Annotated in this window: 54 protein-coding genes and 1 pseudogene (2 of these 55 cut by a window edge); 21 read left to right on the forward strand and 34 right to left on the reverse strand. The window is 60.3% G+C overall.

The window, feature by feature from the left end; translation table 11 throughout:
* On the reverse strand, nucleotides 1-976 hold the 5' portion of the coding sequence (locus tag GA0061098_RS27435) for a CaiB/BaiF CoA transferase family protein (protein ID WP_091963954.1). 254 nt of this gene lie to the left of the window's left edge; only the first 976 of its 1,230 coding nucleotides appear in the window; the start codon lies at nucleotides 974-976; its stop codon lies off the left edge, out of view.
* Nucleotides 977-1,237: 261 nt separating this feature from the next.
* Here GA0061098_RS27435 and GA0061098_RS27440 point away from each other — a divergent pair, with 261 nt between their 5' ends.
* Nucleotides 1,238-2,329, forward strand: coding sequence for a LacI family DNA-binding transcriptional regulator (locus GA0061098_RS27440; protein WP_091963957.1), 1,092 nt, complete (start codon nucleotides 1,238-1,240; stop codon nucleotides 2,327-2,329).
* Between the two features lie 164 nt (nucleotides 2,330-2,493).
* Here the strand turns inward: GA0061098_RS27440 and GA0061098_RS27445 are convergent, their stop codons facing one another.
* A complete protein-coding gene (locus GA0061098_RS27445; RefSeq protein ID WP_245323640.1) occupies nucleotides 2,494-5,130 on the reverse strand; it encodes a CehA/McbA family metallohydrolase in 2,637 nt (878 codons plus the stop codon).
* 199 nt (nucleotides 5,131-5,329) lie between these two features.
* Nucleotides 5,330-6,655: an MFS transporter gene (locus GA0061098_RS27450; protein WP_091963963.1), complete on the reverse strand. Its 1,326-nt coding sequence runs from the start codon at nucleotides 6,653-6,655 to the stop codon at nucleotides 5,330-5,332.
* 713 nt (nucleotides 6,656-7,368) lie between these two features.
* On the opposite strand from GA0061098_RS27450, the gene GA0061098_RS27455 reads away from it, so the two are divergent.
* Nucleotides 7,369-8,151 (forward strand): enoyl-CoA hydratase-related protein, encoded by a 783-nt coding sequence (locus tag GA0061098_RS27455; protein ID WP_091964168.1) that lies wholly within the window; start codon nucleotides 7,369-7,371, stop codon nucleotides 8,149-8,151.
* A gap of 52 nt (nucleotides 8,152-8,203) precedes the next feature.
* Here GA0061098_RS27455 and GA0061098_RS27460 read toward each other — a convergent pair.
* The 14 genes and pseudogenes from GA0061098_RS27460 to GA0061098_RS27530 form a co-directional block, all read right to left on the reverse strand.
* Nucleotides 8,204-9,417, reverse strand: a pseudogene (locus GA0061098_RS27460) (substrate-binding protein).
* A gap of 150 nt (nucleotides 9,418-9,567) precedes the next feature.
* Entirely contained in the window at nucleotides 9,568-10,824 is a 1,257-nt protein-coding gene (locus GA0061098_RS27465) for an amidohydrolase family protein (protein WP_165637641.1), read from the reverse strand.
* Nucleotides 10,825-10,901: 77 nt separating this feature from the next.
* Nucleotides 10,902-11,597, reverse strand: a complete 696-nt coding sequence (locus tag GA0061098_RS27470) for an ABC transporter ATP-binding protein (protein ID WP_091963969.1) — start codon at nucleotides 11,595-11,597, stop codon at nucleotides 10,902-10,904.
* A complete protein-coding gene (locus GA0061098_RS27475) occupies nucleotides 11,590-12,324 on the reverse strand; it encodes an ABC transporter ATP-binding protein (RefSeq protein WP_091963972.1) in 735 nt (244 codons plus the stop codon). Before GA0061098_RS27475 ends, GA0061098_RS27470 begins: the two co-directional genes overlap by 8 nt.
* Nucleotides 12,311-13,321, reverse strand: a complete 1,011-nt coding sequence (locus tag GA0061098_RS27480) for a branched-chain amino acid ABC transporter permease (protein ID WP_091963974.1) — start codon at nucleotides 13,319-13,321, stop codon at nucleotides 12,311-12,313. Before GA0061098_RS27480 ends, GA0061098_RS27475 begins: the two co-directional genes overlap by 14 nt.
* Nucleotides 13,322-13,386: 65 nt before the next feature.
* Entirely contained in the window at nucleotides 13,387-14,607 is a 1,221-nt protein-coding gene (locus GA0061098_RS27485) for a substrate-binding protein (protein ID WP_091963977.1), read from the reverse strand.
* Nucleotides 14,604-15,446, reverse strand: coding sequence for a branched-chain amino acid ABC transporter permease (locus GA0061098_RS27490; protein ID WP_091963979.1), 843 nt, complete (start codon nucleotides 15,444-15,446; stop codon nucleotides 14,604-14,606). The genes GA0061098_RS27485 and GA0061098_RS27490 overlap by 4 nt, the downstream gene beginning before the upstream one ends.
* Before the next feature lie 919 nt (nucleotides 15,447-16,365).
* Nucleotides 16,366-18,141 (reverse strand): FAD-dependent oxidoreductase, encoded by a 1,776-nt coding sequence (locus GA0061098_RS27500; protein ID WP_091963984.1) that lies wholly within the window; start codon nucleotides 18,139-18,141, stop codon nucleotides 16,366-16,368.
* The gene (locus GA0061098_RS27505) at nucleotides 18,134-18,997 is read right to left on the reverse strand and encodes a phosphoenolpyruvate hydrolase family protein (RefSeq protein WP_091963987.1); all 864 of its coding nucleotides are present in this window, start codon (nucleotides 18,995-18,997) and stop codon (nucleotides 18,134-18,136) included. The genes GA0061098_RS27500 and GA0061098_RS27505 overlap by 8 nt, the downstream gene beginning before the upstream one ends.
* Nucleotides 18,990-20,240 carry a Tm-1-like ATP-binding domain-containing protein gene (locus tag GA0061098_RS27510; protein WP_245323642.1) on the reverse strand — a complete coding sequence of 417 codons (1,251 nt, stop codon included), beginning with the start codon at nucleotides 20,238-20,240 and terminating at the stop codon, nucleotides 18,990-18,992. The genes GA0061098_RS27505 and GA0061098_RS27510 overlap by 8 nt, the downstream gene beginning before the upstream one ends.
* Nucleotides 20,241-20,412: 172 nt before the next feature.
* Nucleotides 20,413-20,628, reverse strand: a complete 216-nt coding sequence (locus GA0061098_RS27515; RefSeq protein WP_091963990.1) for an Hsp20/alpha crystallin family protein — start codon at nucleotides 20,626-20,628, stop codon at nucleotides 20,413-20,415.
* A gap of 310 nt (nucleotides 20,629-20,938) precedes the next feature.
* Nucleotides 20,939-21,076 carry a MarC family protein gene (locus tag GA0061098_RS47495; protein ID WP_283812003.1) on the reverse strand — a complete coding sequence of 46 codons (138 nt, stop codon included), beginning with the start codon at nucleotides 21,074-21,076 and terminating at the stop codon, nucleotides 20,939-20,941.
* A gap of 59 nt (nucleotides 21,077-21,135) precedes the next feature.
* Nucleotides 21,136-22,479 (reverse strand): type II toxin-antitoxin system HipA family toxin, encoded by a 1,344-nt coding sequence (locus GA0061098_RS27525; protein ID WP_091964175.1) that lies wholly within the window; start codon nucleotides 22,477-22,479, stop codon nucleotides 21,136-21,138.
* Complete coding sequence (locus tag GA0061098_RS27530; protein ID WP_091963993.1) at nucleotides 22,469-22,810, reverse strand: helix-turn-helix transcriptional regulator; 342 nt, start codon at nucleotides 22,808-22,810, stop codon at nucleotides 22,469-22,471. The genes GA0061098_RS27525 and GA0061098_RS27530 overlap by 11 nt, the downstream gene beginning before the upstream one ends.
* 462 nt (nucleotides 22,811-23,272) lie before the next feature.
* Here GA0061098_RS27530 and GA0061098_RS27535 point away from each other — a divergent pair, with 462 nt between their 5' ends.
* Together GA0061098_RS27535 and GA0061098_RS44090 are read left to right on the forward strand one after the other, a co-directional pair.
* Nucleotides 23,273-24,586, forward strand: coding sequence for a DUF2130 domain-containing protein (locus GA0061098_RS27535; protein ID WP_091964179.1), 1,314 nt, complete (start codon nucleotides 23,273-23,275; stop codon nucleotides 24,584-24,586).
* A 67-nt stretch (nucleotides 24,587-24,653) separates the two neighbouring features.
* Entirely contained in the window at nucleotides 24,654-24,959 is a 306-nt protein-coding gene (locus GA0061098_RS44090; RefSeq protein WP_129590963.1) for a hypothetical protein, read from the forward strand.
* A gap of 22 nt (nucleotides 24,960-24,981) precedes the next feature.
* Here the strand turns inward: GA0061098_RS44090 and GA0061098_RS27545 are convergent, their stop codons facing one another.
* From GA0061098_RS27545 to GA0061098_RS27630, 16 genes are all read right to left on the reverse strand, one after another.
* The gene (locus tag GA0061098_RS27545; protein ID WP_091963998.1) at nucleotides 24,982-25,479 is read right to left on the reverse strand and encodes a hypothetical protein; all 498 of its coding nucleotides are present in this window, start codon (nucleotides 25,477-25,479) and stop codon (nucleotides 24,982-24,984) included.
* Nucleotides 25,480-26,265: 786 nt separating this feature from the next.
* Nucleotides 26,266-27,282 (reverse strand): 3-hydroxyacyl-CoA dehydrogenase NAD-binding domain-containing protein, encoded by a 1,017-nt coding sequence (locus tag GA0061098_RS27560; protein ID WP_091964006.1) that lies wholly within the window; start codon nucleotides 27,280-27,282, stop codon nucleotides 26,266-26,268.
* Between the two features lie 21 nt (nucleotides 27,283-27,303).
* Nucleotides 27,304-28,230, reverse strand: coding sequence for a 3-hydroxyacyl-CoA dehydrogenase (locus GA0061098_RS27565; RefSeq protein WP_091964009.1), 927 nt, complete (start codon nucleotides 28,228-28,230; stop codon nucleotides 27,304-27,306).
* A gap of 53 nt (nucleotides 28,231-28,283) precedes the next feature.
* Nucleotides 28,284-29,066, reverse strand: coding sequence for an enoyl-CoA hydratase (locus tag GA0061098_RS27570; protein ID WP_091964012.1), 783 nt, complete (start codon nucleotides 29,064-29,066; stop codon nucleotides 28,284-28,286).
* Nucleotides 29,067-29,098: 32 nt separating this feature from the next.
* Complete coding sequence (locus GA0061098_RS27575; RefSeq protein WP_091964015.1) at nucleotides 29,099-30,340, reverse strand: CaiB/BaiF CoA transferase family protein; 1,242 nt, start codon at nucleotides 30,338-30,340, stop codon at nucleotides 29,099-29,101.
* A gap of 41 nt (nucleotides 30,341-30,381) precedes the next feature.
* Nucleotides 30,382-31,227 carry an enoyl-CoA hydratase-related protein gene (locus GA0061098_RS27580; protein ID WP_283808008.1) on the reverse strand — a complete coding sequence of 282 codons (846 nt, stop codon included), beginning with the start codon at nucleotides 31,225-31,227 and terminating at the stop codon, nucleotides 30,382-30,384.
* 58 nt (nucleotides 31,228-31,285) lie between these two features.
* Nucleotides 31,286-32,506 (reverse strand): acyl-CoA dehydrogenase family protein, encoded by a 1,221-nt coding sequence (locus GA0061098_RS27585; protein WP_091964182.1) that lies wholly within the window; start codon nucleotides 32,504-32,506, stop codon nucleotides 31,286-31,288.
* Between the two features lie 294 nt (nucleotides 32,507-32,800).
* A complete protein-coding gene (locus tag GA0061098_RS27590) occupies nucleotides 32,801-32,986 on the reverse strand; it encodes a helix-turn-helix domain-containing protein (protein WP_283808009.1) in 186 nt (61 codons plus the stop codon).
* A 16-nt stretch (nucleotides 32,987-33,002) separates the two neighbouring features.
* A complete protein-coding gene (locus GA0061098_RS27595) occupies nucleotides 33,003-33,992 on the reverse strand; it encodes a COG3904 family protein (protein WP_091964021.1) in 990 nt (329 codons plus the stop codon).
* Nucleotides 33,993-34,012: 20 nt separating this feature from the next.
* On the reverse strand, nucleotides 34,013-34,285 hold the full coding sequence (locus tag GA0061098_RS27600) for a hypothetical protein (protein WP_091964024.1): 273 nt from the start codon (nucleotides 34,283-34,285) through the stop codon (nucleotides 34,013-34,015).
* Nucleotides 34,286-34,606: 321 nt separating this feature from the next.
* A complete protein-coding gene (locus tag GA0061098_RS27605; RefSeq protein WP_245323648.1) occupies nucleotides 34,607-35,602 on the reverse strand; it encodes a helix-turn-helix domain-containing protein in 996 nt (331 codons plus the stop codon).
* 243 nt (nucleotides 35,603-35,845) lie between these two features.
* Nucleotides 35,846-36,205: a MaoC/PaaZ C-terminal domain-containing protein gene (locus GA0061098_RS27610; RefSeq protein ID WP_347337544.1), complete on the reverse strand. Its 360-nt coding sequence runs from the start codon at nucleotides 36,203-36,205 to the stop codon at nucleotides 35,846-35,848.
* A 10-nt stretch (nucleotides 36,206-36,215) separates the two neighbouring features.
* Nucleotides 36,216-36,698 (reverse strand): hypothetical protein, encoded by a 483-nt coding sequence (locus GA0061098_RS27615; RefSeq protein ID WP_091964027.1) that lies wholly within the window; start codon nucleotides 36,696-36,698, stop codon nucleotides 36,216-36,218.
* Between the two features lie 55 nt (nucleotides 36,699-36,753).
* Nucleotides 36,754-37,131 (reverse strand): hypothetical protein, encoded by a 378-nt coding sequence (locus GA0061098_RS27620; RefSeq protein ID WP_245323651.1) that lies wholly within the window; start codon nucleotides 37,129-37,131, stop codon nucleotides 36,754-36,756.
* A complete protein-coding gene (locus tag GA0061098_RS27625) occupies nucleotides 37,128-37,310 on the reverse strand; it encodes a hypothetical protein (protein ID WP_091964030.1) in 183 nt (60 codons plus the stop codon). The genes GA0061098_RS27620 and GA0061098_RS27625 overlap by 4 nt, the downstream gene beginning before the upstream one ends.
* A 140-nt stretch (nucleotides 37,311-37,450) precedes the next feature.
* Complete coding sequence (locus GA0061098_RS27630) at nucleotides 37,451-38,347, reverse strand: LysR family transcriptional regulator (RefSeq protein ID WP_091964033.1); 897 nt, start codon at nucleotides 38,345-38,347, stop codon at nucleotides 37,451-37,453.
* Between the two features lie 227 nt (nucleotides 38,348-38,574).
* Here GA0061098_RS27630 and GA0061098_RS45210 point away from each other — a divergent pair, with 227 nt between their 5' ends.
* From GA0061098_RS45210 to GA0061098_RS27715, 16 genes are all read left to right on the forward strand, one after another.
* Entirely contained in the window at nucleotides 38,575-38,715 is a 141-nt protein-coding gene (locus GA0061098_RS45210) for a hypothetical protein (RefSeq protein ID WP_165637642.1), read from the forward strand.
* Between the two features lie 253 nt (nucleotides 38,716-38,968).
* Entirely contained in the window at nucleotides 38,969-39,277 is a 309-nt protein-coding gene (locus GA0061098_RS45215; RefSeq protein WP_091964039.1) for a hypothetical protein, read from the forward strand.
* Nucleotides 39,268-40,026: a sulfite exporter TauE/SafE family protein gene (locus GA0061098_RS27645; RefSeq protein ID WP_091964042.1), complete on the forward strand. Its 759-nt coding sequence runs from the start codon at nucleotides 39,268-39,270 to the stop codon at nucleotides 40,024-40,026. The genes GA0061098_RS45215 and GA0061098_RS27645 overlap by 10 nt, the downstream gene beginning before the upstream one ends.
* Nucleotides 40,027-40,156: 130 nt before the next feature.
* Nucleotides 40,157-41,158 (forward strand): helix-turn-helix domain-containing protein, encoded by a 1,002-nt coding sequence (locus tag GA0061098_RS27650; protein ID WP_245323653.1) that lies wholly within the window; start codon nucleotides 40,157-40,159, stop codon nucleotides 41,156-41,158.
* Nucleotides 41,159-41,700: 542 nt separating this feature from the next.
* Nucleotides 41,701-41,931 carry a hypothetical protein gene (locus GA0061098_RS27655; protein ID WP_091964045.1) on the forward strand — a complete coding sequence of 77 codons (231 nt, stop codon included), beginning with the start codon at nucleotides 41,701-41,703 and terminating at the stop codon, nucleotides 41,929-41,931.
* Nucleotides 41,932-41,951: 20 nt separating this feature from the next.
* Entirely contained in the window at nucleotides 41,952-44,006 is a 2,055-nt protein-coding gene (locus GA0061098_RS27660; protein ID WP_091964048.1) for an FUSC family protein, read from the forward strand.
* Entirely contained in the window at nucleotides 44,003-44,212 is a 210-nt protein-coding gene (locus GA0061098_RS27665) for a DUF1656 domain-containing protein (protein WP_091964050.1), read from the forward strand. Before GA0061098_RS27660 ends, GA0061098_RS27665 begins: the two co-directional genes overlap by 4 nt.
* Nucleotides 44,209-44,652, forward strand: a complete 444-nt coding sequence (locus tag GA0061098_RS27670; protein ID WP_091964053.1) for a DUF983 domain-containing protein — start codon at nucleotides 44,209-44,211, stop codon at nucleotides 44,650-44,652. Before GA0061098_RS27665 ends, GA0061098_RS27670 begins: the two co-directional genes overlap by 4 nt.
* Nucleotides 44,649-45,623, forward strand: a complete 975-nt coding sequence (locus tag GA0061098_RS27675; RefSeq protein WP_091964056.1) for an efflux RND transporter periplasmic adaptor subunit — start codon at nucleotides 44,649-44,651, stop codon at nucleotides 45,621-45,623. The genes GA0061098_RS27670 and GA0061098_RS27675 overlap by 4 nt, the downstream gene beginning before the upstream one ends.
* A 1,386-nt stretch (nucleotides 45,624-47,009) precedes the next feature.
* Complete coding sequence (locus GA0061098_RS27685; protein WP_091964062.1) at nucleotides 47,010-48,167, forward strand: ferritin-like domain-containing protein; 1,158 nt, start codon at nucleotides 47,010-47,012, stop codon at nucleotides 48,165-48,167.
* A gap of 43 nt (nucleotides 48,168-48,210) precedes the next feature.
* The gene (locus tag GA0061098_RS27690; RefSeq protein WP_091964065.1) at nucleotides 48,211-49,467 is read left to right on the forward strand and encodes a LodA/GoxA family CTQ-dependent oxidase; all 1,257 of its coding nucleotides are present in this window, start codon (nucleotides 48,211-48,213) and stop codon (nucleotides 49,465-49,467) included.
* The gene (locus GA0061098_RS27695) at nucleotides 49,467-50,834 is read left to right on the forward strand and encodes a radical SAM/SPASM domain-containing protein (protein ID WP_091964067.1); all 1,368 of its coding nucleotides are present in this window, start codon (nucleotides 49,467-49,469) and stop codon (nucleotides 50,832-50,834) included. The genes GA0061098_RS27690 and GA0061098_RS27695 overlap by 1 nt, the downstream gene beginning before the upstream one ends.
* Nucleotides 50,835-50,856: 22 nt before the next feature.
* Nucleotides 50,857-52,272 carry a flavin-dependent monooxygenase QhpG gene (gene qhpG / locus GA0061098_RS27700; protein ID WP_091964069.1) on the forward strand — a complete coding sequence of 472 codons (1,416 nt, stop codon included), beginning with the start codon at nucleotides 50,857-50,859 and terminating at the stop codon, nucleotides 52,270-52,272.
* Between the two features lie 684 nt (nucleotides 52,273-52,956).
* Nucleotides 52,957-54,309, forward strand: coding sequence for a S8 family peptidase (locus tag GA0061098_RS27705; RefSeq protein WP_091964072.1), 1,353 nt, complete (start codon nucleotides 52,957-52,959; stop codon nucleotides 54,307-54,309).
* Nucleotides 54,310-54,387: 78 nt separating this feature from the next.
* Nucleotides 54,388-54,561 (forward strand): hypothetical protein, encoded by a 174-nt coding sequence (locus tag GA0061098_RS27710; RefSeq protein ID WP_245323655.1) that lies wholly within the window; start codon nucleotides 54,388-54,390, stop codon nucleotides 54,559-54,561.
* Nucleotides 54,562-54,682: 121 nt separating this feature from the next.
* Nucleotides 54,683-54,889, forward strand: a complete 207-nt coding sequence (locus GA0061098_RS27715; protein WP_347337545.1) for a hypothetical protein — start codon at nucleotides 54,683-54,685, stop codon at nucleotides 54,887-54,889.
* Between the two features lie 81 nt (nucleotides 54,890-54,970).
* On the opposite strand, the gene GA0061098_RS27720 is transcribed toward GA0061098_RS27715, so the two are convergent.
* Nucleotides 54,971-55,279, reverse strand: a complete 309-nt coding sequence (locus tag GA0061098_RS27720) for a hypothetical protein (protein WP_091964077.1) — start codon at nucleotides 55,277-55,279, stop codon at nucleotides 54,971-54,973.
* Between the two features lie 220 nt (nucleotides 55,280-55,499).
* Between GA0061098_RS27720 and GA0061098_RS27725 the strand changes: the two genes are divergently transcribed.
* Nucleotides 55,500-56,519 carry the 5' portion of a hypothetical protein gene (locus GA0061098_RS27725; RefSeq protein WP_091964079.1) on the forward strand. Its footprint extends 75 nt past the window's final position, so 1,020 of the gene's 1,095 nt are visible here — the first part of the coding sequence; the start codon lies at nucleotides 55,500-55,502; the stop codon falls past the right edge of the window.

Below are 56,519 nucleotides of genomic sequence, written 5' to 3' on the forward strand. Positions count from 1 at the left end.
TCTGCGGATCCGCAACGACGTCGGCATAATCGTTCACCGCAGCGTGCCAAATTCCGCGCGCCTCGAACAGCACGATACATTCTGTGGTTGAGCGTTTAGCGACGTTGGCCGCAATCATGGCTGAGGCCTCGTCCCGCCTGCGATACGCCTCCTCGTCAGGAATTCGCTGGTCGATTGGAAGGCCAAGCGCGTCTGAGAGCCCCTCCAGCGATCCCAAAGAGATCGCAATGTGTCCATCGCGCGTCGCATAGATGCCGTAAGGCGCGCCGTAGTACCAGCCGGCCAACGGGCCCGGCTGACGGACGTCGTCAGGCCTTTGGCCGTTCAGGTAGCAGGTAAAAGATTCCATCTGCAGGTCGAGCGCAGCCGACAGCAGGCTAACATCGACGCGGCAGCCCTGCCCCGTCCGCGCTTTCCTCACCAGGGCAGCCAGGATCCCCGCCGCAAACAAGGCGGCGCCGTGATGATCGATGGCGGAAACGCCGACAGCCCGCGGCCCCTGCTCGCGACTTCCGGTGATCATCGCAAGTCCTGATAGCGCCTGGATCAAGAGATCCTGGCCTGGGCGATCGACGTAGGGCCCGTCAGGACCGTAGCCGGAGGCAGCGGCATAGATGATCTGCGGATTGATCTTCTTTGCATCCTCGTAGCCGAGACCAAGCTTGTCGAGCACACCTGGGCGGAAGTTCTCTGCGATCACATCCGATTTCGCGATCAGTTGCCTGGCGATGACCACGGCTTCGGGTTTCTTTAAATCGAGCGTGAGGCTGCGCTTGTTGCGGTTTCCCGTCAGAAGCAACATCGACTGGCCATCAACTTGCTTGTCCGCCCCGCCCCATTTCCTCTGAAAGGCCCCTCCGGGCGGTTCAACGGCGATCACGTCCGCACCGAGGTCGGCAAGAAACTGCACGCCGACCGGACCCATCAGAAAGTGATTGAGGCTGAGGACACGAATGCCCTTCAAGAGATCGACCATACATCCTTGCTTTCGGTTTACCTGAAATCGAGCTGCTGGGCTCTCGATCTGAAAACGATTTCAGCGTTAGGCTGGGCGAGAACCGGAGTCAAGCGAATCAACCAACTTTCGAATGAGGTTCGCTTCATCCCGCTCCACCTGCGCATGAGAGCGCCAGAAATAGCGCCGATGGCCCGCATACAGGGCTTGAGAAGGTGCCGCTCGTGATGGTTTAACGCTTTTGATGGGAGACCCTCTCCTTCTCCTGGTTGGCTAAGGCAAATGGACAAGAAACCTGTAATCGCGCCAAAAGGCCGCCAGCAGCCGCGGGTGAAGATCGAGGACGTAGCCCGAAAGGCGAATGTATCGCCGGCGACGGTGTCGCGGGTGCTCAATCACCCCGATATCGTACGGCCGGAGCTTCGTGACCGGGTCATGCGGCATATCAATGACCTGTCCTACACGCGCGATAGCGCAGCCAGAGCATTGAAATCGGGACGCATGCGGACCGTTGGCGTCATCGTTCCGACGCTGGCGCTCGGTATCTTTGCAGAAGGGGTGGAAGCGCTTCAGAACCGGCTCAGCGAAAGCGGCTACACGCTGTTCATTGCGAATTCGCAATATGACCAGCGGCGTGAATTTCAGGAACTGCAAAGTCTGATTGAACGCGGCATCGATGGTATCGTGCTGGTCGGAGCTTCCCACGGACGGGAGCTCAGGAGCCTGATCGAACAGGCAGGCGTACCCGTGATCACCACCTATGTCGCCAAGGCCGGCGGCGGCATCCCCGCGATCGGAATCGACAACGAAAGCGCCACCCGCGAGATGACGGAGTATCTGCTGAGGCTTGGACACGTCCGTTTCGGCGCGATTGCCAACGTTGTTGCCGCGTCCAATGACAGATCCCGCGCCAGGCTCGAGGGAATTCAGCGCGCGCTCTCGGACGCCGGTCTCCCGCTCAAGCCAACCCAGATCGTCAAGGCCGATTATTCGCTAGCCCAGGGCCGTAGTGCCCTTCGGGGGCTCCTCACCGATCATCCGGACACGACAGCAGTCATCTGCACCACCGACACGCTTGCCATCGGCGCAATGGCAGAGGCTCGCAAGATGGGCCTGTCCGTACCGGCCACGCTTTCCATCACAGGATTTGACGATGTGGAGCTGGCGGCGCAAATGGACCCGCCGCTCACAACAGTCAGTGTTCCGGCAGCAGAAATCGGCCGGGGAGCCGCCGATTATCTCATCAATGCCATTGCCGGAAGTCCTGTCCCGAGAAGTGTCGTGTTGCCGTACCGACTCGTCATGCGGTCATCGAGCGCCCCGCCGCGGCCCAGCGTCCGTCCCGCCCGTCGCGGGCGCAGTCGAGATCATTGACCGGCCCACGGTCCTGATAACTATTTCAGAACCGTAGCCTTACCTTCGCGTCCCAGGACCCGGTGACGCAAGCTGCTCGCCCCATATCATTAATCGCCCGTAAGTAGAGGCGGCTGAGCGTGCGATGCGCCGCCTGCGCGATCGTCAATGACACAAGAGGCTACTCAATGCTCGCGTTCAACGTGAACGGAGTGAACGGGCGCATGGTGGTGGCTGGCGCCCAGTTCGTGCAGTCTATGATGCAGGCGATGATGCGCAAGCTCCAGGGCAGCTCGCAGCCGCGAGTGTCGCGCTTCGTCGGACTTGGGAGCGAGCGTGTCCATATAGGCGATCGATCCCTCGATTTGAGCAAGGACCGACACTGCATCCGCCGTGGCAAAGATGGGCATTCCGCCTACTTTGACATATACCGCGCTGGTGTGCGCCGCAATGTCGGCCTCGCGTCCGGCGACACTGCCTCGAACGCGCAGCGCGATCCAACATGACTCGCTAATGGGCACGGAGAGCTGCCCCTTGCACGACAAGCCCCCGCATCGAACCTCCTCAAGGACCGTGCCGTTACATATGAGCTCCGCCCGCGTCGGCGGAACGCTGACCGATTCGATCCGCCAGTCGATCGTGAGGGTGCCGCCTGAACGGGGAAGGACCACCGTGCCTCCAGGGCGACGTCCTTCAACGGTCATCTCAACCAGAGGCCCGACCGTGATGAACGTGTCCCCGCTGCGTACGGCATCCATCCAGTTGCGATACGTGAAATCGCGTTCGCCCAGCCGCACATAGGTCCGCGAGCCCCCAAGGAGTGCGGCCGCGTCCATCTTGTCGGAGCCGGCTACCAGCGGCAGATGGTACCCGATGTTGAGGTAGCGATACCAGTCGGCGAGACCAAATGCGCTGATCTGCGCGGTCCGCGGGTTGAACGACATCATTTCGATGGCGTCGACAAGGCCGAGCACAATGTCGGCCGCCCGCTCCGCCTGCGGGTTCGGCGCGTGCGGCATTACGACCAGCCCCCCTTGCTGACGGCAGCGCTCCGCCCAGTCGGCCATGGTCGCTTCCAGAACATGACCGATCGCAGCTTCGTTGGATCCGCCGCAAGAGAGCGGATTGATCATCCCACCTTCGTAGCCGAGCAGCGATATGTGCCCCAGAACCTGCATCCGGTTCTCCGTGCCGACCCGAACCAGGAATTCTCCGTCCCCGCCGAAATCCTTTGCCCCGATCGTCGTGCGTCCGTCGAAGTCGGCAACGTTGGTGAATAGCTCGCCCCACTGTGCGGCGAGCAAGTTGACGACGTTGACACCCTCCGCCTTGCCCTCAAGCAGCGCTGTCTGCGGGCTCAGGAAATGGACGTGCGTATCAGAGCTAACCCACCCCTGTTCGCGCCAGCGCAGTACACGATCGAGCTCAAAGGTGAGATGGTCCGTCGTTGCAGTGATTTCGACGATTGTACGCAGCGGGCGCACCTCAAAACCCCTGCAGATCTCTACGAACACGGGCCCGAGCGGCAGGTCCGCCTCGCAACTGCCGTCCACGTAGGCGTATTGGTTCTGCCCATTGGCAAATTCGCCGGAGAAGTCCTCGAACCTGCCAGTATTGACCTTGCGGTGATGTCCCTTGGGTGGCAGATACTCTCCGTGCTCACCATGGACATGCAGGCGCGCGGCAACACGTACGCCGCTGCCCTTCTCCACGATGCGGATCTTGACCGGCCTTGTGGCCGGTTCGACTGTCGCCACGGTGAGCGAGGCGCCGCCTGCGTTACCGCAACCTTCCAACGATCGAAGATCGAACATGTGCAAGCGGCCATCGTCGGAGCGCAGATAGAGCCTTGCGTCCGGATGCGCGGAATACTCGACGATGACTTCGTTGGCGGAGCGCACGGGCTGCACATCAACTTTGGCGCCCAGCCAATCCGCTCTGGAGTACTCGAGCACTGCGCGGGCCGAAATGACCGTGCCGAGGTCCATGCCGATCTGCTCGCCTCGATCGTCGACATCGAGCTCGCCAAGCTTATTGAGATGAACCCCGGGCGGCAGCCTCACCTTCAGCTTGCGACGGCCCTGGAGGCGCAGCGGGTGCTGGGTGAGCGTTGTCGTGGTCACCGCAAAGACAAGCGAGATTTCCTGTTCCGCGCGCAAGCTTAGCGCCGAAAGCTCCTTGTCCGGATAGGGATTCGAGAGCGCGTAAAGCCACAGGTTCTCACCCTGTCGATCCATGCGTCCCGATTGGGTGCGGGCCTCGCCCTGGAAGAAGCTCGCGCCCGGCGCTCTGCCGAGTACAAAGTCCTCGCCGGTGCTTGCATGCACGATGGGCGCGCGTAGCGGCAGGGCGGCGAACGCACTCGCACTCCAGGAGATGTGGTTCTGCTGGATCGCGAAGCGGCGCAGCACCGGCAGGTCGGTCTCGCTGCCATCAGCATAGCGGAGCCCGTATGTCGCCACCCGCTCGCCGAGTGGATTACCTTCAACAGGTAGCGTAGCCGGGCCGATCTCTCCGAAACCATCGGGGCTTGCACTGGGGCGGTCTGCCGCCACTTGCACGAACAACAGATAGCTCGCCATTGCCCGCGGCAACGCAATTACGGCAGGAGGGGCACCGGGGCGCAGCTTCAGCACATCCGGCCCTGTTTCGCTGCCAAAGAGAAAGGGCATGCCGCGATGGGTCTGGAGCCCGCGAAGCGAATCGATCCAGCCGGTGTCACCCGGGCGGGCGGCGAACCCTTCACCGGCATTTGCGCGCCTGGCGTTGAAATATCGCTTCAAGTCCACGGGCGTGAAGTGCGGCGATGAAGGTGTTTTCATGCTTCGGACTCCAGTTTCAGCAAGTCAGTGCCGCGCAACCAGTCTTTGTGTTGTGAATGACTGCACGCGCAAGGACGCTTGCGCCGACTCCATGCTCATGCCCAGCATGGGGAGATACACGCGCGTCCCTATGTTTTGCACCTGACGTGGACGCTTTGCGTCCGTCGCGGGCGCGGCGAAGCGCAGGGCCAGAGCGTGTTCATTCACCGATGTAGAGGCGGCCGCGCTTCTTGGCGATCTGGTAGACCAGCACGCTCAGGAGCGCGATCAACGATCCGTAGACGGGAAACATCCAGGCGATGTGCTCGCGTTGCAACCAGACCAGCAGATAGGGTGACGTCCCGCCAAACAGAGAGACGCCGAGCGCATAGCCGAGAGCCACTCCGGTGGTCCGCACGGCGCGCGGCATCAGCGTGGTGGCGATGAAGTTATAAAGGGCCATGTTAAAGCCCACGATCGCGCCGCCGAACACCGTGACAAAGAAGAACGTGACGATGCCTTTTTCCGAATAGAGCAGCGTCAGGAAGAAGCATGGGATAAGCAAAAGGCGCAGCAGCGTGAACGCGCGCGAGGGTCGCACCTTGTCCGCGAAAGCCCCGACAAGAGGGGCCGTTGACATCCAGATCAGGACCATCAGCGTCATGATCCCGTACACATACGTGCTGTTCTCCTTGAAAACCGTGTTGGCCATGTTGGGCAGACCGGTGTTCCAGGCATAGTTGGCGATCTGAACCGACCCGATCACCAGGATGACGGCAAGCAGCGAAAGGCGGACGCTCCATAGCGTTTTCCACACCCCGCCAGTCGTTTCCTGAATGCGCGAGGACTCATCTTGCCGATGCATGGCTCGATTGATCAAGGTTTCCGGCACCGTCGTGCGCAGATAGATGATCAAAAGGCCCAGCACGCCACCGACCGCAAAGGGTATGCGCCAGGCCCACTCGCGCATGGCTTCAGGTGCGACCGAGGCGCTCACCAGGAAGGCAACCAGGCTGGATCCAAGGCTTCCCAACTGGATGAATGTGCCACCGATCAGACTGAGATAGTGTCCCTCCTTTCCAGGTGGCGCCAATTCAATTGCAATGGCGTTGGCGACACCAGCCTCAGCGCCTGTGGCAAGCCCCTGAATCAGACGCATGATCAGCAGCGCTACGGCCGCCGTGACGCCGAGGTCCTTGTAGGTGGGCAACAAGGATATCAAAAGCGAGCAAACCGCCATGGCTGTGACTGAGATCAGCATCACGCGCTTGTGGCTGATGCGATCTGCGACCGGCCCCAGCAAAGCCGCGCCCAGCGGCCGAGCGCAAAAACCCGCCCCGTACACGGCCAGTCCCGCCAGCAGCGAGGTGGTGGGATCATCGGAAGGGAAGAAGTGCGGCGAGAGAAACGCTGCCATTACGCCGTAGACATTCCAGTCGTACCACTCCAGCGCCACCCCTCCTCCAAGGCCGGCGGTCATCCGCTTGTCGGCAGTTTGCTTGTCAAGCTGGATGGGTACAGCGCTGGGCTGAGCAATGATATTCATGGGTCCTCGGGCTCCATTAATGACGTTGATGATGTTGCGGGTCGCGCGAGAAAGAGCAGCCGCTCGTCGGCTCAACTGCGCCCACCCCGGCGGGGTCTACGAGAGCGGCGGCCTTGAGCAGGCCGGACGCCGGAAGCGCAGGCACAAAAGGTGCCCGGGATGCCGGCGGAAAGCCCCGCGTGGCTTCACGTATTTGCGGGTCTTGCCTCACGAGCGGCCATTGCACGACCGTCATCGCGCAGGACGCCTCCATCGTAGCTTCCGACTTGCGCGGCGGCTCGCATAAAGCGCGCGCGAGATTGCGTGCCATTCCCATGGCTAGCCTTCCTCCTGTTGCTCTAAGCGCGCTTCTGAAGAAGCTGATATTCTTGTTGGACAGCGCGGCGTCACAAGACCATCGCACCGTCTATGAGATCCCTTAAATGCGACCCACTCTCGCCGGCCGCATGCTTCCGGTTTCCCGCAGGATCGGGCATTTTTACATTGTTTTTATGAAATCGATTTCAGAAGCAATAGGAATTCGGAACTGTGGAGTCAAGTGGTTTTTCAAGGGTAAGACCCGCTCACCGGTCACCGTCAGCCCCGCATTGAGCGAGTGGCGCCAGCGCCGCGGGATCTGAGCCAGCTAAAAACAGGCCTCAGATGCGTTGTTGCTAAGAAATCGATTTCAGCTTAAGGGCTGGTTTTTCGTATTCCTTCAGGAGAACCGCCCCATGACCAAGACGTCCGATCTCATCGTGTCGACATCTGTCGCGCGCCACGTGCGCCTTTTGACGCTGAATAGGAAATCGAAACGAAACGCCTTGAGCAACGACATGATTGCGGATCTAGGCGCCACCTTGCGCGATGCCGCAATCGACAAAGATGTCCGCTGTGTCGTGCTTTGTGGCAGCGATGCGTTCTTCTCTGCCGGAGCCGACATCAAGGAGATGCGAGAGCGCGGCTTTGAGGCAATCGACAATTCCGCGCGACGTTCTGCCTGGCGGGATGTCGCCAATTTCCCCAAGCCTCTCATTGCCGCAGTTGAGGGCATTTGCTTCGGCGGCGGCCACGAATTGGCACTGCTCGCCGATATCGTGATAGCAGGCGAAGGGGCGGTATTTGGGCAGCCTGAGATTAACATCGGGATATTGCCGGGCGACGGCGCAACGCAAAGGCTGACACGCGTGGCTGGCAAATCGCTGGCCATGCTGATGATCCTGAGCGGCCAATCCATCACGGCGCGGATTGCGATGCAGGCCGGCCTTGTGGCGGAAGTTGTCGAAAGCGGCAGGGCGCAGATTCGTGCGCTCGAAATAGCCGATCTCATTGCGCAAAAGCCTCCCCGTTCGGCTGAACTTGCCAAAGCGGCCGTTCTCGCCGCGTTTCAGACCACGCTGGACGCCGGGCTCGAGTTTGAGCGCCAAGCTATCCGGTTTGCGTTCAGCACAGCTGACCAGCAGGAAGGCATGAGCGCCTTCTTTGAGAAGAGGCCGCCGAACTATCGCGGGAACTAGCTACGCGATCTGCTCGCATGCGCCGTAAGCTGGCCCGCGTAAGATGGGGCATTCAACACTCCTTCGGCTCGACCAGGCCGGCGCTACGGGCGACGACCTCGTATTGGCCGGCCCTTGCCACACTAACGTACATGTTCATCCTGCAGTGGCGCTTGCTCGGCACCATCTCCGCCGGCCCGCCAGCCCCTTCCGCAGGCTTTGCGTGGTCGCGCGCGGCGGCGATGGCCTCGCGGTCAATTGTACCGGCTTCCTTTACTGCGGCTTCCCACAGCTTCAGTCCTCGATAAGTGCCGGTCGCGGCGCTGCCTGCTGAGAACCGGAACTTGCCAGGAAACTGCTTTTCGTAGGCCGACTGAATTTTGGCGCTCACCGGATCTTCGACCGCCAGTGCCTTGTAATAGTCGAGGCTGCTGGCGAGGCCCTCGATCTCGTGAGCCTGATTCATTTCGAGCGTGTTCTCGTCATAGTAGACGCAGCCCAGCCGTCCCCCATTCCTGGAAAAGCCCGCTTCATAAAGCTGTTTGAAGAAGGAGCCGACGCCCGGGGGGATGACGCTGTTGAAGACCACGTCTACTTTGTTGGACGTGATGCGGCTCACGGTCGAGGAAAAATCGATCTGGTCGAGGGGGTAGTACTCCTCGAACACCACCTCTTCGCCGCTGCTCTCGATCACCTTGCGCGCATAGGCGTTGATTGTTTGTGGCCAGACGTAGTTTGGAGCCCGGCAGCGCGAAGCGTCTCCCACCGTTCTTGATCAACCAGGGGATGAACCGGTCACAATTCTGCGCCGGTGCCGGGCCGGTGCAGAACAGATAGGGCGTGCACTCCCTGCCTTCGTAGGCCTGCGGATAGATGTAGAGCGTCTTGCCAAGAGAGATGATGATGTCCTTGATGGCGTTGCGCATCGAGCTCGCAGTGCCGCCGAGCACCAGGTCGGCTTTGTCTCGCTGAATCAGCTTGCGGACATTGCCAACAGCGACGGACTCGTTGGACGCGGTGTCCTGATCAGGAGCTCGATGGGGCGCCCCAGCAAACCACCAGTCTCTTGATCTCGTTGACCACCATGCGAGCGACATTGGCGTCGGTATTTCCGGCAAAGCCGAGTGCCCCCGTAAGGTCGGTGGCACTGCCTATCCTGATCGGGCCTTCAACGGCGTTGGCCCAGTCAGGACGGATCACCCAGCTGCCCGGGCCGGACGCAATGGGCGCAGAGGCAAAGGCGCGGAGAAAGCGGCGGCGGCTGAGTTGTCGGTGATCATTCAACATCGAACTGACCTCCCCTTAGCTCATGGCCTTAAATCCACGTGCCCTGTTCTTTCCAAGGGGTCGCAACAGCCTGAAAGCTATCCCTCATTTGGGGTTTTAATCAGCCTCTTCAGCTCTTGTTTGGGTAAAATCGCGTAACGAAGGCAGCATTCAGGTCAGTCTGAAAAACTCCTTCGCGTTCTTGCCAAGGATTCTGATCGCCAAGCGCTCTGCGTCTCGCGACCGAAAGTAACCGTTCGCGACTTTTTCGTTCAGAACCTCGCCGATGAGCCGACGCCCGCCCTGTATCGCGGCAAACGTCTCCTCAACGTGAAGACAATCTCCTCCAATCATCATTCGCGATTCATCTGGCAAGACTTCAATGGCTTCGTGCAGGGCGAGCTTGAAATGTGACGGGCTCAACAGAAAGGACCAGCACAAATCAAGCCAGACATTTCGATACACAAAGGCTATTCCCAACAAGTCCCGACTCCAGGGATAGGCCAAATGCATCAACAGAAAGCGGGTCCGAGGATGACGCTCAATCAACCCGGTCATACGTAGCGGGTGGGAGCCGCTTATGATTGCCGTTCCGAGATGAGTTTGGACTGGCAGGTCGGCCTCCCCTGCGAGTTGGCAAAACAAGTCGACCACAAAGTCGCAGAACGCCTTGCGCGCCGCAGGGGATGGAGACCTTTGTCCCCAAGCCTGACGAGCCAGTTCCTCGTTCGGTTCGTCAAAGCTTAGATCCCGGTCATAGGCAAGTGCGTTTTTGAGCGCAACGTGATTGCGCCGGGCGCAGCCGGCTACGAGCTCGCGGATTGCATCGCAATAATCATCGAAGGTTTTCACCTCGAGGCCGAGGCGACGCAGCAACGTATGCCCGCAATTTCCATTATGATCGCGAGATTCTGGGTGCCAGCCGAGGGCGAATGCGTTAATCCGCAGGACCGCATCGTAACTTTGTCCAAGGACCGGCCGCGGATCCATCAACGGATCGAGAAACGGGTCCGTTACGATCCTTCCGATGGCGGCCCGCCCAATCACTTCACTTGACCATGTCGCCTCCTTGTGGCGCAAGCGCACTGACGCGTCTACCGCCTCCCAGTTGTCGCGCGTGATTCCAGTGTCGGCGACGCCGTAAAGCTCTGCGACTCCGCGGACGAGGTTACGGACGAATGCGTTCGATCCGCTCCTCTCGAGGAACGGAGCAAGGGCCTCCCAGGTGGTCGGCTCGGGAGGGATAGATACCATTTCGGTCGTTGCCTTGGGCTCGGATGGCAGCACGTGGCTCGTCCAAGCCGCATAGCTCTGTTGGAACAGTTTCAACAGATTTACGTCCCGGGAGTGTGCGACCTCGGGCATGTGATGTTCATGGACATCGACGACTTGGCACGCATTCACAAAATCGCTGATGGTTTCGGACATGGACCCTCTCTGCTCAGCCATCTCAAGGAACTCGAATGCTCCACCTTCGACCAGGAGATCGCCGCCGGCGAACGCCTCTACGGCGCTAGATACGTCAAAAGCCGCGGGTCGTTGCGCAGCTGTTGCGACGGGCCCGAAAGCGCGACCCGGCCGCGATCGAGCACATATGCCTGCTCCGCGACACGCATTGCGAGGTCGAGATGTTGCTCGACGATGATGATGGCGATCTCTCTCGCCAGCTCGACCAGGCGCTCGGTGATCTCCTCGATGACGCCGATCCAGACACCCTCGGTCGGCTCATCCAGCAGCAGGAGTTTAGGGTTTCCGAGGATCGCGCGGGCGATTGCGAGCATCTTGCGCTCGCCACCGGAGAGCGTTCCGGCCGGCTGATCGAGGCGCTGGCCGAGTTTCGGAAACATCTTCATCACCCGGTCCACTGCCGATCCATCGGGGTGCAAAAGCGATCCGACGGCGAGATTGTCACGCACGGAGAGGCGCGCGAACACTGAATGCTCTTGCGGCACATATCCAATGCCGGCCCGCACCCGCACTTCGGTCCGCCGACCATCGACGTCTTGGCCATTGAACTGCAGTCCGCCCTTCCATGCCGGCAGTTCGCCGACAATCGTTTTCATGAGCGTGCTCTTTCCGGCGCCGTTGCGGCCGAGGACGGCCACCCCGCCACGCGGCGGGATGGTCATATTGACGCCGAACAAGACTTGGCTGCGTCCATAGCCGGCATCGAGATGCTTGATATTGAGGAATTCAGGCACGGCGCAGATAAATCTCCTGGACGCTTCTGTTAGCCTGGATCTCAGCAACCGTTCCTGACGCCAGCACCTTGCCCTGATCGAGCACGGTCAGGCGGTCGCAGATGTCGCGGATGAAATCCAGGTCGTGCTCCACGATGACGATCGAGCAATGCTGTTTGACCGGCTGCAGCAATTCGCCGGTGACGCGGCGCTCCTCCAGGCTCATGCCGCCGGTGGGCTCGTCCAACAGCAGCAGGCGCGGTCGGCATGCGAGCGCCATCGCGATCTCCAACCATTGCTGCTGCCCGTGAGATAGGGTCGCCGCAGCATCAAAGGCGCGATCGGCGAGCCGGAACTGGAGGAGCATCGTCATGACCTCCTCGTGCAGTCGTCCTCGAGTGCGCGAGAACGCCAGCTCCAGCAGTGAGGACCGGGCCTGCAGGGCGAGCAGGATGTTGTCGTAAAGCGTGAGGGTCGGTAGCACGGCGGTGATCTGGAATTTCAGGCTCATGCCGGCTCGCGCACGCTCTGACGGCGTCAACGAGGTGACGTCAGTATTGATGAACGTCACCTTGCCTCGGGTCGGCACGAGCGCACCTGCAAGACACTTCATCAGCGTGCTCTTGCCCGAGCCGTTCGGCCCGATGAGGCCATGAAACTCTCTCTCGCCGACCGTGAGCGCCGCTCCGTCCAGCGCCGTGAGCTTGCCAAAGACCTTGGAGATGCCGGCGGCTTCAAGGAGCGGCATTGCGCTTCTCCTTGAGGCTTGGGCCGAAATGACCTACACGTTCCCGCTCGCCCAGCACGAGGCTGATCAAGCCGAGGGGCCTGAACAGAATGACGAGCAACAGCAGAACGCCGAGAATAATCGGCCAGATATCGCGATAGTTGTCGGAGAGCCAGAAGCTGAGTCCCTCGACAATCGCGGTGCCGATGACCGCACCGATCAATGTCCCGGAGCCGCCGAACAGGACGTAGAGCACGACCTGGGTCGACATGACCACGCCCAGCATGTTCGTCCAGACGAAGCCCTCGTGAAACGCATAAAGGCTGCCGGCAGTACCTGCAATCGCGCCGCTGATTGCGAATATGATCGCCTTCAAATGTTGCACTTTGTACCCGAGGAAGGCGATGCGCTGTTCGTTCTCTCGCAATCCCGCCAGTGCCAGTCCGAACTGGGATCGCAACAGAAAGCGCGACAAGAGGTAGATCAAAACAAGAATGGCGAGCACCAGGTAGTAGAAACCCGGTCCCTCGCTCAGTTCGTGCGAGCCGATTGTCATCGGTTGGATCGAAGGGATACCGTTCTGACCGCCAAGATAGTGTGAACCTCTCGCCAGGCGGTCAGCTGCGTAAGCTCCGGTCATAGTACCAAGCGAGACGAAGACCACACTGGAGGGGTGACGGCCGAGCAGCAGGAAGCCTGCCAGCAACAATGCCGCCACAAAGCCTATCAGGGTTCCGGCCGGAAGAACGGCAAAGATCGATCCAACCCCGAAATCGCGTGAAAGCAGCGCCACACCGTAGCCGGCCATGCCGAAGAACAGCGACTGACCCAAGCTCAAGATACCCGCATAGCCCCAGACCAAGTCGAACGACAACGCGAAGAGGCACAGAATGAGCACTCGTGTCGCATAGACAGTGATGTAATCCCGCAGGACGAGAGGTGCGATCGAAGCGGCAATCAGCAATGCTAGTTCGAGAATCGGAAGCACCTTCGTTCGCCCTGCGAAGGCAGATGCCATGAGGGGCGAACGAGCAGCTTCAATCACGCGTGGCGGGGGCTGTATGCCAGTGCCGGTCGATGACATCAGCACTCCTTCGGATCGACCAGGCCGCCGCTACGCGCGACAATCTCGTATTGGCCGCCCTTCGCCACTCCAATGTACATGTTCATCCTGCAGTGGCGCTTGCCGGGCGCCATCTCGGCGGGCCCGCCCGGCCCTTTCGCAATCTTCGCGTGGTCGAGGGCGGCGGCTACCGCGTCGCGGTCAATTGTACCGGCTTCCTTCACCGCAGCCTCCCACAGCTTCAGTCCTCGATAGGTGCCGGTCGCGGCGCTGCCTGCCGAGAACCGGAACTTGGCAGGGAATTGTTTGTCGTAAGCCGAGTGAATCCTGGCGCTCACTGGATCCTCCGCCGCGAGCACCTTGTAGTAGTCGAGGCTGCTCGCAAGCCCTTCAATCTCGTGAGCCTGGTTCATTTCTAGAAAGTTTTCGTCGTAATAGACGCAGCCCAGCCGCCCGCCGTTTTTGGAGAATCCGGCTTGGTAGAGCTGTTTGAAGAACGGGCTAACGCCGGGCGGGACAATGGCGTTGAAAACCACGTCTACTTTGTTGGATATGATGCGGTTAACCGTAGAGGAAAAGTCGATCTGATCAAGCGGGTAGTATTCTTCAAAGACGACTTCGCCACCGCTGCTCTCGATCACCTTGCGCGCATAGGCGTTGATCGTTTGCGGCCAAACATAATTGGAGCCAGGCAGCGCGAAGCGTTTGCCACCATTTTTGATCAACCAGGGAATGAACTGGTCGCAATTCTGAGCCGGTACCGGCCCCGTGCAGAACAGATAGGGCGTGCACTCTTTACCTTCGTAACCTTCCGGATAGATATAGAGGGTCTTGCCGCGCGAGATAATGACGTCCTTGATTGCATTGCGCATCGAGCTCGAGATACCGCCGAGCACCAAGTCGACCTTGTCTCGCTGGATCAGCTTTCGCACATTTCCCACGGCGACGGATTCGTCTGAGGCCGTATCCTCAATCAGGAGTTCGATCGGCCGTCCCAACAGGCCGCCGGAGTCGTTGATCTCCTTGACCAGCATGCGAGCGACATTGGCGTCGGTGTTGCCGGCAAAGCCGAGTGACCCCGTAAGATCGGTCGCAATGCCAAGCCTGATCGGGCCTTCCGCAGCATTTGCCCAGTCGGGGCGGATCACCCAGCTGCCCGGGCCCGCCGCGATGGCGGCGGACGCGAGGGCAAAATTGCCGAGAAAGCGGCGGCGGCTCAGTTGACGGCTGGCGTTGATCATCGGTTGACCCCTCTTCCCGAAACTAGGCCTTGCGGCCGGAACTTGATAAAAATGATGGCGAGCACGAACACCAGAACGTCGGCGATGACCGGTGACATCAGCCAAGGCAGCCAGGCACTGAACGTGCCGATGACGCTGGCGCCAGCGACCGGGCCCGCGAAGGACCCGACGCCGCCGACCATCACGGCAACAAAACCCTGGATAAGAAAGCGGATGCCGAGATCGGCGAACAGTGAAAAGACCGGCACGATCAGCGCGCCGGCGAGGCCCGCGAGCGCCGCACCAAACGCAAAGGTGAGGCTGTAGATCATGCCCGTGGAGATGCCCGAGGCACGCGCTAGCTGTGGGTTCTCCAGCGAGGCGCGGACTCGCAGCCCGAACGAGGTGTAGGCGAGCAGTGCATGGCTCGCGGCGATCACCAGCAAAGTGATGATGACGATGACGCCGCGCCAGGTGGCGAAATGCAGACTACCGATCGTGATAGAGCCACTGATTGGCTCCGGGACCGAGACATAGAGTCCGCCCGTCAGACCGCGCACGGCTTCCCGAATGATCAGCCCGAGCGCATAGGTGCCAAGCATGGCGACGATTGGAGCGAGGTAGAACCGTCGCACCACGAGTTTTTCCAGCACGAAACCAAGCGCGCCCACCGCGACCGGCGCGGCAAGCATGCCGAGCGGGACCGGCAAACCGACGCTGTGCACGAGATAAGTGACGTAGGCGCCGAGCAGGACGAACTCGCCCTGGGCGAAGTTGAAGATGCCCATCATGCTGGCAATGATCCCGAGGCCGAGCACGACCAGCACAACGATGGCGCCGAAGCTCAAGATTTCGAACATGGCGATCAGTAGCGTATCCACCGCTGCCTCACATTTCTTGAGATTGCGAGCACATCTACTTCACCCCGATCGTTTGAAGGGGTGAGCTACTCGTTGGAAAGCGAAGGGCTGCTGGCACGAGAGCGCTCCTAGAAGGTCATCCCGGCAATGTGAGTTGCAGGCGATGGTGGGCTTCTTGGGCGGCCCGCCTGTCGGCGCTTCATTCACAACATGCTGCGCGAGATTGCCTAGAGAAACGTGGGGAGATGTGAGTAATGTTGGGTAATGTTCGCCGGGCAACCGACATTGCGCCCGCGTAAAGAGAGCCGCCGGCGGGCCGCGAACGTTCTCGCCAGGCCAACTTCAATTCAACCAAAACGATAGGAGAGCTACCCGCATGTCCTAACCGAGTCGCAGGGGGCGCAAACGCGTTCCGCGGCGAACGATGTCGAACGAAGAAATCAAGTGAAATGACGCACCACTTGACTATGCCGCAGGCTGTTTGTTCAGTACTGAAAAGCTCATTGCGGCCGAACACCTGCCTTGCCAACCAGTGGAAATGTAGATTCAACTCGCCCCGCAAACGTGTTTTACAAGGTCTGAAGCAACTTGTCGGACGCCGGAGGCGTGTCATTATACTCTTCTAGCCGCCTGATGACGGCGCATGACAACCCGCTTCGGTCGGCGAACTCCTTCACCGACCAGTTCAGCATCACCGGGGGCTCGCAACTGCCGCCCGGTGAGCTTTGATGTGGGCCGACGGTTGCGACGATCTTGACGCGGCGTGAGCGGCGCATCGTGCCCCTCCAGATCATGAGGTCATAGTTGCATGAAGCCCGGCAGGGCTCATAACGTGTTTATAGCGGTGCTGGTTGGCCATGCGCACCCTTGCTTTGCCGCTGGTCCGTCGTCGCGGGGCGAACAGGAGAGACCACTCGGCTTACACTCCGGATGCCGCCGCGGGCTGCCCCTGTCGCGCCGACCGCACGATGCTGTCGATCGCGCGGTAGGCGAACACAATCGCCGGCCCGATCGTAATGCCTGCCCCAGGATAGATTCCACGCATTGGCGAGGTCATGTCATTGCCGCAGGCATAAAGTCCAGCGATCGGCGCGCCATTTCCGTTCAAGACCTGTCCTTCTGCATCTGTTGAGAGGCCGGTCGCCGTCCCAAGGGTTGCCGGGACAATTGGGAGCGCGATGAATGGGCCGCTCTTGATAGCCCCAAGGTTCGGGTTTTTCTTTCCGACCGCCGGATCTCCCAGCGTGCGGTTGAAAGCCGATTCACCCCGGTTGAAGAGCGGATCGCGTCCTTCAGCTGCGTGGGCATTGTGTTCTTCAACGGTCTTTTGGAGCTCGTTGGGGTCGAGCCCCAATTCCGCTGCAAGCTCCGCAATAGTCCGACCAATCTCGATGTAGCCCAACCGGGCATACTTCTTGATACTCAATGTCCATGGCCAGGGGAGCAGGTGTCCCATGCCCCTGAGGCGGACGAATTCCTTGTCGCAAATGAAATAGAATCGCTTGTCCGCCGGATAACCGTTGTTGAACATGGCAAGGCAGATATCATGATACGAATTGGATTCATTGACGAAGCGCTTGGCATTTGGCCCCACGGCGATGACGCCTGGACGGCCACGATCGAGCCAGCCGTACGGGACCACTTGCGAGGAGCGGCCGTTCCTGAGTATCGAGACGGGCGTCCAGAAGCCGCTCGATGCCACGTCATTATCGATCGCAGCTCCGAGCTTGCCTGCGAGCGCAATACCATCGCCGGTGACATCGCTGTGGGCGAGCGTATCATTGTGCTGGTGGGCTCCGCTGAGCTGGGCTCGCAATTTTCCGTTCCGCGCAAAGCCACCGGTTGCCAGGATCACTCCATGCGAGGCGCGGACGCGGAGATCCGTGCCATCCCGCTTGAGGAGTGCGCCAGTAACTCTCCCTCCCTCCCTCGTCAGATCTACCGCCGGGCAGCGTGGCCGGATTTCAACGCCATATCTACGAAGGCTTACCAATAACCGCGCAATCAGCGCATTCCCGCCACTGAGTTCAGTGCCCCTCCTGTAGCGCAGCCGGTCGCCTGCGTAGCGGCTGACCCGGCGCAGGACGTGTTTGAGCGAGGCAGCCGACTGGAAGGGGTTGAGGAAGCTTCTGACCTCGCCGGACGAAATCATCATGCCGCCGAGCACGACGCGAATCGGATCACCTATCAGGTCGAAATCCTTGCCGAGAAGCCGTCCGTCGTAAGGTGCTGGGCTCAGCGCCCGCCCCTTGTCGACCCCGCCGATTTGGCCGGAATGATAATCCGGAGCGGAGGCCAGTGTGAACTTCACTTCACTCCCATTCTCCAAGCTGGCGAGCGCCGTTGGGCCGTCTTCAAGATAAGCGTCCACGAACTCGGGGCGATAGTAGTTGCCAAGTTCGTGTTGCAGATAGATCTTCGCATTCGCAATCGAGTCATCGATTTTTGCGGCTCGGGCCTGCATTGAGCATGGAACCCAGATCATGCCGTTCGACAGGGCGGTCGTGCCACCGAGCCGGTCAGACTTCTCGCACACCGTCACGCGAAGTCCGGCCTTTGCCGCATAGAGCGCTGCGGACAGTCCAGCCGCGCCGCTTCCGATCACGAGCAGGTCCGTCTCCAAATCGTCCGTTGGCTTGCTCGCTTTGGAGAAGGAAGCGGCATTGGGTTTCAATTCGGTGATTGGGCTATTCATTCGTGCCTCGGTGCAGATTCTGCAGTGAATGCTGACGCTCTCGCGGGAGGGGAACGGCCTTGAATTCTTCGGCTGCAGCCTTCACCGCCCGCTCGATCGGGATCCGTTCGATGGAGGAGGCGCCAACGAAGCCGACACATCCGGTCGATCGGTAGACTTCCGAGGTATCCTGGGGCTCAGCGATTGCCCCGCCATGGCAGAGAAGCGTGACGTCCGGGCGGACCGCTTGAGCTGCAGCATTGATGTCGTTGATGCGCCTGATGGCCTCTTCAATCGACTGTCCCTCCTCATGCCCCACAAGCCCGCCGCGCGTTGCGCCGACATGTGGGACGATGCAGTCGGCTCCAGCGGTTGCCATCGCTTTGGCGTCGTGCGGGCTTGCCACATACGCGAGCGAGAAGATGTTCTTCTTACGGGCCACCGCGATCATCTCAAGTTCACGCTCAAAGCCGAGCCCGACGCGGCCTCGACGCTCACGCCATTTCTCACCCATCGTTGAAATGGTCGGGTAGTTGATCACGCCGGAGAAGCCGGCAGCCCAGAACTTGTCCAGAAGATCATCGAGGTCGAGCCGGAGGGGATCCCAGGCCTCGACACCGCCTATAACAGGAACGGAGGAGACGACATTGCGGATCTCCGCCGCCAGCTCAAGCGTCCGCGCATTGGAATCGCCGATCCGGCTCGTCGGCAGCCCCATCAACCGCGATAACCCAGTACTGTAGACCACGAGCATGTCAGCCCCGCCCAGAGCTGCGCATTTTGCGACGAGCCCGCAACTGCTCGCCGCGGCAAGCACTGCCTTTCCCGCCGCAACTTGAGCTGTGATCTTTGCGAGTATTTCGGGCCGATCAAACATCCGCACGGGATGACCCTCCTGGTGTCAGTCGTTCAACGATCCACGATGCGGCCGCGTCCGCAAATTCCGGATCGTTGATGTGACAATCCAGCTCGCGGGCGATGATCGAGGGCGGTAGGTTTTGCCTGACAGCGTCGAACCAGGCTCTATCGGCTTCAGGATTTCGAAAGATTCCACCGTCCCGGTCATAGTCAGACACCCCCTTGGCCGGCCACAACACGAGAGCGGGCGCCTTTGCTTGCGAGAGGCGCTCTGCTGTGAGCGTGCCTATGCGCTCGTTCTCCGAGGCGGTCGTGCGCATGAGCGTCGTGAAGGGGGTATGCGAATAGAATTGGCGCCCCTTGAACTCGGCAGGCACGCTCGAGGGAGGGCCAAAGTTCACCATGTCGACAGCTCCCGGCGCGATAAGCTGAGGAATCATGCGGTGAGAAGCTGCTTTGAGCCGATCCGGACCTGCACTGGCCGTGCCGCCGACCAGCTCGTCCGCGAGCTCGGTTGTGGTCAAATCGATCACCGCATCGAACTCACCGGCGGACACGAGCTGCTCCATCTTGCGGCCCCCAGCGCCATTGGCCGGAAAGACAATCGCGTCGACGCCTGCCTCTGCCAGCCGCGCTACACAGCGATTTGCCGCCGGCGTCGTGACCCCAAAGGCCGTGATCGCAACAGTCTTTCTCTTCCGCCGCTCTCGAGCAGGCACATAGCGCATCGCCGCAATGGCGCGCCCTGCATTGTCCAGAACGCGTTCGGTGAACGCGTTGATTCCGAACAGATCGACCAGGGTCGGATAGAGGATGATGTCATGGTGGAGGGCGAGTTCGGCCAGGAGGGCTGGCCTCGCGCTGCTCACCAGCAGCTTTGGGAATCCATACGGCAAATCCGATACAACTTCACCGAAGACTGCGCTACCTTTGCCGCCCGCCACGCCGACGGCGGCGTCGATCGCACCTGATCGCAGGAGCTCCTTGACTTCTTCACGCGCGCTTGCGGCTATTTCCCGTAAGAGCTCAGCGGGTGCAGCCACCCGTTCATCGCTGCGATCCGCCTCGCTTCTGTACCTCCAGTTTGATGTGCCTACATCAATCGTAAGAGTCTTGCGGCCCCACTGTTCGATGACGCGCGCGAGATAAGCGCTTTCGCGGCCCTTTGTGTCCAAGGTTGCGATAATCGCGACCTTGCCCGCAAGATCGGAGGCGTGACCATCCCCGACCGACCTCTGGTCGCCCGCGCAATGGTGAGACACGATCTTCCTCCTAGACGTTTCTGGACGTTTGGAGGTCTAGATCGAAGTAAAATGGCCCATAAGCCCGGATACGAGCGCGACTGGGTAAAGTTGGGTAGGTGCCAAGCAGCCATAGGAGCAGCAGCCGCTTCGCGGAGAACTCGAAATCCCAAACAATTAGATTCTGAGACTGTCAGGGCAGGCTCGTCTCATCGGGATAGCCGACCGCCTTCTTTCCGAAGATGCGGATCGAGTTCTCCTTGGCCTGGATCTGCAGGTCGCTTCTGCTAACACCCGGCAATTCGATAATCGCCAGGATGTCGTCGCCCTGCTGGAAAACGTTGATCGGTGGGAAACCCGCAAGTGGTGGTGAGATCTTGCAGCCAGTCGCTGGCCAAAGTCGATTCAAGGGAGCGTTGTAGGTCGAGCAGTGTGTTTAACGGATCAGCAAATCCCATGATCATGTTTGCAACCCCTATTTTGTTGACGGGGCGAGGAAGGATCATGGTCGCCCCTCGAGGCTTTGATTTGGGACGATCACTGGCACTTTCAAGAGGTGAGTGCTAGTCAGTGGCTCGTCAGCCGGCGCGGGTGTAAGTTATTGAGCTATCGTAATAATCCATTGCGCCTCACGGGCGGCAAGCAGGACCGCTTGCTTCTCGTACTGGCTAAATTCTGAAAATGTCAGCGAGGGCTCGGGCCAAATGGGAACACCCATCTTATTGGCCTGCCAATCCTGGCAATTCGCTCCTGATGCCCGTCGTGATGAAATTCACGCCGATCGCCGCGACGATGAGGGCCCTGACGCGGGTCATGACATTAATGCCGGTCCTGCCCAAGAAGCGCTCGATTGGCATCCATGGCGGCCGCCTGATGAGCGCGCGATCATCGCGCTTCGGCAGATTTCCCGTTCGCTTTAACGCGGACGGGTCGTTGGCAGCTCTTCGGCGTCGTCGGTTGCGATCGTCGGATCCGCCAAATCGTAACCGAAGCCTTCGTAAACGAACGCGCTACGGATCAATTCGCAGTCACGCTCGCTGACGCCAACCTGTCGGCAGACCCTATACCAGGACTCCCCAATGGTCGCTTTCATGCCGTCGACGATGGCCGTTGCCTCTTCTTTTGATAAGAGGAAACGTTCGCTCTGCGAGAGCAAATTGAGCCGGTTGGCGTAACGCCCCCAGTTGCCAAACGCCATCGCCAGGTCCCGGCGCTCCAAGGCAATCATCGGGTTCGGGGTGAGGTCGTATGCCGGTGACAGAGACCACGCTTGGTCCTTTGCCAAGATGGCATGGTTACGTGGATGATCGTCGGTATTGGAGATGAGAGCGTTAAAGCACACCCGCCGAAACAGCTCTGGCAGATCTTTCGACTGACTTCCGGATGCGGCTCGCCGAATTTCGTCAGCCAGCAGGAGATATGACCATTTTTGACGCTTATCGACAGTATCAGGCGTGTCATCGGCATCGAGCAGCGTCAAGGCGCTCACCATCCTGCTGCGGTGGTAACCCTTCTCCGCCTTATTCCGATCGAACCGTTTAATCAGGACGACATCTTTATCGCCGATCGTGGTCATCTGGCTCTCTGCGCACGAGATCCCGCACCCGCGAGCAAGGGTCAGCATGGCGTGCTCGACCCGAGGGTTATTCCATCGATCGTCGCGGTGGGGGAATTTCGCGAGCCAAAGCGCACCCTCGTCCTCGACAGTAGCCTTCGGCCGCGCGCCCCCCATCGAAGTGCCCGCGCGCATCAACGCCTCTGCCTGTTCAGCGTCAGCACCTGCTGGTGCTGCTGCTGCTGGATCCTTCTCGGCGGCAACGATCTGGTCGGCTACTTCGATTAAACGCGCCAAGTCCAGCGTCTTGTTGAACGTACGAACAGGTGCCGGCGGTTGCACGTTGAGACCAAAGCCCAAGGCGCCGGCGCGATCGTCGGGTGAATTGAGCAGATATTGAATTTCGCTCGGCGACGGATTGCCCAGACGAGTTTCGATCAGCTTGCGTCCCCAGGCGTCCGGAGAGCTGTCGCGCAACGCGCCAAAATTGCCCCGCAGCTTCGTTGTCCGGAATGGCGGAACTTGAATCTTGAGCTCGACCGGATCGAACTCGACGCGATCCTTTCGCTCGAGGTAGCTGCGGCCATAGACGAATTGTCCAACGGCGGCACCTTGGCGTGTCGTGTCGAGCTGATACCGCCCGGCCGTAACCCGTTCTGTCTGGCCTGGCAGCGTGATATAGACGAAACATTCCTCAGAAGGCATTGCTTGGTCCCCCCCCCTGTCGCGCACGCTCGCGCTCATCGAGGCCGCTTAGAGCGAGCCCCTCCTCATCGTTCTTCGGGTTGGCAACGTCGGCAAGAGACGGGAGAAGATTCATTGCCCACAGCATTCCGAGATACACGCCGGCACTGGTGCTCAATTTCCCGTTCTCAGCATCGGCGATGACGTGCCGATCTACGCCCAGCTTAGTTGCCAGCTCTGTATGGCTCAGGTTGCGGCGCAGGCGCGCGGTCCGGAGGTTGTTGCCCAAGCGCTTGATCGCTTCCTGAACGGCAGAGGGTGGTGCGCTGATAAACTGACTGCGAGGAGGCATGGCGTCTTAAGGCTCCCTTAAAAGGCTTATTGGCGCCTTATGGCACCGAGAAATATACCACCCCCACCCTGCGATGTCAACTACTTGGCGCCTTAAGCTACCGCAAAGCCACATATTGGCGCCTTAACACGCCAAGATTTCCCAGGCTGAGAATTAACCGTGTGCACCTTGCGTCTCAACATGGGCCCGCTGATCCGATCCCGACATGCATCAGATGGGAAACCAATTGACGGCGGCCTCGCGAGTACATAACAGGAACATCGAGGACTGCCCTTTCAACCTCGCTCAATACGGCAAAGCCAGTTCTTTGCCAAAGAGCGGGCGACTTCTGCCCGGTTCAAAAGTGCGGATTGCGTGGAAAAGGGCGGCGACCGGCGAACAGCATGTAGACATCGCCGCCGCAGACGGCCCAATCGCACTTGGATTGATTTACAATCCGGACCGGTCGGAATGGGGAAGTTCATGAACTTTAAAGCAATCGCACCCGGCGCTTCAACTGAACCGACCCTGCAATGCCCCAACTGCAATCACGAGATCCACCTGACGGAATCATTGGCTGCTCCGCTGCTCGCGGAAACGCGTCAGCGCTTTCAGGAACAGCTGGCGAGCAAGGACGCCGCGTTGGCTCGAAAAGTCGAGGCGCTGCGGCTGGAACGCGAGCAACTTACGAGGGAACGCGAGCAGCTTGAAGACCGGGTCGCACAACGATTGGCGATAGAGAGGGCGCAACTTGCCGCTAGCGAGGGAAGGAAGGCGCGCGAGGCGGCTGCCGCTGAGCTACAAGCGAAGGAAGCGGAGGCTGCAGAGCTAAGGGCCAGCTTGGCCAACAACAACCTCAAGCTGGCCGAGGCCCAGAAGCAACAAGCCGAGTTGATGCGACAGCAACGAGCGCTCGAAGAGGAAAAGCGGGAGCTCGACTTAACCATAGAAAAACGCGTGCACGCATCCATCGGGGAAATCCAGACTAAGGCAAGGCTGGATGCCGACGAAGTCGCGCGCTTGCGCGTTGCGGAAAAGGACCAAACAATCGAATCCATGGCCCGCACGATCGAAGAGTTGAAGCGCAAGGCCGAGCAAGGTTCGCAACAGTCGCAAGGTGAGGTTCTCGAACTTGAGCTGGAGGAGTTGCTCCGGGGAAGGTTTCCCACAGATCTGATTGAGCCTGTCGGCAAAGGTGAGCTCGGTGCCGACGTGATGCAGCAGGTGAACGGCTCGATCAGTCAGCCCGCCGGCATCATCCTATGGGAGTCGAAGCGGACTAAGGCCTGGAGCGACGGCTGGCTTGCAAAACTTCGCGATGATCAACGCCGCTGTGGCGCGGACGTGGCGCTTATCGTCTCACTGGCTCTACCGAAGCATGTAGAGCATTTCGATCTCATCGACGGCATCTGGGTTGCTCATCCGCGATGTGCGCTCCCGGTTGCAGTGGCTCTCCGCCAGGGTCTTATCGACGTCAACAGTTCGCGCATGGTTCAACAGGGACAGCAGACCAAGATGGAGCAGGTCTACCAATACCTGACCGGCACAAAATTCCGCCAACGGGTGGATGCCGTGGTCGAGAAGTTTAACGATATGCGCGAGGATTTGGATAAGGAGCGCAGATTCTTGGGAAGGCAGTGGGCCAAGCGCGAAACGCAAATATTGGCCGTGATCGAATCGACCGTCGGCATGGTTGGTGACCTGCAAGCGATTGCCGGCAAGGCGATGCCGGAGATTCCCAGTCTAGAGGTCCCAATGTTGGAAGCCGCAGGCGAACCTGACTGGAAAGTAGGATAAGCGCATATCGATCCCCGCCATTCGCCTTAGTCGAACGGAGAGTTGGGCGTGCCCCAAAACAGCTCGCATGAACAGGTACCACATTGCTTTAACACCCGAAGAACAAGAGCTTCTGAGTAAGATTGATCTTCGGGATGACTTGCCCGTTGCGATCGATCCACACGCAGTCTACCAAAGCAATCGCGCACCGATTTTGGCGGTGATGAAATCTCTCATCGATCGTGCGGCGATACCTCAGCATCGTGTCAGTTTTTTCACGGATCCCAAGTACAAGACAGGTCGCCTGAAGGGGTCTCGGCAAAGCCTTTTCGAAAGAAACGGCACCAGAGGTGAAGAGATCTTCGAGCACCCCTCACTTCAAGCCGTATCTTAGATATTTTCTGCACGGATGCGAATTACCGACCGGGGCAATTTCCGAATTCGAACGGGAAGTCGACAACCCCGAGTGGGTCAGCGGGAGCGATGGGATCGATCTTGCGAAGAAGGCGATCGCAATTTGCCGACGGCACCGCATTCCCAAGCACGAAGCCATCGAACAATTTTTCAAGCTCGCGCTGGATATGGGAATAAGTTTCTCTCAGGCGAACACGATACAGGGCATAATCAGCCGATCCAGCTTGAAATGAAGCGGCTATTCGGATTTGCTTTTCGGCCTCAGAGGCCGATCGGCGCGGGCGTGGTGTTGAAACGAATTCGACCGTGAGCAGAAATCTACGTACGGCATAGCCGCCGGTCCAGGCCTCCGAAATCGAGAGGATCGCCAGACTAGCTAGGAGCGGGGACTGCTTGAACCCGATCGGCAGAACGTATTTCGGCCCGCCCTCATACGGATTGCGTACGGTCGACCACGCCGCATAATCGCGCGCTGAGTGAAAGCCCAGTTGACGCAGCATGTGCGCCACCCTCGAGAGATCGAATAGAAGAAGTTTTTGAGGTCGACGCGGAAGAAATATCGATTGGTTCGGTGCTCGTGGAGCGCCGCCACATGTCCGCCGCTGCGGTAGTGGAAGAAATAGTGAGGCAACTCGATTTCAGCGGCAAATTTGAGGAGCGTATCCCCTCGTCGATCGCATTCCGCGTTCGGAACGAAAATGTGTTTACCGCGAGACGTATAGCGTTCCTTGAAGTTTTCGAGCATCGCAGTTGGCGACCTTATCCAGGATCTCAAGCACAGCCTTGGCCAACCGTAGAACGGCAGTCAAGACCTGCAGGGTCACCTGAATAAGGCGCGCCCGACGTGCGAATTTCTTCGTCCCGTATTCCGCCCGTCGACTACCCGCGATGCCGACGCCCACCTGAAGCGTCTTCGAGATCCTGGATTTCCACGCCCGACATGGCCGTTCCGAAAACGACGTAGCCTTTGGCTGCGAGGCCGAGCGCGATATCGCGGCCGAGCCCTCCCCCGGCACCGGTGACTGCCGCTGCGCGGCCTGAATGTCGGTTTTTCGGTGACACAAAAGTCTCCATCTGCTTCAACTGCCCACACAGGGTGGTGTCCCCGCTGGTCAGCGCTACATGTGCAGGGTCATCATCTCGCCATCAGCCATCATGTTCATTGGCGCGGTCGCTCCAGCCGGCCGGACCGCGAGGTCAGCCGAAGGCGCGATGCCAATACCGCGATGCTGTTCATGGTGAATTTCCTCAGGCCGAACATTTCCTGTTGGCTGCGCTTGATGCGGTCAAATCGGCGATGCACCAAACAAGTCGGGCGATTCCCTGAGGACGCGGACTGGTCTATCGCTCGGCTCGGCCTTCCCAGAGCGCTTTGTGCGCAATTCGAGCAGGCCGAGCAAAATCTCGTCTCGCTCGGCTTCGAGCTCCTCGACGCTGCGCGTTCCGGCCTCGGCATGAGCGCCGTCGATCAGCTTCTTCTGCAACTCGGCCGTCAGGGTCGGCGATCCCAGTACCTTCCACCAGGCCGTGATCGGTCCAGTGAACTGCTTCAACATATGCTCGATGCCGCCCGGACCCCCGCCGAGATGATTCAGCATGACCTGGCCCATGATGCCCCAGCGCAGGCCAGGTCCCCAGCAAAGCGCCGTGTCGACATCTGCGACACTGACGACGCCTTCGTCGACGAGATAGTAGACCTCGCGGGCAAGCGCGGCCTGGAGCCTATTGGCGACGTGCCCGGGCAATTCCTTGTTGAGCCGCACCGTCTGCTTTCCGATCGATGTATAGAATTCCACCGAGCGCCGGATCGTCTCTTCCGAGGTCTTTGTGCCGCCGACGATCTCGACCAGCGGGATCAAATGCGGCGGATTGAACGGATGACCGATGACGCAGCGCTCAGGATGCAGGCGGCAATCGGACTGGATTTCGCTCATGGTGAGACCTGACGAGCTTGATGCGATGATCACGTCGGCCGGCAGCAGCTCGTCCAGCTCACGATAGAGCTTCTTCTTGAAGTCGACTCGCTCGGGCCCGTTTTCCTGGACCAGGTCCGCACCCGCCAGTGCGGTCGGCAGATCGCGGGTGAAGGTGAGACGCGACTGCGATGCGCCGGGTGCAAGACCCAGCCGTTCGAGCGCTGGCCAGGCCGACTTCACGAACTTGCGCAGCGACGCCTCGGCGTCCGGCGCGACATCGGTTGCCACGACGTCAAGTCCCTTGGCGAGGTACTGCGCGGCCCAGCTTGCGCCGATCACGCCGGTGCCGATGATTGCGACGCGGCGAATGGGTTTGGTGATGGTCATGTCGTTGCTCCGATATGTTTTCTAGATTTCGACGTAGGCGACGCCGGTGAGATTGCCCTGGGCGGCGAGCAGCATTTGCTTGTCCGTGCCGTCGAGCTTCGCCGTGTAAAGCGAACCGGCGAAATCAGTCACGAACATGCGGTCCCCCGGAACATCGAGCGCGATGCCAATACCTTCCATCAGGTCCGAGACCACAATCTGCGGCACGTCTTGCGCCGGCTTCGCGTCGATGGCCGCGCGATTCACCGTATTGCCGCGCGGGGGATTGCCGCGGTCGGTCCAGTAAAGGAGACGATGTTCGAGATCGATTTCGAGATCGATCGGCTCGGGAAGGCCGTTGAAGAAGACCTCGATGTCGCTGCGTTCAGCCGCCGTCTCGCCTTTCGGGATATCGATCCCGGCCCGCAAGATGCGACCGACTTCGGCGTTGTCGGCCCCCTTCTGCGTCCAGTAGATCTGTTTCCGCTTGTGATCGATGGCGATGCCCACACACCACCTGCTCTGGTCGTGGCGATCATCTTCGCTCTCCCCGGTCTGGACCAGGGCTTCGATCTGCGAACCGTCGAGATTGGCGCGCATGACTCGCATCCCTTCGCGATCGGACCAGTAGAGTTTGCCGTTCGCCTTATCGAGATGGAGCTGTTTCGGTGTGAACGTGCCGCCAGGTGGAACGATAAAGGTGCGATTGCCGCCATCGAGGTCGGCGCGTTCGATGGAGCCGTCGTTGCGGCTGGGAACGACACCCATGTTGGTCCAGTAGACGTGACCCGCTGCCACGTCGACGACGATACCGTCGGGATGGGGACAGTCGACCGCGATGACACGGGGCTGCGAGCCGTCCGGGTTCATCGCCAGCACGCGGCCGCCGCTCAGGTCAAGAAGGAACAACCGGCCGGAACGAGTCGCGCTCGATGCGGCCTTTGTCTGCGTGGCATGGAGTACGGTCATAATCTATCCTTCAGCGTCAAAGTCTGTGGTGATAATGCCAGCGGGATAGCGGCCTATTCGGCCGCAATCGGAGCCGCCGTGCGGGTGAAATTGGGCGGGCGCATCTCGAGGAATGCCGAGAACGCTTCCTTGGCCTCGGCGGAGTGGAGCCGCTCGCTGAACTCCTGACTTTCTACCTTGATGGCCGACTTGACTTGATCGACGAAACCTCGCTTGAGGAGCCGCTTGGCGGCTCGCAATGCGCCGCTCGGCTTTGCCGCGAGCTTGTTCGCCGTTTCCACCGCTGTCACGAATAGCCGGTCGTCGGGGACCACGCGGGTCACGAGACCGAGCTCTGCTGCGCGCGCAGCGCTGAAGGTCTCGCCGAGCAGGAACAATTCTGCCGCCCGCAGATGCCCGATGCGGGCTGGTATCGCATAGCTTGATCCGAACTCGGGCACGAGCGCCAGGTCGATGAACGGCAGCTTGAATTTCGCGCTCTCGCCGGCGTAGACGAAATCGCAGTGTGTCAGCATGGTGGTGCCGCCGCCAACAGCCGCGCCCTGCACCGCAACGACGATCGGCTTTTCGAACCTGATGAACGCATCCATTAGGCGGGCCTGCGGGGCTTCGCCTGATGCCGCGGGCTTGAGGAAATCCTTGACATCGTTGCCGGCGGAGAAGGTGTCGCCGGCGGCGTGCCAGCGCACGACGCGAACGTGCTCGTCTTCGCCGGCCTCGTTGAGAATTTGCGCCAGCTCAATGTACATGCCGTTGGTCATCGCGTTCTTCCGCTCGGGACGATTGAACTCGACGCGCAGGATGCCGTCGGAACGCTCGGTGATGATGTCGCTCATTGCGTGCTTCCTTATTCGATGGTTTTGCGCGATCAGGCCGTGTGTTCCTGCTTGCGCGATGGCGCCGCTTTCGCGACGGCGCCATTTTCGCGCAGGTTGTCGATGCTCCTGGCGTCGAAGCCGAGTTCGCCGAGGATCTGCTCGGTGTGCTCGCCGAGATCGGGGGCGCGCTGCGCCACCGTCTTGTCCACGCCGTAGACCGTGATCGGGCTCGAGATCGTCGACGTCAGCTTGCCGCCGGCGCCATTAAGCGGAACGACGATATCGTTGGCCGCGAGTTGCGGGTCGTTGATGACCTCCTGCGGCCCGCGCACCTCGCCAAAGGTGACGTTCACGCCGGCAAACACCGAATGCCAATGCGCCATGGGCTGGGCGCCGAAGACCTCGTCAAAGATTTCGGTAAGCTTCGACATGTTCTCGACGAGTTGCTTGGGATCGGCGAAGTGCGGATCCGTTAGCAGGTCCGGACGACCGATGGCATTCGCCACGGCAACGAACTTGTCGGGTGTCACGATCAGAACGAACCACGTGCCGTCGGAGGAACGATAGACATTCGCCGCGGCGTTGGCCGGATGCGTGCGGTCGTGCATCGGCGGAAACTTGGCGCCGGCGAGAGCTGCCTGAATGGAAACGCTCGCAGACCACACGCCCTGGGCTAGCAGCGACGTCGTGACATAGGAGCCTTTGCCGGTGCGCTCGCGCCGGTACAGGGCGGTGACGATCGCCGCGTAGAGACCGACGGCCGTGGCATTATCGCCGCTGCCTCCCACCGGCCAGGTCGGCGGCGCGCCGGCATCGCGCGTCATCGACAAAAGACCGCTGCGCGCCCAGTAGGAGGTGATGTCGAAACCGGGCAGTTCGGCGTCCGGCCCGTGCTCGCCGAAACCTGTGAGATCGGCATAGATCAGGCGCGGATTCCATCCCGCGACGTCGTCATATTCGAGCTTCAGCTTCTTCCGTGCATGATGTGGCGTGTTGACGATGAACACGTCGGCCCAGTTGGCGAGCTCGAAGATAATCTGCTGCGCGCTCTCTGACTTCAGATCCAGCGCGATGCTACGCTTGTTGCGGTTGGCGAGATGCCACTGATAGGGATCGTGGGCATTCGGCTGGAATGGCACCTTATGCCCGTTGCGCCAGGGATCGCCATGCGGCGGCTCGACCTTGATGACATCGGCGCCGAAGTCGGAGAGGATCACTGCCGCGCCTGGTGCGGCGACGAAACTCGAGAAGTCAACGACCTTCAAGCCGGAAAAGATGTTGTCGTTTGCCATTGGTGGCTCCTGAAATCGAGTTGGTTTACTGGTTTGCAATCTCAGCGACCGTGAAACTGCGGTGCGCGTTTCTCGAGGAAGGCCGACGTGCCTTCCTTCTTGTCTTCCGTGCCCGCGCACAGCCCGAAATAGGAAGCTTCGAGGGCGAGGCCTTCGCTTTGGCTGATTTCCATTCCCCTGTTGGTGGCCTCCAACGCGAACTTGACCGCGAGCGGTGCGTTGATGGCGATCTCGTTCAGGATCGCTTCAGCACGCGGAATCAGACCGGACGCTGCGACCACCTCGTTGACGAGCCCGATACGGTGCGCCTCCTGCGCGCTGATGGTTCCACCCGACAGGATGAGCTGAAGCGCTCGGCCCTTGCCGATGAGCCGGGGCAGTCGCTGCGTGCCGCCGCCGCCTGGAATCAACCCGAGCTTGACCTCCGGTTGGCCGAACTTCGCGGGCTCCACGGCGATGCGGATAGTGCAGGCCATCGCGGTCTCGCAACCGCCACCGAGCGCAAAGCCGTTGATCGCAGCGACCACCGGCTTGCCGAGGTTCTCGATAAGATCGAGGACCTGCTGTCCAAGGCGGCTGGACCGCTCGGCGTCGATCGCGGTGGCTTGCGCGAGGGCGCTGATGTCAGCGCCGGCAATAAAAGCCTTGTCGCCCGCACCCGTAAGGATGACGCCGCGCACTTCGGCGTCATCTTGCGCCGCCTCGAATGCGGTCCGCAGGTCCAGCCAAGTCGGAAGATTCAAGGCGTTGAGGACCTTCGGGCGGTTGACCGTCACGTAAGCGATCGCGCCACGCTTCTCGTAGAGGACATTCGCAAGCGTCAATCCTCGCGCGGGTGAAGCATCGGAGGAAGCCGCCAGTGACGGCGTCATTGCTGATGTTGACATGTTGATTGGTCCTGGCTGAGGTTGAGGCCGGCAGCCGAGTGCCGGCCCATTCGCGACATCAAACGAAGGCGCTAAAGCCGGTGATCGCCTTGCCGACGATCAGGTTCTGCATCTGGTAGGTGCCTTCGTAGGAGTAGATCGCTTCCGTATCGGCAAAGAAACGCGCCACGTTGTAGTCAACGAGGATGCCGTTGCCGCCCAGCACCTCGCGGGCCCAGGCGACCGTTTCCCGCGCCTTGCTCGTGCAGAATGCCTTGACGATCGCCGCCTGCGCATCGGTCAGCTTGCCTTCGGTCTCCAGATGCACCGAGCGGAACAGCATGCACTGGCAGGCCACGATGTTGGCCAGCATCTTGGCCAGAAGATCCTGAACAAGCTGGAAGGAGCCAATCGGCTTGCCAAACTGCAAACGCTCCTGGGCATACTTGAGGGCATTTTCGTAGGCGCCCATCTGCGCGCCAGTGATTTCCCAGCCGACGCCATGTCGGGTGCCGCGCAGCACCAGCGCCGGGTCGCGAAACGTTCCCTTGCCTCCCTGGAGGCGATTCGCATCAGGCACGCGGCAGTCGGTCATCGTGATTTGACCGTTCTGCACGACCTTCAGCGCGATCTTGTTCTGTATCTTCTCGACGCTGAAGCCGGGCGTCGTCTTGTTCTCGACGATGAAGCCCTTCACCTGGTCGTCGGCAACGTCACGTGCCCAGACGATCGAGATGTCGCACCACGGCGCATTGCCAATCCAGCGCTTCTGGCCGTTGAGGATCCAGGTGTCGCCTTCTCGCTTCGCCGTCGTGGTGAGACCTGCACCGGTCCCAGAGCCCACCAGCGGCTCGGTCAGCGCGAAGCAGCCGACCTTCTCCATTCGCGCCATTGGCGGCAGCCACTTCTGCTTCTGCTCCTCGGTGCCCGCGAGATAGATGGAATTCATCGCGAGACCGGTGTGGACACCATGGAAGGTACAGAACGAAACGTCGGTCCGCGCGATCTCCAGGGCGACGAGAGCGAACAGGACAGGACTTCCGCCCGGACAACCATAACCATTGATGCCGAGACCAGCGATGTTCAGCTCCTTGTAGGAGGGCAGCAATTCGGACGGAAACGAGTCCTCGACCCAGCACTTGTTGATGACGGGTGCGACCTTTGTCTGCATGTAGTCGCGCACCTTCTTGACGACCGCCCGTTCCTCCTCGGAGAGCATTTCAGCGAATTGGAAGAAGTCAGCGTTCGGCACCGGAAGCTGTTTCTGTGCCAAAGACTTCGTTGCAGCAGCAGTGGCCATTTCGATCTCCATCTCGATGTGGGGCCTGCGACTGCGGCAGGCGTCTCGTTCCAACGCATCGAAGATAATTGAAGCGAGCAGGCGAAGGCTTTGCACGGCTTGCTCTCGTTTTGTCATTTGTTGCGGGCGATCTGCGGCCAATGCAAAGGTGGGGATGACCGGCAATGACCGGCACGTCATCTCAGGAACTTCTGATTATGCTGAAAGGGTGTGACATGGCTGAACGCGTGACACGATCGAGGTGCTCAGATCGGTCGAGGCCACAACACAAGAGTTCGTCTCAGTGACGTCCTGCTAAGCCAAATATCTGGCGACACTGACGGGCGCCTGACCCGTTGCTTGCCTGAATGCGCATGTAAAACCGGCTTGGCCGGAAAAGCTGAGGGCCAGCGCAATATCGACCAACGATCGATCACCTTGCATCAACAGGGCTTTGGCGCGGTGAAGGCGCCGGCGGCCAAGACTCTTCGCAACTCGCAGATAGGCTACCTAATACCTACTCTTGCCCAAGCGGCGTCGTCGCCGTTCTCGCGCCGCCCGTGCGGCTCGTAGCTTCAGCCGACATGACGGGTCTTGCCGGCTCCGGAGAGGTCGCAATCGCGCGGCTTACCGAGCGACCTTGCACCGATTTTGGCGTCAGCTCGACTGCCGCAGCATCGGAGCTGCCCGCCTGAGCAACCATATCGGTGGTTACGAGATTGCTCAGTCGCAATTCGTCCCGAGACAGTTCATGCAGATCTTCCCACGGCGGCACGTTCAGCGACAGCGACAACAGATCGCCTGCGCCACCCATGTCAAAGGTGTATTTGGCGAGCCGCCCGATATCGCGTTCCACGATCATCAGATCATCTGCGCTGTAGGTTGCGGCCTTCGCGTCATTGGCACGGTCGCCGAGCCAGATCTGATGCACCCGGACATGGGCGGTCTCGGGCACGTAACGCGTCTTGCCCGACAGCAGAAGGAACACGCACATCGATTCGCAATAGGCGACGGGTGCCATATTGGCAGGGGCGTTCTGCGCGGTGTTGGTCTGCACGCTGACGCCGACGGTGGTCAGTGCCCCGAGCTCGCGGAAACGCCTCCCAAGCGCGATCGCGTCGTTGACCGAACCGCCGCTGGAATCCAGCACGATGGTCGCGCCACCGAGCTGGCGCCCACGGGCGAATTCATCGAACTCCCTTGGACTGTCGGCGGTCACGATACCGGCCGCTCTGACCCAACCCCGGCAATTCGGCTGGCAATCGACCCAAGTGAACTTCATCGGCAGTTTGCGTTCTTCGAGGACGACATCGGCATGCACCGAACCGCTCAGCACAGCCATCAATGCGATGCAAAGGCCGGCGCCAACGAGCAGCATCCATCCTCGGGTTTCCGCCCAACGACCGCGATCCGAGATGCGAATCCGCTCCGAGGACTTGACCCTCGAGATTGTCGCCAGGTTGATCAAGAGCGAAACGGCCAGCAAGTACACTGGAATCACGAACATGATTGCATAACCTCGGCCAGCTATCGGATGGGGTCGGCCGTGCCGCGGCGGTGGACATACACCGGCGACAGCTGATGGTGCCCGGCTGACGGTACGGCTTCAGGACTGGCGCCTTGCCTGGGTTGATGCTTGGCCCGCCATTTTGGACCGGGGCCGCGCATGTAATGCAGTTCGGGCCGGTAGCTGTCGCGCACGTCCATGATCAGGTTTTGAACGACGTTGACGAAGTTGGATGCTGACTCAGCCGTCTTGCGAGTAAAACCTGATAGTGCGCCTGTATCTCTGATGCTCATCACGAAACTCCTCAGTCGTCTTGCCGCTCGAAATCGGCGCTGGGCGAGCCGCGATGTTCGCTGGACCGCAAGAGCGACGGTTCTAGTGCCTTGCTTCATCGCTATCGAACATAGTGAACGGACCGGCCGAATTCTTTGCATCGCATGCTGTCGCATTGTCATTTGTTGCTGGCCAGGGTGACAGATGCAGATGGGAGGTAATGGCCACGCGTATTGAGTTTCTCAGACCGCCGCTTCGGAATTGCGAGCCTCTGTTAGTTGCCGTTGAGGGTAGCCGTACGGGCCATCAGACTGGGAGCGAGGCGGTTGCGACCTGCAGATTCACGCCAGCATCGGAAGAGCCGGCCCGATATCAGCCGGCGACGAATCGTGGCGTCGCGATCCGAAGTCGCGGCGATATTGGCCGGGCGCCTGGCCTGTTGCTTGCCTGAATGCGCGTGTGAAACTGGCTTGGTCCGAAAAGCTGAGCGCCAGCGCAATATCCACCAACGATCGATCACCTTGCATCAACAAGGCTTTCGCGCGGTCAAGGCGTCTGGCGCTAACGTAGCGATGAGGAGATTGTCCGACGGCTTGCTTGAAGGCACGGGCAAAGTGATACCGGCTCAGGCAAGCAATGGATGCCATGAGATCAAGAGTGAGATCGCCTTCCAGGTTCGTTTCAATGTAATCCAGAACCCGCTGAAGTCTGCGTCGATCCAGCGCTCCACTTGCGCCAGGGAACGCGGACTGGCGAGCCGGTGACGCGATGCAATTTTGAACCAACCTCGCCGCCAGACTGGAGGCAAGGCATTCAATAAGGAGACGGCCGGCGGAGGTTTCGGTCTCAAGCTCAGATGCGATGGCATATCCCATCTCGGCCAGCAACGGATCCTCGAAAGCACTTTCGTAACCTAACGCGCCGATTGCGGATTGATCGATATCGACATTGCTCGGTGAGAAATGGCTGATCGGAAGATAGACATGCAAGACCCCACTCATATCTTGGGTGATATCAACGGAACCATCCTGCAAACCGGGAGGAGAGAGCCATACTGTGCCTCGCCGCACCGTGATCCGACTCTCGATGCCCGGGGCCCGCCGCGCGATGAAGGATTTATTGCCGCGGACATCGACGCACATCCTGATATCGGATTGTGGGGTGGTCCATGGGATCACCGCCTTGTTGACACTACACAATTGAGCCGACAGGCCGGACCAGCCGCGATCGGTCGAGGTTTGCAGCACATTCACCGGACCATGCTTCCCCCAAAACTCGTAGTACGGCCACGGCTCATTGCAGCCCGCTGCAGCCTGTTGCTCGTGTCGAATTTCCACGACGCGCTCCTGTAAGGTTGACCTTAACATTGCTCGTCCTCTAGGACTCCACGCCGTCCGATAGGCGACATTTTTATTCCTGATGTTAGCTTTGCAGGCGGACCTTCGCTCACGCCGCGACTTTGCGCAGAACAACAAGCTTAGCCTTCTGAACCAGAACGACGTCGCCGCGTTGGTTTATCGTCCGGCTCAGGAGGACTATCGTTCCGCGATCGGCTCGCGAGCGTGATGGCGTGACTTCAACTACTTCGCTCTCAACATGGAGCACGTCGCCCGGACGGGCCGGTGCCGCCAACTCACCTCGCCGCCGGCGCCGACGAAACCGCCGGCGAGTGGCGGACCACTCTCGACATTCAGGCGCATTGTGATTGCGGCGGTGTGCCAACCGCTCGCCGCCAAACCCTTGAAGAGTGTCCGCTCAGCAGCGTGCTCGTCCGTATGAAAGGGTTGCGGATCGAACTGAAGGGCGAATGCCTTGATCTGTGCTTCGTCCAGTCTGTGCGTTCGGGTGGTGAAGCGTTGTCCGACGTGAAGGTCATCGAGATAGAGCTGACCTGCTGGGATTTGTCTTGCAGACTCGCGGCTCGCTTGGACCATGGTCATGTCGGCCTCCTCAGGCTGCGATGCTGGAGCGGCCTGCATTCGCAAGCCCAGCCTTGTTCCGGGCTTCGATGGCCCTGACGGAGTCTTCAAACGCCTTGTCCAGAACCCGCCTGCCGATCGTTCCGAGTACGAGGCCGAGCAGCCGCCCCATCAGGTTCTTGCCGTCGCGTATGACGACCACATCGATGTCTGTCGTGCCGACGGGCCGGCGCGTGAAGGTGTAGACGTGACCCGACGCACCACCCCACACGTTGGAGTCGGTCGTGGTGAGGACGACGCGGTTGGGACCGGACCAGTCATAGTGCAGGCGCTCCCAGATCCCGCCCGAGCCTTCCGTGACGTCGGCATGCGAGCCGCTTCTACGATGCACCTTGAGATACGCATCGCTGCTGTTGCCAAACAGCTTCGAGCGGCCAGGCCCGAAATCGGTGAGGCCGGCCACGTACTGTTCGGGCGTCGCCGTGGTCGTCCGATGAAGATGGATGGTGGACATGTGCAGTTTCCCTGGCTGCGCTCCGCTTGGTGAGCGCAGCCGTTCAAATCGAAGTTCAGTTCGAGGCTGTGCCCGGTTTGCGAACGAGCACGCTGTCACCTTCCCGGCTGATCTCGATCACGCCCGCTGGCTGCGGTGTCGAGAGAAGCAGGCGCTGACCAGGTGTGAGAAGAGATACGACGCGGAACGGTGTTCCTGTCTGGCCTTGCGCCAGCGTGGCGACTACGCGAAATCCATCGCGCTCGACAGTGTAGTAGGCGACCCCCGATATCCCGCCGAGGTCGATGCTCTTGGCCTCAATGGGACGCAGTCCTTCTGCGTGGGCGGCCGTCAGAGAAACGATACCCAATGCGGCGGCGAAGAGCGTGTTGCGGATTGACATGACGATTTCTCCTAATGGTTGACGATCGAGCACGGCGAAGTCGTTGATCACGACAACGGTTCGCCGCCCCGATGAATCCAGGTTCCGTTGATGACGATCGGTGTGCTGTCGGGCTGCCCGTTGGCCGGATCGGCCGGCGGGAAGACGCTGTCGTAGATCGCGCGGGCTTCTCGTATCAGACGGAGCCGTTCGCGCTCGGCCTTCGGGATAAATTGAATGACTTCACCCATATTCGCCTCCAGTTGGTAACGCCGTTTCCGGCAGGTCATGACTGGAGGTGGGGCCAAAGGCCCGGGTCAACAGGCGGGGAAACCGGGAGTCATCCTTCCGGATTTTGGAAGCTCGACAGCGGAGTGTGCACCGCCTCGGTTTACTCCGCGAAAACTCGCTTCAGCCGCGGGGCTGCAAAGTCCAGGAACGCTCTGACCTTGATCGGCAGAAACCGATTGGCGGTATAGACCAGATTGACCGGCATTGACGGTGGCTGGAATTCATCCAGCACGGTCGTCAATCCTCCCGCTTCCGGACCAGCTTCAACTTGGTAGGCGAATGCGATGGAAACTCCCACGCCAGCGCGGGCTGCCGTACAAGCCGCTTCCGCGCTGCCGACAATGAGCCGCGTATGCACCGGCGCTGCGATGGTCGCCTTGCCTTTGACGAATGTCCAGAGATCGGGGGGCGAGAAGCCGGGATAGCTGATGCAATCGTGTCCGGCCAAATCTTCCGGCGTGCGCGGCGTTCCGCGCGCCGCCAGGTAGGCCGGACTGGCGCACACCACCCGGCGCGTCCTGCCGAGCCGCAGCGCGACCAGGCTCGAGTCCGGCAACTCGCCGATGCGCACCGCGACATCGATTTGTTCCTGGGCCAGGCTCAGCTTCTGATCGGTTGGGATCATCCTCACCTTGATGTCCGGATAGGCCTTGAGGAAGTCCGCGACGATCGGCATCAGAATGATGCGCCCAAGGCCCAGCGGAGTGGTCACGGCCAGCTCGCCCGTCGGTGTGGTGTACTCGCCGGAGGCGGTACGCTCCGCTTCGCTCACATCGTTGAGAATGCGCTTGCAAGCCGCAACGTAGGACGTGCCTGCATCCGTCAGCACCAGCTGCCGGCTTGATCGGTTGAAGAGCTTCGTCCGCAGGTGAGCCTCGAGCTCGGATACGTTGCGACTGACTGTTGTGAGTGGCGTTTTCAATTGCCGCGCCGCCGCGGACAAGCTGCCCTGCTCGACCACGGTCAGAAAGGTCGACATCGCTTCCAGGCGATCCATCGGATCCCCTTCCATAATTCGGGAGGATACCTTCCGATTTTGCCATATCGCCCCGGACTTCGGAAGACGGCTTCGCTTGGGAGGACCGCTGGCCCATATCGAGCGAACCTTCCGCTGCCTGGAAGGACCCTTTCCGCGTACGGCCCTTTCTCAGGCGGGCTCTCCAATCGATCTCCTTGGATGATGGCGTGAGAAACGCCGTCCTCAACACTGACAAGGAGAGTTCAATGACAAGGCATCTCGAATCCTATCGGTACGAAATCCAGTACAGCGACGACGCCGACTTCGTCACGTATCAGCGCAAGTCGAACGACGGCGTCTGGCAGACGGTTGCGGCGTGGATGATCCCAAATTCGGCGGATGACTGAGTGTTAGCCCGGCATTGCGCAGCCGACCAGTCGTTCCTGTTCGGACATCCAGCGACGGACCGGCGAAACTCTCGACATTGTACTCGGTGCAATGTTTTGATTGCACCGACACATGTCTCGGATCATTCTGTCGACCCGGGAACATATCGAGAAGCCAGCGTTCAAAGCCGTTTCACGGGCGTGTGACAGCGCCAGCCATGAATGTCCGCCGCTCGGAGCATTGAGATCCTAACTCGGAACATTGGAGACCAAAATGCCTGCGGTAGTCTCGACCATCATCCTGCCTGCTGCCATCAAAGGGGGCGGGATCGCCTCTCGGCTGCTTACCGGCGCTTGCGAGAGGTTCGAGGGCTTTCTCGGCCGACGGACCGCCATTGCCTATCTTCACGACGACCGCGCACTGCGGGACATCGGCATCCGCCGTTTTCAGATCGAGGCCGCCGTCGACGGTCTCATCACTTTCTCTGCTCAAGCGGACGAAGAGATGGTGACCGCCGCGGCGGTAGCGATTTCGCGCGAGCGCCGGCGCGCTCCAACCCTGGAGTCACCGACATGGAGCTGACCGTCGCCACGATCCTGGTCACCTTTGCCGGCGTGTTCCTGATCTGCTTCATGAAGGGCGCGTTCGGCGGCGGATTCTCGATTGTGGGCATTCCGCTATTGTCGCTCGTGATGGATCCGGTCACCGCCGGCGGCCTTCTCGCGCCATTATTCATCGCGATGGACTTGTTCGCCCTTCGCTACTGGAAGCCTTCGACCTGGTCGAAGCAAGATCTTCTGCTGCTGTTGCCGGGTCTCGTGACCGGGATCGGACTGGGCTATCTGCTGTTCCGCTTTCTTGACCACCGCGCCATCGCGATCGCGATGGCCGCGACCACCTTGATCTTCGTGGCACTGTGGCTTGCTGCAGGCGCGGAGGTGATAACGCGTCCGCGTTCGACGCCGAAAGCCATCACGGCCGGCCTCGCCTCGGGCGTGACGACCATGGTCGCGCACTCGGGCGGACCGCCGCTCGCAATGTATCTGTTGCCCCTCGGCCTCAGCAAGGAGGTCTACGCAGGAACGACCAGTCTGTTCTTCACTGTCGGCAACGCGACCAAGGCCGTCCCATGGCTCTTGCTGGTGAAGCCGACGGGAAACGTCTGGACGTTGATGGCGATTTGCCTGCTCGCCATTCCCGCTGGCGTGTGGGCGGGTTGGCGGCTTCACGGAGGCTTGGACCAGCGCCAGATCTATCGGGTCTGCTACGGATTGTTGGTCGTGACGGCGCTGAAATTGTTATGGGATGGAGTTTCCGGCTACCTCATGTGAGCCGGCTGTTCCCGCGGCTTGGTATGGGACTCGCAAACACTAACAGCCTCTAACAACCGATAACGAGCAAATTGCGCCACCTGTGCCAAGTTAGCTTCGCAACAATGATGAATGCATCCTGGAGCGCCACATGGAGATGCAATCAGAGCAGCCGGCGGCCGCAGGCCGCTATGAGCAGTGGCCGCACCGTGGCGTTTGGGATCGAGACTGTCCGGGCAAGCTGCTGCTGTCTTCGACGGATCGGGGCTGGTCCGGCCTGTCGGCCGAATTGTGCACTGCTAGAAGAGGGGTTGGCCCGTGGAGGAGTCCACCATCCGATATCCGGATTTGCGTCGCCACCCGGAGCAATCAAACGATTCTTACGCGGCGGGCCCCGGGCATCGAAAGTCAGATAGTCGCCGAGCGAGGTACGGTTTGGCTCTCTCCGCCCGGCTTGCAGGAGGGTGCGGTCGATTTCGCTGAAGATCTGCCCGAATTCTTGCACATCTATCTTCCGCTAAGCCACTTCTCGTCGAGCAATTTCGATACCGAGACCGGTGAATCGGTAATCTACGCTCTAAATTACGAAACGGCTTTCGAAGATCCGCTGCTGGCCGAGATCGGATTTGCCGTCGCCTCCGAGCTAAAGATTGAAACTTCCGCCGGTAGTCTATTCGTCGAATCCCTCGCATCCAGTCTGGCGGCGAGGTTGCTTCAAAAGCGGACCAGCGCATCGCGCACTCAACTTTTTCCTCGTCGTGCTCACCATGGGCTCGATCAGCGCAGACTCTTTCGTGTGCTGGACTACATTGATGCGAACCTGGAGGGTGACCTCAGCCTTGAATGTATGGCGAGGATCGCGTGTCTAAGCAGATACCATTTTGCGCGAGCCTTTCGACAAGCCGTCGGAGAATCTCCCCATCGCTACGTCAGTGCCAAGCGCCTGAAGCGGGCGAAAGCCCTGTTGATACGTGGCGACCGGCCCTTGGTAGACATCGCGTTGACGCTCAACTTTTCCAGCCAAGCCAATTTCACGCGAGCCTTCAAGCAGGCGACCGGGCAGGCGCCAGGTCAATATCGTCAGACGGCGGGATCACAAGCATCCAAATCCTTTCTGAGGGACGTCAGGCATTCGCTTTCGGTTTTTGCCTGAGCCTGCGTATCGTTTGCGAGCCAGCCGGCAGCAACAAATGACAAGACGAGAGCACGCGATGCAAAGCCCGCGGGCCGTCATCCGGCTATCTTCGCCGGGTTAAGTCATTCATTGAAAGGCTGCTCGACGTGCCGATACGTCAATACTTCGTGTGGGTGGGAGGCGCCCTCCTCGTGTTGCTGTTTGCGGCCGACTGGCTGCTCCCAGCGCCTCCTGCCTATTCACATTCCGCGGTCGCTCCGAGCGAACGGGCCAACCTGCGCATCACTTCGGACCAAAAATGGCCGGAGCGGGTAGTGTTCGACACCGCTCACGCGCCAGTGACACACATTGCTGAGTCTGGCCTCGCGCCGGACCTCGTCCCCGAAGTCTTTCCCCAGACCTCTCGGCGCAGCCCACGCGATGCGTTCGCTGCGGTGGAAGAAGCTGCGGCCGCTACTCCGACAGCAAGAAATGAAAATACATCGGCAATCCGTGCAAAGCCGCAGCAGCCCAGAACCCTTATGACGAGTACAGCCAAGATCCATTGATCGAGAACCGACATGAATGACGCTTTGTGCCTCGCCGTGTTCGCTGGCAAAATCCTGTGCCTCGTGATGTTCGTCGCGTTTCTGAAACCGGACGTCATCGGCGTGATGCAGACGTCGGCTCCTCCAGCTGACTGCGGAGCGGAACGCCCAGCACTGCAGGAATGCGTTTCGAACGTATTTGCAACAGCGTCGCTGGCTGACGCGAAGTCATGCATCGCACATAGAAATACCGCTCACTGCTGACGCAACGGTACGCCGACGCCATGACCCAAGCTGCCTCATTCCGGGACCGACACGCCGCCCTCATCTTTGCGCTGCGGACTTTTGCAGCGGCGATGCTGGCGTTTTCGGTCGCGTTGCTGCTGGACATGCCGCGTCCTTATTGGGCCATGGCGTCAGTCTACATCACCTCGAACCTATTTACGGGAGCGACCACCTCCAAGGCCGTCTACCGCATTTTGGGCACGCTGATTGGCGCGGCGGGGACCATCGTGCTCGTCCCGAACCTAGTCAATGCGCCGGAACTGCTCAGCCTCTGCATTGCGCTGTGGGTTGGCATCTGCCTGTATCTCTCGCTGATCGACGGTACCCCCCGCAGCTACGTATTCATGCTGGCCGGCTACACCGTGGCGCTGCTCGGGTTTCCCATCGTCTCGACGCCGCAGTCGGCCTTCGACATCGTGGTTTCCCGCGTGCAGGAGATCACCCTCGGAATCGTCTGCGCGAGCGTCGTCGCGATGCTCGTGCTGCCGCGCAGCGTCGCCTCTGCAGTCACCGCACAAACCGATGCATGGCTCGCCGGCGCGCGCCGGCTCGCTGCAGACGTCCTGACGGGCCGCGGCAGCGATCGGGAGCGTGACAGCGAACGCATACGCCTCGCCGCAGCGGCCTCCGAAATCGACCAGCTAGGACGCCATCTCGGCTATGAGGCAGCCACTTCCACGAATATCGGGCGAGGGCTGCAATTCCTCCGGCAGCACATGCTGTCGCTGCTGCCCCTGCTCGGATCGATCGAAGATCGCAAGCTGCCTTTCAGCTCGCATGAAGAGGCGACTGCGCGGGTCGCCCGCATGTGCACAAGGATAGCGGCATGGCTCGAAGCGGGCGGGCGCGATGGACAGGAAGCAAGCGCGTTGCGCGCAGCACTCGATGACGTACGACCGGCACCGAGCGTGGATGCTGACTGGATCGAGATCACGATCTTTGGTCTCGTTGCGCGGCTCCGCAACCTCATCGACGTTATGCAGGATTGTCAACTTCTGCGCGAGGCCATCTCCGAGGGGCGCAATCTCGAATCGCTTCCTCTCGTCTTCTCTCATGGCGCCGCGGCTGTTGCCGTCCCGCATCGCGACTACTGGTCCGCGCTCCAGGCGGCCGGGTCCGTAGCCCTTGCGGTGCTGTGCTGCAGTTGCTTCTCCATTGCGACCGGCTGGTCGGACGGGGTCGCCGCACCGCTTTTCGCAGCTGTCGTCGGCAGCTTTCTCGCGGGAGCGGACGATCCGCTTCCGGCGTTTCGCAACTTCTACGGACTATTCCTCGTCGTGATCGCCGTCCATGGCATCTACCTGTTTGGCGTGTTGCCGCGGATTACGACTCTCGAGGTGCTCATCGTCGCACTGATGCCGCCATTCGTGCTGTTCGGCTGGATGGCTGCGCGGCCCACGACCGCACGCCTTGGCGCCATACTTGCCATCTATCTCTCGGTGCAACTAGCATTGACCGAGACCTATTCGGCCGATTTTATCACTTATGCCAACTCCAGCGTTGCGCTGATGCTGGGTGTAGCGCTGACCGGCGTGACCTGCGGCGTCGTTCGCATGGCCGGAGCCGACTGGATCGCAAAGCGATTGCTACAAAGCAATTGGACCACGCTTGCATCAGTCGCCGAGCGCACCTCGGATCAAGATCCCTTTGCGCTTGCCAGTCTCATGCAGCATCGCTTGGCCCTGCTTGCTGCGCGCATCACCATCGTTCCGGCCGATGCAAGGAGCGGCGCCGCCAATCTTCGCCAACTTCGGACGGCGCTCAACATTCTCGGCGTGAGGCGCTCCAGCCTGGGGCTGTCACGCTGCGCAAGAGCGGCAACCGAAGCGTTCTTCGCTCGTCTTGCTCCGATTTGCAGGACCCACACGGCGGGACCGCTCTCCCATGACCTGGTGGGACAGCTCGACGGCGCAATCGCATTGACGTTGCAGGAACCCACGAGCGAAGCTCGCGATCATGTGCTGGTCGGTCTCACCGGCGTTCGTTCCGGGCTCTTTCCGGAGTCGCCGGCCTATCAACCGCAGCAAACCGAACCTGGGACGATCGCCGCATGAATTACCAACTTGACCTATTCGGCGTACTCGTTCCGACGCTCCTGCTCTGGAGTGTGGTTGCCTACGCGCTTGCGCGCCTCGTCAGCAAGCAGATTGCGCGTATCGGCCTCTATCGATGGATCTGGCATCCCGCGCTCTTCGATTTCGCGCTTTTCATCTGCCTGGTCACCGGCCTGGTCTTAGGCTCCACGGAGTTATTCTCATGACAGCACCCGTTTCACTCCAGAAAGCCCTATGGCGCGGGTTCACGATGAAGTGCCCGAACTGCGGTCAAGGCCGCTTGTTTGGCGCCTTTCTCAAGGTGGCCGACAACTGCGAAGTTTGCGGTGAAGATTACACGCCGCAACGCGCCGACGACCTTCCAGCCTATCTTGTGATCGCGATCGTCGGCCACCTCGTCGTGTCAGGGCTTCTTGCCGTCGAGATGACCTATTCACCTCCGGCCTGGCTTCAACTGCTGATCTGGCTCCCCGTCACCGGGCTTTCGGCTCTCTTTCTCCTGCAGCCCGTGAAGGGGACAATTGTTGGCCTGCAATGGCAGACCGGAATGCACGGCTTCGAGGCCGCCAGAAGCCGCCGGGTCAATCAAGATCGCGTTGCAGCCACGCCTGTGCCGAACCTCATCTCCAAGGAGTTGGTGCCATGAAAGCCGTTCTGAACCCGCTGCGTCGCTTCGCACTGACCGGTGCCGTTGTGCTGGTCGCACTTTGGGCCGGTTACAAGCTGTGGGATTACTACTTTGATGCACCCTGGACCCGTGACGGACATGTGCGAGCCGACGTGGTGCCCGTGGCTCCGGATGTTTCCGGCTTTGTGAGCGAGGTTCTGGTTCGGGACAATCAGCAAGTAGAAAAGGGCGACGTGCTCTTCCGGATCGACCGGGCGCGCTATGAGATCGCGCTCAAGCAGGCAGAGGCGGTACAGGAAGGCAAGCGCGCTATGCTCGACAATGCCGATGCCGATCTGAAGCGCTATAGTGCGCTGACGCCCGGCGTCGTGGTTTCCACGCAGCGGATGGACCAGGTCGTCGCGATCCAAGGCTCGGCCCAGGCGGCCTATGACCAGGCCGTCGCGGATGTTGCCCTTGCGAAGCTCAACATCGAACGCAGCGAGGTGCGGGCCTCGGTCAGCGGCATTGTCACCAACAACGAGCTGCGTCCGGGCGCCTATCTCACCCCCGGAAAGGGCGTGATGGCGCTGCTCGATAGTGACACGCTGCACGTCCAGGGCTACTTCGAAGAAACCAAGCTGCAGCGCATCCATGTCGGCGATCCCGTCAACGTGCGTCTGATGGGAAGCGGCCGTGCGTTGCTGGGCAAGGTCGAGAGCGTTGCAGCCGGTATCGAAGATCGCGATCGCAGCAACGGCTCGACCCTGCTCGCCAACGTCAACCCGACCTTCAACTGGGTGCGTCTGGCGCAACGCGTCCCGGTCCGGATCGCGCTCGACGGCACCGAGCGAAACGAACTCGTTGCGGGGGCCACTGCGACCGTCGAGGTGCTCGGCTCCGGATCACGCAGCCTTCCGGCTGAAGCCCAAAATGGACATGTGGTCACCCAGCCCTCCAGGTGCCACATGGCTCGAAGCACCATCGCAGCCGCCCCCTCGTGCGGCTGAAGCTGATCAGATAAAAGGCTCTGTCAAAATGTTGGTAGCGTTTCTGACAATACTGAGCACCGGTATTTTCACGGCCCATATTCTCGAAGCGCTGCACACGAGGCTGGTGTCGGTACACACTCGCGAACGTAACATGGCCGATCGGAGGCGATAGCCGGATGCCGCTTCCGCTTCGCGAAGGCTGCATCAATCAGGCTGGGCCTTTCCCGCAGTCAGTTTCGTGCACTTGGGGTACGTACGAGATGCTCAACCAAGCCTCTGTTTCGACTTTACGCCTCGCCTGGCGAGGTCTGCGACTGAACATGATCCACGACTCCGGCATCCTAAACGCCACTTGCGGCCGTCGGTTGCGGATATGCAATTGTTGAGTCTTGTGTTCGGAAATGTGTATTTAGCCCGAGCGAATTTGCAGGAGATGGCCGGGGCCATCGGGATTCCAGATCAGTTCCGGGTCGGGGCAAGTAATCCAGCTCATGCAGACGTTGAGGGCGCGACGTGTAGTCGAGCATCTTTGTCTCCCGTTGCTGCGGCCCACGCTCATCGCGGCCGTCGGGAGAATTTTTGGCCGGCAGGTAGAGCGGCCAGGCATAGGTGGGTCCGCGTGCTCTCGTCGCGTGGATGCCCTTGCCGGGCTGCGCTGCTGGCCTATTCATCCGACCTCACGCCGGGGTGGGTGTTTGCCTAACGGGAGTTGTGCTCGCCAAAGCGACTGAACAGATTTCTGGACAATTGCGGCATCGATCACCCCGATAAGGTGGTCCATTCCCTGCGTCATCGGGCCCAGGATCGCCTGCGCGCCGCTGGCTGCCCGCAAGACTTTCGGTGGGCGCTGCTTGGACACGAAAAGAAGACGGTCGCCGAAGGCTACGGCGAGGGATTCCCGGTGTCATTGCTTCGCAAGTGGATCGATCGGATCGGCGCATAGCAAAGGTCTTGGACCTCCGATCTCCTTATTCGTTGACTGATTGTCCTGTTAAAACAACGACCTGACCTTCGCGCCAGGGGCGATTACCGATAACGACATTCGCTTGAGGTAGCCATTTAAGGTGATTGAGCCCGCATGATGCGTAGGCACTGCCCTCTGAAGGCAAGGGTGACACGTTCGAATCGTGTCGGCGCGCCATCACGTTCCTGAACGATACGGGAATCCGGGCCGCGGCATTATGCCACTACTATTTGCTCGCGACCTGCCCGGATCCGCTTCCACGCCTCGATCGGCCCCGTTGACGTCGGGTATCGGCAATTGTTCGACGAACCAGCTTTTTGGCGCCCGCGCGAGCCTGCTCTTGCTCGCGCTTAAGTTGCAGTCGCCCGAACCAACCTTTGGTTGCGATCTTCGGCGCCCCCCACTATCATTCCCGGATATTAGAGTGATGGTGAGTTATTATGGCGATAAATTATTCTCCGCTGACCATCAATCGCCATCTCGATGCGCGCCTCCGCAGCATTCAGACGTCGGCTATCCAGGGCGACGCCGCGCGCCAGGAACTCGGCGGGCTGCTGCAGCACGCCTTACAGCTGGAAATTGCGACCATCCCGACCTATCTGTCGGCGGTTTTCAGCCTAACGACGGCAAATACCAAGGTCTCCGAGTTGATCCTTCGGGCGGCCATTGAAGAGATGCTTCATATGACCGCGGTGGCCAATCTCATGAACGCCATCGGCATCGCACCCGACATCGTGGCCGCGGTGCCCGACTATCCCTGCCAGCTGACCATTCTTGACCCGCCGCTCAAACTCGATCTCCGTTCCTTTTCGCTCGATCTGGTCAAAGATCTTTTCATGCAAATCGAAACGCCGGAGGATCCAGTCCATTATCCGACGGCGCTCGTCGCAGGTCGGCCCAGAACGATCGGGCAATTCTATGAGGGCATCATCGAGATCATCGATCGCGACACCATTCCCGGCTTGTTCGATAACGCCACGCGCGACGCGTACAAGCAAAGGGAGGTCGTTCCGAATTTCAGGCCGATCGCTTATCTCAGCAACCAGGACACCGACACCTACCCGCTGAAGAACGACATCAACTTCAGGATCACGGGCAAGGCATCCGCCGTCCGGCATCTGCGCTGGGTCGTCGGTCAGGGGGAGGGCACGGCCCCCTTCAACCCGCTCACCGCCGAGGGCATTCCCGCACACTTCTACCGGTTCGAGTCGATCATCAAGCAGCGTTTTCTCGTCAAGGACGAACGGGTCAAGACACTCGGATATTCCTTTTCGGGCGGCGATCTGCCGTTTGACGAGGCCGGCGTGCACGAATTCCGCACCAACGCCAAAACCGCGGACTTTGACGCTTATCCGACCGTCAGTCGGCAGATGACGCGTTTCAACGGTTACTACGCCAGCATGATCAACGCGTTGCAGCAGGCTTTCAACTGCCCGGCTCCCGATCAGCAAGCCCAGGCAAAGGCGGCCTATGACGACGCGATGGCAACCATGCAGACCATGCCCAATGTGGCCTCGGCCATCATTCAAAGCGCCCAGCAGAAAGGTGTAAAGGCCGGCATCCCATTCGAGTTTCCCAAGCCGCCGCCGATCTCCTGACGGCATCCATAACTACGCGTCCCCAAACCGGAGGTATGAATCCATGGCATTCCCAGACGATCTGACAGGTGTCGCAGCCTTCAAGATTCATCCGGCCATCGGCTGTGCCCGGCTCGCCAGCAACACGGATTATTACGAATTCTTCGATCACGAGAAAAAGCGGCAGACCGACCCGCAAAGCGTAACATACATGTCGCTGCGTGACGGCAAACACTGGATCATGCGGCAGGCGGTGAGGTTCAGGATTTTCGCGTACGACGACCAGGGCCGCGAGATCGGGGAATTGACGGGCGATGTCATGACCAGGCTCGGGCTGCGCGCGACCTGGACCGCGAATGTAGCCAATCGGAAGCTCAACGTTTGGTCCCAAGGAGCAACGCCCGCGGTCGAGGCGGAGGCTTCCGCCACCGCAGGTGAAAGCAAGCGGCTCGAGGGCGACAATCCCTGGCGCCCGGGGGGCAAGGTCTGGCTCGGCGACATCACGGGCGATGGCCTGTTCATCCCGCCGATGGGAGGGGCATATCGCAAGACTGACAACACCTCTATTCCACCCTACGGCAACCACAGGAAGGACAATGGCATCCTAGACACCACATCCGATGGCTCGATCAATGTCAGCCTGGCCGGCGCCGACGACATTCCGATCGTGCCCGCTTGCGTCATCGTCGCGCCGCAGGATCACTCACCCGATGTGGGCCCGGGCCAGATCGACAATTTCCAGAACAAGGATTTCGTGAAGGAGACGAGGACGCTTCTGAACATACCACAGAACGCCAGCCTTACCGGCACCGGCTACGCCATGGACATCGCGATGATGAAAACCATGAATGCCGATTACAACCCGGGCATGGAAATCTGCCTCGACGGCGGACCGGCGTTGCCCAATCCGGCCAACGCGTTCTTTACGCGGGGACAAGCACACATTGATGCCAACGAGATCCGGCCGAGCTATGCGACCGCAAAGCCGGGCCAGTTGACCGCGGGACTCTGCTCGGCCTGGCAGACCGATCTGAGCGCCTGCCTGAACTACTGGACGTCGACCTATCCCAGTGATATGTCATTCACCGCCGCGCCGAACACGCGGGTTCTCGCGCGAAAGCAATTTGCCGCCGCCGGCCCGCGCATCAACGACCCCGACTGGCTCAACGCGAATATCGACATGATGGAAATCGCCCGCGACGTCGAGGGTGACATCAACTTCCTGCACGGCACTGAGCGAGACGCCAATGACACCGCCGGCGACGTGCCGGTGGCGCCGTTCCCGGTGGAGGCCGAGAAGCTGCCGCCGGAGACATCGTGATGGCGACCGCCAGTCCCGTCGAGGAGATCGATCGCCACGCTCACACGCGGCCGCGCTCGGCAAAGCTCCATCTCTTCGAGAGCGAGGCGGGGCACTTCGCCCTCGATGTCGAGAGCGGAAATATCCATCCGCTGCCCGCGAGGCATGCCAACGTCCTGGACGCAACGTTGCGTCTGGGCGATCCCGGTCGCGCCGAGTTGACGGCTCTCGCGTTCGGTATCGTGACCCCGGCGGCGATGCCGGCCGCCGCGCCGGCAAGCGTGCCGGTTAAGGCAATATCGCTCGCGGTTGCGCAGACGTGCAACCTCGGCTGCACCTATTGCTATGCTCAGCAGGGAACATTCGGTGGGACGGCAGGTAGCATGCCCCCCGATGTGGCGAGGGCCGCGATCGACCGGCTGGTTGGAGAGGCCGCTTCAGGCGAAAGCCTGACCCTGGCGTTCATGGGCGGAGAGCCGCTGGTCAACCGGAATACGCTGCACGCGTCGACCCGTTATGCCGCTTCCGCTGCCGCCGCGCGCGGCGTCCGCATCGGCTTCACCATGACGACCAATGCCACCTTGCTGAACCACGAGGACATCGCGCTTTTCGAGGAATACGGCTTTACGCTGACGGTCAGCCTGGACGGCTTGGAGGCAACGCATGACAGCCTGCGGCCGTTCCGCTCGGGCAAGGGCAGTTTCGAGCAAGTGGCAAGGAACGTGAAAGCCCTGTTTGTCGCGGAGCGGCGGCGCTATCGCGTCTTGGCGCGCGTCACCGTGACGCCGAAGAACCTGGACCTCCCCGAGATTATGTCGGGCCTGCTGGATATGGGTTTCGACGCCATCATGTTTTCGCCCATGGTCAGCGCGCCCAGCGGCAAGGACGAGATGGACGCGGCTGACCTCGATCGGCTGCTCGAGCAATTGATCAGGTGTGGCGACATTTTTCGTGAGAGCTTGCGACAGGGCCGCATCCTACCGTTCTCGAACGTCACCACGACCCTTCAGCGCATCCATTTCCAGCAGCGGGAACAGTATCCCTGCGGCGCCGGCCGCGGATATATGGGCGTGTCGGCGGAAGGCGGACTGTATGCCTGCCACCGCTTCGTCAATGACGAAGATGGCCTGATGGGCGATGTATTCACCGGCGTGGATCAGAGCAGGCAGTCCAACTGGCTCGATAGCCGCCACCTTCAGAAGCAATCTCCCTGCAGCACGTGCTGGGCGCGCTACCTCTGCTCCGGAAGCTGCCACTACGAGTCGATCAAGCGCGGGCGCCCGGCCTGCGACTACATTCGCGGGTGGTTGAATTACTGCCTCGTCCTTTACACCGAACTGTTGCGGTCGAATCCAGACAGCTTGGAGCGTATCCTGACGGTCCATTGATTTCTCTTGCTGCGGACGAAGCATGGAATTTGCCGCCGAGCATGATGTCGTGATCCTGGGCGCGGGGCCGGCGGGAGCCTCGGCCGCCATCCGGCTCGCGCAAATGGGCCTCGACGTCGGGCTGATCGAGCGCCTTCACTTTCCGCGCAGCCATGTCGGCATTTGCATATCGGATGAAACGGTCGCACTCATCGATTACCTCGGCCTTTCCCGCGAGTTCGAGAGCGCGCAATTCTGGCGGCGCCATCTCACGGCCGTGAGGTGGGGAGACCCAGAGGCAAGACTCGTTCCGCAACAGGGATACCATGTGGATCGCGCCGTGCTCGACGAACTCATGTTGGGCCGATCACGTTCGGTGGGCGTGAGGATCTATCAGCCGGCCCAGGTCCAGGAGGTGAAGAGGCTGGAGGATTTTGGCTGGGGCGTAACGATCGCTGCGAACGAACGACAACAGCGCCTGAAGGCGCAATTCATCGTCGATGCAGCCGGACGGCGCCCGGCCATATCAGGCGCTCGCATCAAGGACGGTCCGCCGCTGGTATCGATCCATGCGAACTGGGCGCTTACAGGGATTATCGCGTTCGACGGATTGATCGAAGCCGGGAGGGATGCCTGGCTCTGGTACGCCCGGACGGCGCACAATCAGGCGGTGGTATCTGTCTTCTGCGATCCGCGCAGCCTCAGAGCAGACAAGGCAGACGGCATGCAAGCGCAGTACGCCAGCGTGCTTCGGCAATTCCGCGCCTTGCGGCCGGAGCAATTGGGGGAACAAAGTTCCGCTCCGCAAGTCTGCGATGCCACCAGTCACCACGCCGAGGATCCCGTCGGCGATCGTTACATCCGGCTCGGGGATGCGTGTTTCAGCGTCGACCCGCTGTCATCACAAGGCGTCCATCTGGCGTTGCAGTCGGGCCTGCAAGGCTCAATTGTCGTCAACACCATCCTGCGCAAGTCGGAAAACACCGAAGCAGCCCGGCGGTTCTTCTTCATGCGCACCGGCGAACGGATCGGTCGTTACACAGGCAGGACGAGGCAGGAATATGCGCGGGTCGCGGCCATTTATCCGAACGCATTCTGGCGCGCGCGTGCCGGCGATGCCTCCGCAGCAATGGCCGAAGGCGGCGCCGATACATCCGTGGAATCGCCGCCGCGCGCAGCATCCGACCAGGTCGCCGTGTCGCACCATGTCTCGCTCGGCGCAGCGCCTGTGATCGATGGCGTCTTCGTGCAGGTCCGGCAGGTCGTCAGGCACCCCAATATCGACGGTGACGTTGCGTACGTCGAGGGTGTCGATCTGGCTCGCTTGCTTTCAGCTCTGCCGCAGCGGTTCGCCTATTGCGACATTCCGAACTTGTGGCGAGACCACGTTCCGTCGGCTACCGGCGACAGGATCGCGTCATGGCTATGGAGCAAGCACGTCCTCGTGCGCGCCGTCTGAGAACTGCAACTCACCGCGCAACGTCCGCGATCTGCTCGTCAAGCGCCGCGCGCCAGGCAGCATCCGTAGGCTCCCCCTCGCCGATCGATGCCGGGATCGCGCTGACCAGACCCGGTTTCCAGAAAAGTAACAAGCAGAGCAAGCTCGACGAAGTGAAGCGAGCACCTTGCCTTCCGAAAGGTTATCCATCCCAGCCGCAGCAGATCACTCAGGAGACAGTTGCATATCGCTTTAGCGTGTATTATACTGCTATACTTCATTCAAATTGTGCAGCGCGGAAGCCCCAAGGCTTCGCCCAATATTGTAAATTGCATCTCGAAACTTCCGGCTAACGAAATAGCGTACCTTTTCTGCGGGCCAGAGAGGAACGGCTATGAAGCACCTCCGAGTTATCGGATTGCTCCTCACGATGACCTGCAACACAGCTGCAGGTGAGCCGAATACAACAATCATCGGATATTCGGATATGTGCGATGCATCGGCTGCAGCCGCCATATCAGCGGAAATGTTTATTGTCGCAAGCGATGAAAACAAGGTCTTGTGTCTCAAGAATTGCATGAAAGTCGACCGGAGAGCGCCAAGGCTTTGGAGCAATGTCTCCGATCCTTCACTAGGTAGAGCCACTACTCTTTAGCCTTCGATTTAGACCGATAAGACGAAGTCCATTCACATTAGGAGGGATTTATGGCTAAGCGATCGACACGCCGAACTGCCAGTGAGCAGGCTGAAGGTACGCCACGCCTCGGCACTGTGGTGCGCTTTACGCCGCAGGCGGCTCGCGCGGGTGTCAGACAACTCGAAGGAAGTGGTTTTCGCGTGGCATCATCGAAGGATTTCCGCTCAGCTAAAGCAGTGCCAAATGATTTCGATGGCGCTGATGTACAGTACTTTGAGCGCTTCGGAATCGCCATCGTCAGACGGGACGACGAACGGTTGAGGCCCATGGTGGAAAAGGCCATGCAGCAGAAAACCGTAAGCGGCGTTCGGCCCGAGCGGACGTATCGCGCTCTTGGTGCGGCCGGAATGCAACGCGCCGAGATTGCGCAAGCGTCATTCGCTGGCGTCGCCACATTGGATCAGGATTACCTCCGGGGCTACCGCGACGGCATTAATGAATTGGTTGATCGCCTGCTGGGCAGCAGCGACGTGGTGGAGGGAGAGCGGGCTGCCGTGCCGCGCGTTGACGAGACAACGGCCACGTGGGGACTGCAAGCGACCAGGGTCATCGGCAGCAGTCTGACGGGCGCCGGCATCAGGGTCGCGGTCCTCGACACCGGCTTTGATCACACTCACCAGGATTTCGTCGGTCGTGCCGTCACCAAGAAGCTGTTTGCGAGCCGTAGCAGCGACGATGATATGGTCGGCCATGGCACACACTGCATCGGTACCGCTTGCGGTCCGATGCGTCCGGCCACGGGCCCGCGCTACGGCATCGCCTACGAGGCGGAAATCTACGCTGGGAAAGTCCTAGGTGATGACGGCTTCGGCACCGATCGCTCGATCATCGCTGGCATGGATTGGGCGCTGGATCAGAACTGCCAAATCATTTCGATGTCGCTCGGCGCCGCGACGCGACTTGGAGACCAACCAAGCGACGATTACGAGCAGATCGGACAGGTCTGTCTGGACGCAGGGACACTGGTGATCGCTGCCGCCGGCAACGAAAGCGCACGTCCGCAGCGGATTGCCCCACTCGGTTCGCCGGCGAATGCGTCCACAATTATGGCGGTGGCGGCCGTGGATAATGCCTTCCGCATTGCATCGTTCTCGTGCGGAGGAATGAACCCCAGCCAGGAGGTGGACATTGCCGCACCTGGTGTTGCCATACTTTCGAGCTTACCTGGAAATAAGTATGATCGCTGGGATGGAACCAGCATGGCGACACCCCACGTAAGTGGGATTGCAGCTTTAATCGCGCAGTCCAATAATGCATTTCGAGGCTGGGCGTTATGGGCGCGCCTGCTCCAGATCTCCAGGCCGCTGCGGTTTCCGCCGCGTGACATTGGTAAAGGATTTGCCCAGGCGCCACCTTCGTGAGCCGCAAATCTAGGCGATGTATGCATGGTCGAAAAAGTTGACGTCACGATCCGAATAGAGAAGTCGGAGCAGAATCGAATGGACGAGATCGTCGACGCCCTCAAGGTCAGCGGGCTCGACGATGTCGAAAGCCATAAGCGGTTCATGATTGTCAACGGTAGCGTCAACCCGGATGGCCTTGACGAACTCCGTAAAGTGAAGGGCGTTGTGTCAGTTCATCAAGACAGCGCCTATAAGACGCAGAAGCGCTGAGAAGCACCCGCGTTGCGCTTCCCCCATGTTCGGGCTGCTCGACCACGTGTCGTGACGTAGCTGGGCGATTTCAGTGCTCAGCGTCGCCGGCGCCATTCGCGAATGCTAGCAGCGCGGCTGGATGCAGAACCGCGCCGATCCGCATGCCCGCGGGAGCGCATTCCAGATCGCTCGGACGGATCCGCCGGCCGGCATGTTCATCGAAATGGCTGCTGCCGCGTTCGCCAAGGTGCTGGACTCGATCAGCGATACCTGCCCTTTTCCCGTCGGCGGATTGAAGCTGACTTGGCACCGTTCTGAACGTCTGTATCGGTTTTGGCGGCTCTGAAGAACCGGCCTAGACAGCGGCAAACTCCGCCACTCGCAGGAAGGCCTCATCCAATTCCCGCGGGGTTCAGCCTCGCGATCGTCACGTCCCCGTCACCGGATAGGCGACATCGACGCACGCGTCGGTGCCCCCATCCTTCTTAATCACCGCTCCTCCACTCGCCGCCCAACGGACTTTAGCTGCGACGGCATCGGAACCAACAGATATCGCACTGAACTCCGTAAATGGCACTTTCGGATACGGCGCGGTGGGTCCCGTCCTGTAGGACTCCAAGGTCAGGACGCACTCGACCAACGCCGGAAGGTTCTCGGCGGTCAGTTGTGTTGAGGGATAACCGTCGAACTCGGTTGTGCAGCTGAACAGGCGATTATTTTGCGCCGCAAGCGTCATGCGCCCAGTCACGATGCTCGGTTCACAGTGCTGCCTGCGAGGCGCGAATTCAAGCGCAGCCGCGGGAAGCCCGCTGCGTTCATCGCCTACCCTGCACCGCAACCCTTTCGTCAAACTCCGAACTTGGGATCGCGCAGCGTGCGGTTCTCTCTTGCAGTCCGACGCAGCTCTGCTTAAAGTTGGCATATTTTAGTAATGCACTTTTTGGGAGTATTCGATAATGGCCAAGATTCCGCAATTTTCCGCGCCCGGCAATCTGAAGGATCTGAGCGCGCCGATGGCCGCGAGCTGGTCGACGAAGATCTCCGGGTTCATAGACACGGAAGTTGTAAGGCTCACGACCAATCACGGCCTGCAACCGCAATTCTATAACCCGTCCAAGCTCGACGTGTCAGGCAACCCGGCGCCAATCAACTGGCAGGGCTTTCCGCAAATCATCGAGCTCCAATACGGCGACAATCCACAGGAGATGTATCGCCAGGCGGAAATGCGGAACAACCAGGACGAATATCTCGAATGGGCCGTGATCAAACAAGGCGGCAAGATCACCAAGATAATGTTCACCTGCGAGGGCCCCGAATATTGGAGTCATGTGGCCAGCGACAAGGCGTTGCTGACCAAGCTCTACTCAGACATCGTTGGGCAACCGGTCCCACAATCGGAGCTTTTCACAGCAGGCGGAGCCTATCAGCCTCGCAACAAGTTCAACATGGCGCACGCGGTCCACCTGATCCAGCCAAACAATACGCTCACTGCGGAGATCAACATCGCAGCGCAAGCCACGATTATCCGCCAGCACGGCGGCCACGATCCAGTCACGGACCCCGGCGAGTTGATCAACTGCTCCCGCTTCGGCGATCCCGACCGGCATAGCGACCCGCACATTGGCGAAGTCGTGAATGGCGTGGCGCGGCAGGGCTGCTCGCTCACGCTCCAGGATCCGGTCGGCCTCTACATCGACGGGCTCCCACATCCCACCAACGACCTCGGCATCAAAAAGCCGGATGGCGGCGTGGTCGGTCCGGACTACTGGACACTGGCGCGCGGCGACCAGGATCATATCGTGCGTGCCGTATTCGCAGCGCCGGCAGGACAGCCGGCTGTCGGAGATCTCGAGATCGGCGGCAAGAAGATCGAGTTTGGCGGCCAGATCGTGAAGGCAGGCCCGGGGATGATGGTCAAATTGACTGGCATCGTCGGCAAGCCCGGAGTCTTTCACAACCCGAGCTTCCCGTGTCCC

The organism is Bradyrhizobium shewense (assembly GCF_900094605.1).
Classification (GTDB): domain Bacteria; phylum Pseudomonadota; class Alphaproteobacteria; order Rhizobiales; family Xanthobacteraceae; genus Bradyrhizobium; species Bradyrhizobium shewense.

What these genes read in the sequence shown, in the direction of transcription:
- GA0061098_RS27560 (WP_091964006.1), bottom strand. Translation starts at nt 27,282, where the DNA reads ATGACCATCACCAAACCCATTCGCCGCGTCGCAATCATCGGCACCGGC.
- GA0061098_RS27545 (WP_091963998.1), bottom strand. Translation starts at nt 25,479, where the DNA reads ATGCTGCGTCAACTGGGCTTTCACTCAGCGCGCGATTATGCGGCGTGG.
- qhpG (WP_091964069.1), top strand. Translation starts at nt 50,857, where the DNA reads ATGGAATTTGCCGCCGAGCATGATGTCGTGATCCTGGGCGCGGGGCCG.
- GA0061098_RS27535 (WP_091964179.1), top strand. Translation starts at nt 23,273, where the DNA reads ATGAACTTTAAAGCAATCGCACCCGGCGCTTCAACTGAACCGACCCTG.
- GA0061098_RS27720 (WP_091964077.1), bottom strand. Translation starts at nt 55,279, where the DNA reads ATGACGCTTGCGGCGCAAAATAATCGCCTGTTCAGCTGCACAACCGAG.
- GA0061098_RS27445 (WP_245323640.1), bottom strand. Translation starts at nt 5,130, where the DNA reads ATGAAAACACCTTCATCGCCGCACTTCACGCCCGTGGACTTGAAGCGA.
- GA0061098_RS27465 (WP_165637641.1), bottom strand. Translation starts at nt 10,824, where the DNA reads ATGTCCGAAACCATCAGCGATTTTGTGAATGCGTGCCAAGTCGTCGAT.
- GA0061098_RS27675 (WP_091964056.1), top strand. Translation starts at nt 44,649, where the DNA reads ATGAAAGCCGTTCTGAACCCGCTGCGTCGCTTCGCACTGACCGGTGCC.
- GA0061098_RS27525 (WP_091964175.1), bottom strand. Translation starts at nt 22,479, where the DNA reads ATGCCTTCTGAGGAATGTTTCGTCTATATCACGCTGCCAGGCCAGACA.
- GA0061098_RS27595 (WP_091964021.1), bottom strand. Translation starts at nt 33,992, where the DNA reads ATGTTCGTGATTCCAGTGTACTTGCTGGCCGTTTCGCTCTTGATCAAC.
- GA0061098_RS27665 (WP_091964050.1), top strand. Translation starts at nt 44,003, where the DNA reads ATGAATTACCAACTTGACCTATTCGGCGTACTCGTTCCGACGCTCCTG.
- GA0061098_RS27485 (WP_091963977.1), bottom strand. Translation starts at nt 14,607, where the DNA reads ATGATCAACGCCAGCCGTCAACTGAGCCGCCGCCGCTTTCTCGGCAAT.
- GA0061098_RS27575 (WP_091964015.1), bottom strand. Translation starts at nt 30,340, where the DNA reads ATGGCAAACGACAACATCTTTTCCGGCTTGAAGGTCGTTGACTTCTCG.
- GA0061098_RS27630 (WP_091964033.1), bottom strand. Translation starts at nt 38,347, where the DNA reads ATGGATCGCCTGGAAGCGATGTCGACCTTTCTGACCGTGGTCGAGCAG.
- GA0061098_RS27500 (WP_091963984.1), bottom strand. Translation starts at nt 18,141, where the DNA reads ATGAATAGCCCAATCACCGAATTGAAACCCAATGCCGCTTCCTTCTCC.
- GA0061098_RS27705 (WP_091964072.1), top strand. Translation starts at nt 52,957, where the DNA reads ATGGCTAAGCGATCGACACGCCGAACTGCCAGTGAGCAGGCTGAAGGT.
- GA0061098_RS27660 (WP_091964048.1), top strand. Translation starts at nt 41,952, where the DNA reads ATGACCCAAGCTGCCTCATTCCGGGACCGACACGCCGCCCTCATCTTT.
- GA0061098_RS27565 (WP_091964009.1), bottom strand. Translation starts at nt 28,230, where the DNA reads ATGACCGTACTCCATGCCACGCAGACAAAGGCCGCATCGAGCGCGACT.
- GA0061098_RS27710 (WP_245323655.1), top strand. Translation starts at nt 54,388, where the DNA reads ATGGACGAGATCGTCGACGCCCTCAAGGTCAGCGGGCTCGACGATGTC.
- GA0061098_RS27585 (WP_091964182.1), bottom strand. Translation starts at nt 32,506, where the DNA reads ATGGCCACTGCTGCTGCAACGAAGTCTTTGGCACAGAAACAGCTTCCG.
- GA0061098_RS27690 (WP_091964065.1), top strand. Translation starts at nt 48,211, where the DNA reads ATGGCATTCCCAGACGATCTGACAGGTGTCGCAGCCTTCAAGATTCAT.
- GA0061098_RS45210 (WP_165637642.1), top strand. Translation starts at nt 38,575, where the DNA reads ATGACAAGGCATCTCGAATCCTATCGGTACGAAATCCAGTACAGCGAC.
- GA0061098_RS27450 (WP_091963963.1), bottom strand. Translation starts at nt 6,655, where the DNA reads ATGAATATCATTGCTCAGCCCAGCGCTGTACCCATCCAGCTTGACAAG.
- GA0061098_RS27480 (WP_091963974.1), bottom strand. Translation starts at nt 13,321, where the DNA reads ATGGCATCTGCCTTCGCAGGGCGAACGAAGGTGCTTCCGATTCTCGAA.
- GA0061098_RS27610 (WP_347337544.1), bottom strand. Translation starts at nt 36,205, where the DNA reads ATGACCATGGTCCAAGCGAGCCGCGAGTCTGCAAGACAAATCCCAGCA.
- GA0061098_RS27645 (WP_091964042.1), top strand. Translation starts at nt 39,268, where the DNA reads ATGGAGCTGACCGTCGCCACGATCCTGGTCACCTTTGCCGGCGTGTTC.
- GA0061098_RS47495 (WP_283812003.1), bottom strand. Translation starts at nt 21,076, where the DNA reads ATGCCAATCGAGCGCTTCTTGGGCAGGACCGGCATTAATGTCATGACC.
- GA0061098_RS45215 (WP_091964039.1), top strand. Translation starts at nt 38,969, where the DNA reads ATGCCTGCGGTAGTCTCGACCATCATCCTGCCTGCTGCCATCAAAGGG.
- GA0061098_RS27695 (WP_091964067.1), top strand. Translation starts at nt 49,467, where the DNA reads ATGGCGACCGCCAGTCCCGTCGAGGAGATCGATCGCCACGCTCACACG.
- GA0061098_RS27530 (WP_091963993.1), bottom strand. Translation starts at nt 22,810, where the DNA reads ATGCCTCCTCGCAGTCAGTTTATCAGCGCACCACCCTCTGCCGTTCAG.
- GA0061098_RS27455 (WP_091964168.1), top strand. Translation starts at nt 7,369, where the DNA reads ATGACCAAGACGTCCGATCTCATCGTGTCGACATCTGTCGCGCGCCAC.
- GA0061098_RS27715 (WP_347337545.1), top strand. Translation starts at nt 54,683, where the DNA reads ATGCAGAACCGCGCCGATCCGCATGCCCGCGGGAGCGCATTCCAGATC.
- GA0061098_RS44090 (WP_129590963.1), top strand. Translation starts at nt 24,654, where the DNA reads ATGAACAGGTACCACATTGCTTTAACACCCGAAGAACAAGAGCTTCTG.
- GA0061098_RS27580 (WP_283808008.1), bottom strand. Translation starts at nt 31,227, where the DNA reads ATGTCAACATCAGCAATGACGCCGTCACTGGCGGCTTCCTCCGATGCT.
- GA0061098_RS27490 (WP_091963979.1), bottom strand. Translation starts at nt 15,446, where the DNA reads ATGTTCGAAATCTTGAGCTTCGGCGCCATCGTTGTGCTGGTCGTGCTC.
- GA0061098_RS27655 (WP_091964045.1), top strand. Translation starts at nt 41,701, where the DNA reads ATGAATGACGCTTTGTGCCTCGCCGTGTTCGCTGGCAAAATCCTGTGC.
- GA0061098_RS27625 (WP_091964030.1), bottom strand. Translation starts at nt 37,310, where the DNA reads ATGGGTGAAGTCATTCAATTTATCCCGAAGGCCGAGCGCGAACGGCTC.
- GA0061098_RS27505 (WP_091963987.1), bottom strand. Translation starts at nt 18,997, where the DNA reads ATGTTTGATCGGCCCGAAATACTCGCAAAGATCACAGCTCAAGTTGCG.
- GA0061098_RS27475 (WP_091963972.1), bottom strand. Translation starts at nt 12,324, where the DNA reads ATGCCGCTCCTTGAAGCCGCCGGCATCTCCAAGGTCTTTGGCAAGCTC.
- GA0061098_RS27600 (WP_091964024.1), bottom strand. Translation starts at nt 34,285, where the DNA reads ATGAGCATCAGAGATACAGGCGCACTATCAGGTTTTACTCGCAAGACG.
- GA0061098_RS27685 (WP_091964062.1), top strand. Translation starts at nt 47,010, where the DNA reads ATGGCGATAAATTATTCTCCGCTGACCATCAATCGCCATCTCGATGCG.
- GA0061098_RS27670 (WP_091964053.1), top strand. Translation starts at nt 44,209, where the DNA reads ATGACAGCACCCGTTTCACTCCAGAAAGCCCTATGGCGCGGGTTCACG.
- GA0061098_RS27440 (WP_091963957.1), top strand. Translation starts at nt 1,238, where the DNA reads ATGGACAAGAAACCTGTAATCGCGCCAAAAGGCCGCCAGCAGCCGCGG.
- GA0061098_RS27570 (WP_091964012.1), bottom strand. Translation starts at nt 29,066, where the DNA reads ATGAGCGACATCATCACCGAGCGTTCCGACGGCATCCTGCGCGTCGAG.
- GA0061098_RS27615 (WP_091964027.1), bottom strand. Translation starts at nt 36,698, where the DNA reads ATGTCCACCATCCATCTTCATCGGACGACCACGGCGACGCCCGAACAG.
- GA0061098_RS27650 (WP_245323653.1), top strand. Translation starts at nt 40,157, where the DNA reads ATGGAGATGCAATCAGAGCAGCCGGCGGCCGCAGGCCGCTATGAGCAG.